Below are 40,453 nucleotides of genomic sequence, written 5' to 3'. Positions count from 1 at the left end.
CACAGTTCCGAGGAGACACTCCCGTGGCGGCCCCGACCCCACCCACCGAAGGTGCACCGCCAGGGGCGCGGGGAACTGCGCGACAAGCCACGACGGCGCGGCAGGCGGCAGAGCAGACCCGGGGGCAGCCCGGGAGCCGCAGAGCGGGAGGCGGACCGGAGTCCGCAGAAGACCACCCGTCCGGCGGTAGCCGCAGAGGCAGAAGCCAGCCCGGAGAAAGAGGGAAGCCGGGAGCGGCTGGAAAGTGGGAGGCTGGGGTAGCGGGCCGGACACCCGGCCCGGAACACCCGAGGCCGTGGCCGGGCAACCGCGCTGGAAGCGTCTCGCTTGCCTGACGGCCACCCACCCGTTACCGCCGATTCAACCTCACTTGCCAACATCGCAGGATGCAGCCCGCAGGCCCGACCCGCAACCACCCGCCCGACCTGCCGAAACCCGTCGGTTCACGGGAGAATGGAGCGACGGCAGGGCGCCACCCGGAGGCCGCCGGCCGTACGCGCCACGTGCCGGAACCGGAGGAGGGCTCACCGATGGCCCAGACGAAGCACCCCAGCGTCACCGTCCAGCCGCAGGCCCAGCCGTCGGACGGCGACCTCGCGCCGGACGGCGCGTTCAGGCCACGTGTCGTGCCCGACCTCGAACCCGAACCCCCGAGCCTGGCCGAGGCCAGCGAGGAGTTCGGCGAGGAGCTGCCGGCCGACCGCTTCCTGGACCGCGAACGCAGCTGGCTGGCGTTCAACGAGCGGGTCCTGGAGCTGGCCGAGGACCCCGCCACCCCGCTGCTGGAGCGCGCCAAGTTCCTGGCGATATTCGCCAGCAACCTCGACGAGTTCTTCATGGTCCGCGTGGCCGGCCTCAAGCGCCGCATGGCCACCGGCGTGGCCACCCGCTCGGCCAGCGGCCTGCAGCCGCGCGACGTGCTGGACCTCATCCTGACCCGGTCCCGCGAGCTGATGGCACGGCACGCCGCCTGCTTCCAGAACGACGTCGCGCCGCAGCTCGCCGACGAGGGCATCCACGTCATCCGCTGGGGCGAGCTGACCGGGAAGGAGCAGGCCAGGCTGGCCACCCTCTTCCGGCAGCAGGTCTTCCCGGTGCTGACCCCGCTGGCCGTGGACCCGGCGCACCCCTTCCCCTACATCTCCGGCCTGTCGCTGAACCTGGCCGTGGTGGTCCGCAACCCGGTCTCCGGGCACGAGCACTTCGCCCGGGTGAAGGTCCCGCCGATCCTGTCCCGCTTCCTGGAGGCCGGCCCTCAGCGGTACGTACCGCTGGAGGACGTGATCGCGGCCCACCTCGACGAGCTGTTCCCGGGCATGGAGGTGCTCGACCACCACATGTTCCGCGTGACGCGGAACGAGGACCTGGAGGTCGAGGAGGACGACGCCGAGAACCTCCTGCAGGCCCTGGAGAAGGAGCTCATGCGGCGCCGGTTCGGCCCGCCGGTGCGGCTGGAGGTCGAGGAGTCCATCGCCCCGCGCGTGCTCGACCTGCTGGTGCACGAGCTGAAGATGAAGCACTCCGAGGTCTACCCGCTGCCCGGTCCGCTCGACCTGACCGGCCTGTTCGCCATCGCGGGCCTGGACCGTCCGGAGCTGAAGTACCCCAAGTTCATCGCCGGCACCCACCGCGACCTGGCCGAGGTCGAGTCCGCCCAGCCCCCGGACATCTTCGCCGCGCTGCGCGAGCGGGACGTGCTGCTGCACCACCCGTACGACTCGTTCTCCACCTCGGTGCAGGCCTTCCTGGACCAGGCGGCCGCCGACCCCGACGTGCTGGCGATCAAGCAGACCCTGTACCGCACCTCCGGCGACTCGCCGATCGTCGACGCCCTGATCGACGCGGCCGAGGCCGGCAAGCAGGTGCTGGTCCTGGTCGAGATCAAGGCCCGGTTCGACGAGCAGGCGAACATCAAGTGGGCCCGCAAGCTGGAGGAGGCCGGCTGCCATGTGGTGTACGGCCTGGTCGGCCTGAAGACGCACTGCAAGCTGTCGCTGGTGGTGCGGCAGGAGGGCGACACGCTCCGCCGCTACAGCCACGTCGGCACCGGCAACTACCACCCGAAGACCGCCCGCCTCTACGAGGACCTCGGCCTGCTGACCGCCGACCCGCAGGTCGGCGCGGACCTCTCGCACCTGTTCAACCGGCTGTCCGGCTACTCGCGCCGCGAGGCGTACAACCGGCTGCTGGTCGCCCCGCGCAGCCTGCGCGACGGCCTGATCAACCGGATCAAGGCGGAGATCGCGCACCAGAAGGCGGGCCGGCCGGCCTTCGTGAAGCTGAAGGTCAACTCGATCGTCGACGAGGTCGTCATCGACGCGCTGTACCGCGCCTCGCAGGCCGGCGTGCCCGTGGACATCTGGGTGCGCGGGATCTGCGCGGTACGGCCGGGCGTGCCGGGCCTCTCGGAGAACATCCGGGTGCGCAGCGTCCTCGGCCGGTTCCTGGAGCACTCCCGGGTGTTCGTCTTCGCCAACGGCGGCGAGCCGGAGGTCTGGCTCGGCAGCGCCGACATGATGCACCGCAACCTCGACCGCCGCATCGAGGCGCTGGTCAGGGTCGCCGACCCGAGCCACCGCGCCGCGCTCAACCAGCTGCTGGACACCGGGATGTCGGACACCACGTCCTCCTGGCACCTGGCGGCTGACGGCGACTGGACCCGGCACAGCACCGACTCCGAGGGTCGCCCGCTGCGCAACGTCCAGGAGATGCTCATCGACGCCCGGAGGCGCCGGCGTGGCCCATCAGCAGCGACGTGACGTTCCCGGCGCGGAACGCCCGCCCCTGACCGGCGGCCCCGCGGCCGGCACGATGGCCGCGCGCGGCCTCCCGTGGCCGGCCGGGGCGCCGGCCCCACCGGCTGCCCGGCCGCCGTCCGCGGCGACCAGAGGGACACCGGCCGTGGACGCCGCGGGCGCCCCTCACCCAGGCGGCACCGCCGTCGGCGGCACGGGAAGCACCGGCGGCACCACAGCAGGCCGGGCGACGCCGGCCGCCGGAGCGGCCGCCGCCGGCGCCGCCTCCGGTTCCGGCGGCACGCCGGGTACGGACACCGCGCGCACCGGCGCGGACGACGGGGACACGGGGAGCAGCACAGTGGCCAGCGGCAAGGCAGCGGCGGGCGCGAGCCCGGCGGTACCCCCTCCGGCACGGGACGGCGGGACGGCGCCGCAGACCCCGGCCGCGGCGACGGGGCAGGCGGCGGGCGCAGGTCACACACCGCGGTCCGCCTCCCAGACGGCGTCCGCAGGATCGGCATCCGCGCCCTCGGCGTCCGCATCACCGCGGGCCCTCGCGCAGCAGTCCGCCCACGCGGCATCCTCCCTTTCCACCCCGCCGGACGGCACGACGGCGGACGCCGTCGCCGAGCCGGGCGACCCCGGCACCGCGGCGGACGCGCTGACCGGCTACCTCCAGGCCCAGGCCACCGCCTTCCTGCGCGGGCTGAGCCTGCGCGGCGAGGGCGACGGCACGTGGGACGCCCTGCTGCGCGGCAGCGCCCGGCGCATCGCCGGGGTGCTGCACACCTACGGGCCGCTGACGGACGAGGCATGGGCCGAGCCGCTGCGCGCCGAACTGGGCTGGCTGTCGGCGACCCTGGGGCGCGAACCGCAGTACACCGCCCGGCTGGACCGCCTGCTGGAGGCCCTGCGGCGGCTGTCGGCCGCGGGCGCCGTGGAGAGCGCCGCCACGCCGGCCGCGAACGGCGGCCCGCTCGCCCTGGGCGCGGCCCGCGCCGGCGCCCTGCTGGACCGCCAACTCACCCTGGCCCGCACCCGCGCGCACTCCGCGTCGCTGCAGGCGCTGGGCTCCTCCCGCTTCCACGCGCTGGCCGACGCGGTCGCCGTCCTCGCCTCCGACGTGCCGCTGACCGCGGCCGCCGCGGGCCCGGCGGGCCTCGTGCTGCCGCCGCTCGCCGGCCAGGCACACCAGCGGCTCGCCGACGCGGCCGCCGCGCTGCCGCTGAACCGGGCCTCGCTGCCGTACAACGCGGAGGCGGTCCAGGCGTCGTTGGGCGCCGAGTTGACCGCCGACCTGCAGGACGCGCCCTGGCACCAGGTGCGGATCCTGCTGCGGCTGAGTCGCTACGCGGCGGAGGTGCCCGGCGCCGGCCCGGCCGGCGACCCTGCCCTCACCGCTGACGCCGGCCGGCTGCTGCAGCAGCACCACGAGGCAGCGGAGTCGGCGGCGGCGGTCACCGCGGCGGCCCGCACCCCGCGGATCGCACCGGCGACGGCGTACGCGCTGGGGGTGCTGCACGCCGACCAGCGGCACGAGGTCGAGGCGGCCCGGTTCGCCTTCTCCCGCCTGTGGCAGTCGGTGCCGGAGCAGGACGAACCGGCGGAGCAGGAGGCAGAGCGGGAGGACCAGGAGCCGGCGGCCAGGGCCGCGGCCGTTCCGGGGGCGCGGGCGGAATGACGGGCCCGGACGCCGGGGGTGCGACGACCGTCCGCGCGGCCGGCACGGTGCTGTGGCGCCGCTCCGCGGCCGACGGCAGGGTCGAGATCGCGCTGGTGCACCGCCCGCGCTACGACGACTGGAGCCTGCCCAAGGGCAAGTTGAAGCGCGGCGAGGACTTCGCCGCCGCCGCGGTGCGCGAGACCCACGAGGAGACCGGCATGCGGTGCGTGCTGGGCGCGTCGCTGCCGGCCAGCCGCTATCTGGTGGAGGGGCGCCCGAAGGAGGTCCGCTACTGGTCCGCGGAGGCGGTCGACGGCGGCTTCACGCCGAACCGCGAGGTGGACCGGGTGGTCTGGCTGCCGCCGGCCGCGGCCCGGCACCGGCTCACCCACGACCGCGATCGCCCGGTGGTGGACGCCTTCCTGGCGGCCCTCACTCCATGACCCGGGCCCCCTCACGCGACCGCCGGAACCTTGATCGGACGCCTTGACGGAGCCCCTTTGCGGGAGCCCGCTCCGGCCGTCGCGGACGCCCGACAGGACCCGAAATGTCCGTGACCACCCTGTGATCCGGTCGTTATCGGACCTTTTCCGTAAACCCCACGTGTCCCTTGGACGACACTCCGTACGACATCCCAGGGGGCAGCCACCAGGCTGATAGACGAGGTTCACCTCGCGTTCACTCGCCTCCGTCAGCCGCTTCACCTGATCTGCCTAATTTCGGCCGTACCGGTGAGCGCTGTGCCGCCGGGTGGATGCAGAACCACAACCCTCTGCTTCGCCGTCCACCGGCGGGCTTTCGGAAGGAACACTCGAAGGTGAAGCTTCAGCGTAAGAGCGGGCTGCAGGCCCTGACCGTCGGCGCGGTCGCGATTACCGGCGCTCTGGTCCTCACCGCATGCGGTTCGGACAACAACGGCGGCGGCAGCTCGCCCTCCTCGAGCAGCCAGCCGAGCGGCAGCAGCAGCGCCAACGCGTCGGGCATCTCCTGCGCCCAGGGCCAGCTGCTGGCGTCGGGCTCCAGCGCGCAGCAGAACGCCATCGAGGCGTGGGTCAAGAACTACCAGCAGGCCTGCAACGGCGCGACGATCAACTACAAGACGTCCTCCTCCGGTGAGGGCATCATCGACTTCAACCAGGGCACGGACGCCTTCGCCGGCTCCGACTCCCCGCTGAAGCCCGAAGAGGTCGACGCCTCCAAGAAGGTCTGCTCCGGCGGCCAGGGCATCAACATCCCGATGGTCGGCGGCCCGATCGCCATCGGCTACAACCTGCCCGGCGTCAACGGCCTGGTCCTGGACGCGTCCACGATCGCCAAGATCTTCAACGGCAAGATCACCACCTGGAACGACAAGGCGATCAAGGCCCTCAACCCGAGCGCCACCCTGCCGAGCACCAAGATCCAGACGGTGCACCGCCAGGACGACTCCGGCACCACGGACAACCTGACCAAGTACCTGAGCGGCGCGGCCAAGGCGGACTGGCCGTACGAGCACGCCAAGGCGTGGGCCCCCAAGGGCGGCCAGGCCGCCGCGAAGTCCTCCGGCGTCTCCGCGCTGGTCAAGCAGACCGAGGGCTCCATCGGCTACTTCGAGCTCTCCTACGCGACCTCGCAGAGCATCCCGACCGTCAAGATCGCCACCGGCGCCTCCCAGCCGGTCGAGGCCACCACGCAGAACGCCTCCGCCGGCATCGCTCAGGCCAAGGTCGTCGGCACCGGCTCGGACCTGGCGCTCGACCTGGGTGCCGCGTACACCACCAAGGCGGACAACGCCTACCCGATCGTCCTGGTCACCTACGAGATCGCCTGCGACAAGGGCAACAAGGCCAGCAGCCTGCCGCTGACCAAGTCGTTCCTGAACTACATCGCGAGCGACGGCGGCCAGCAGCAGCTGTCCACGGCCGGCTACGCCCCGCTGCCGACCGAGATCGCCACCAAGGTGCGCGCCACCATCGCCGCCCTTTCCTGACCCACTACGACGGGTCCCGCGGCCTGGACGGCGCGGGACCCGTCGTACATCCGGTGCACCGCCGCCGGGGGAGCGCTCCTCCCCCACCCAGACCGGAGTGACTCTTCATGACCACTGTCGACACGCCCCCCGCCGCCGCGCCACCGCGCAAGGCGGCCACCGTGACCCGCCCGGGCGACCGCATCTTCGCGAACCTGTCCCGCGGCTCCGGGATCCTGCTGCTGATCGTCATGGCCGCCATCGCCGTCTTCCTGACGGTCCGCGCGGTCCACGCGATCTCCCAGGACCACGGCAACTTCCTCACCACGTTCGAGTGGACGCCGAGCCTGAACCCGCCGGTCTTCGGCATCGCGGTGCTGGCCTACGGCACCGTCATCAGCTCCATCATCGCGATGGTCATCGCCGTCCCGATCGCGCTCGGCATCGCGCTGTTCATCACCCACTACGCGCCGCGCCGCCTCGGCGGCCCCATCGCGTACGTCATCGACCTGCTCGCCGCGGTGCCCAGCATCGTCTACGGCCTGTGGGGCGCGCTGTTCCTGGTCCCGCACCTTCGGGGCCTGAACCTGTGGCTGGACGACTACCTGAGCTGGACGCTCATCTTCCACAAGTCGGACCCCAACTCGGCGCCCCGCTCGCTGTTCACCGTGGGCATCCTGCTGGCGATCATGATCCTGCCGATCATCACCAACGTCAGCCGCGAAGTGATCAACCAGGTGCCGAAGATGCACCAGGAGGCGGCGCTGGCGCTCGGCGCCACCCGCTGGGAGGTCATCCGGCTGTCGGTGCTGCCCTTCGCCCGCTCCGGCATCATCAGCGCCTCCATGCTGGGCCTGGGCCGCGCGCTCGGCGAGACCATGGCGGTCGCCACCGTGCTGTCCGCCTCGCCGGTGCTGTCCGCGCACATCCTGGACCCGGTCGGCGGCACCTTCTCGCAGAACATCGTCGCCAAGTTCGGTGAGGCCGACGAGTTCGGCCGGGACGCGCTGATCGCGTCCGGCCTCGTCCTGTTCGTCATCACCCTGCTCGTCAACGGCACGGCCCGGCTGATCATCGCCCGGCGCAAGGAGTACTCGGGGGCCAACGCATGAGCCACAGCATCTCGGACGCCAAGCCCACCCCGGGCGTCGCCGCCCCCACCCGGCTCGCCAGCCGCCGGCTGCCCAGGTGGAGCCCGCTGGCCATCGCCGCCGGAGCCGTCGCCATCGGCGTGGGCATCGGCGCCGGCGCCGGGCTGAGCAGCCACATCCAGTGGGGCCTGATCGCCCTGGTGCTGTTCGTCCTCGGCTCCTACGTCATCACCGCCCGCGTCGAGGGCCGGCGCCAGGCCAAGGACCGCGTGGCCACCAGCCTGATCTGGTCGAGCTTCGTGCTCGCCGTCATCCCGCTGTACTCGCTGGTGCAGACCACCATCAGCAAGGGCGTGAAGGTGCTGGACGGCACCTTCCTGACCCACTCGATGAACAACGTGCTGACCATCCAGCCCGGCGGCGGCGTCTACCACGCCATCATCGGCACCCTGGAGCAGGTCGCCATCGCCACCGTCATCGCCGCCCCGATCGGCATACTCACCGCCGTCTACCTGGTCGAGTACGGCCGGGGCACGCTGGCGAAGTGGGTGACGTTCTTCGTGGACGTGATGACCGGTGTGCCGTCGATCGTCGCCGGCCTGTTCATCCTGTCGCTGTGGTTCGTCGTCGTCGGCTCGGCCCCGGCCTCCGGCTTCGCCGGCTCGCTCGCCCTGGCCATCCTGATGATCCCGGTCGTCGTGCGCTCCACCGAGGAGATGCTCAAGCTCGTGCCCAACGAGCTGCGCGAGGCGTCCCTGGCGCTCGGCGTGCCGAAGTGGCGCACGATCACCAAGGTGGTCATCCCGACCGCGGTCGGCGGCATCACCACCGGCGTCATGCTGGCCATCTCCCGCATCGCCGGTGAGAGCGCCCCGATCGCCCTGCTGGTGTTCGGCAGCAACCTGATCAACACGAACCCGTTCCACGGACCGCAGTCGTCGCTCCCGTACTACATCTACCAGCAGTGGCAGAACGGCAACGACCCGTCGTACGCCCGCGCCTGGGGTGCCGCCCTGGTCCTCATCGCGTTCGTGATGATCCTCAACCTCGTGGCCCGCGGCATCGCCCGCTGGAAGGCCCCGAAGCGTTGATCGTGCGGCTCCGCCGCGTGGCAGGTCGCGTGATGCGGCCATCAGCAGACCTCGTAGAAAAGAAGTGATCCCCATGGCCAAGCGAATCGACGTCAGCGGCCTCTCCGCCTTCTACGGCAACCACCGTGCGATCGACGACATCTCCATGACCGTCGAGCCGCGTTCGGTGACCGCCTTCATCGGCCCGTCCGGCTGCGGCAAGTCCACCTTCCTGCGCACCCTGAACCGCATGCACGAGGTGACCCCCGGCGGTCGCGTCGAGGGCAAGGTGATGCTCGACGACGAGAACCTCTACGGCTCCAGCGTCGACCCGGTCACCGTGCGCCGCACCGTCGGCATGGTCTTCCAGCGCCCCAACCCGTTCCCCACCATGTCGATCTACGACAACGTGGCGGCCGGCCTGAAGCTCAACGGCGTCCGCAAGAAGGGCGAGCTCGACGCGATCGTCGAGAAGTCGCTGAAGGGCGCCAACCTCTGGAACGAGGTCAAGGACCGCCTGAACAAGCCCGGTTCCGGCCTGTCCGGCGGCCAGCAGCAGCGGCTGTGCATCGCCCGCGCCATCGCGGTCGAGCCGCAGGTGCTGCTGATGGACGAGCCGTGCTCGGCGCTCGACCCGATCTCCACCCTCGCCATCGAGGACCTGATCGGCGAACTGAAGACCCGGTTCACCATCGTCATCGTCACGCACAACATGCAGCAGGCGGCGCGCGTGTCGGACCGCACCGCCTTCTTCAACCTGGCGGGCGTCGGACAGCCCGGCAAGCTGATCGAGATCGACGACACCGAGCGGATCTTCTCCAACCCGTCCGTGCAGGCCACCGAGGACTACATCTCCGGCCGCTTCGGATGACCAGAGCCGCCGTGCGGTGCTGCATGGCGGTGCCACCGCAAGGCGCAGGCCCCGTCCCCCTTCACCGGGGGACGGGGCCTGATCCCGTCTGCGGCACCTCCGTGCACCCTGCGCGCACCCCGCGCGCCCGGCACGGTCAGCCGAAGGCCAGCTTCACCAGCCAGAAGAGGAGCGCCGCCACGAGGCCCGCGGCCGGCATGGTGATGAACCAGCCGCCGACGATGTTCTTGGCCACGCCCCAGCGGACCGCCTTGACCCGCTTCGTGGCGCCCACGCCCATGATCGCCGAGGTGATCACGTGGGTGGTGGAGACCGGCACCTTGAACAGGTACGCGGTCGTGTAGAGGATGCCGGCCGAGGTCGTCTCCGCGGCGAAGCCCTGCGGCGGGTCCAGCTCGATGATCCGGCGGCCCAGGGTGCGCATGATCCGCCAGCCGCCGGCGTAGGTGCCGAGCGACATCATCACCGCGCACACGATCTTGACCCACACCGGAATGCCGAACCCGCGGCCCGGGTCGTTGATCACCAGCGCCAGCACCACCACGCCCATCGTCTTCTGGGCGTCCTGCAGGCCGTGGCCGAGGGCCATCGCCGCGGCGGAGATCGTCTGCGCTATCCGGAAGCCGCGCTTGGCCTTGTGCGGGTTGGCACGGCGGAAGAACCACAGGATCGCCAGCATGATCAGATAGCCGACGAGCAGGCCGACCACCGGTGACAGGAACATCGGCACGACGACCTTGTCGACCACGCCGTTCCAGTGCACCGCCGTGCCGCCCGCCAGGGCCGCGCCGACCAGCCCGCCGAACAGCGCGTGCGAGGAGCTGGAGGGCAGGCCGAAGTACCAGGTGGTGAGATTCCACACGACCGCGCCGGCGAGCGCCGCGAACAGCACCGCCATGCCGTGCTGCCCGGTCGGGGTCGCGATCAGGCCCTGGCTGACGGTCTGGGCGACGCCCTGGCCCAGGAACGCGCCCAGCAGGTTCATCACCGCGGCCATCGCCAGCGCCGCCTTGGGCGTGAGCGCCCGGGTGGACACCGAGGTGGCGATGGCGTTGGCGGAGTCGTGGAAACCGTTGGTGTACGTGAAGAAGAGCGCGACCGCGATGGTCACGACCAGGGCAAAGGTGTCCACGTGGGTCAGGACTCCTTGACCGCGATGGTCTCCACGGTGTTCGCCACGTGCTCGAAGGCGTCGGCGGCCTCTTCCAGGACGTCCACGATCTGCTTGAGCTTGAGGACCTCGATCGCGTCGTACTTGCCGTTGAACAGCTGCGCGAGCAGCTTGCGGTGGATCTGGTCGGCCTGGTTCTCCAGGCGGTTGACCTCGATCCAGTACTCGGTGAGGTTGGACATGGTGCGCAGGTTGGGCATGGCCTCCGCGGTCAGCTCCGCCGCCCGCGCCAGCACCTCGATCTGCTGCTCGACGCCCTTCGGCAGCTCCTCGACGTTGTAGAGGACGACCAGGTCAACGGCCTCCTCCATGTAGTCCATGATGTCGTCGAGGGAGCCGGCGAGGCTGTAGATGTCCTCGCGGTCGAAGGGCGTGATGAAGGAGGAGTTGAGCTGGTGGAAGATCGCGTGGGTCGCGTCGTCCCCTGCGTGCTCCGCCGCGCGCATCCGCTCAGCGATCTCGGTCCTGGTGGCCGAATCGGCCCCGAGGAGTTCCATGAGGAGCTTCGAACCGGTGACGATGTTGTCCGCGGATGCGGCGAACATGTCGTAGAAGCTCGTCTCCCTGGGGGTCAGACGAAAGCGCACGTTTGGTCCTCGGGGTGCATGCGGTGTGCAGGGATTCGGTCTCGTTGATGCTAGGCGCATCATCCGGCCACGGCTAACCGGCGTCATCCAGTGTCGCCCACGGCACGAAGTCCCCCTCACGGGGGATGCCTCGCACATCATAGCGATTCGGTAAGCTATACCCATCGGGGGTATAACGGGACAGGAAGGGCGGGCAGGCGGGATGACCACGGAAAGCGTCGCGGGGGAGATTGTGAAGCCGTCCGGGCCGCATGGCTACAGTCATGACAAAGAGTCCCACCTGAAGCGCCTGCGCCGGATCGAGGGACAGATCCGCGGCCTGCAGCGGATGGTCGAGGAGGACGTCTACTGCATCGACATCCTCACCCAGGTCTCGGCCAGCACCAAGGGGCTGCAGTCCTTCGCCCTCCAGTTGCTGGAGGAGCACCTGAGGCACTGCGTGGCCGCGGCGGCGGTCGGCGGCGGACCCGAGATCGACGAGAAGGTGGCCGAGGCGACGGCGGCGATAGCGCGGCTGCTGCGGACCTGAGGGGACTTCCGGGGGCGGCGGGGCCCGGGCCAGCCGGCCCGGGTCAGTTGGCGGTGGGCAGCGCGGTCCTGGCGACGTCCAGGACCTCGTCGATGCGGGCCGGGCTGAGCCGTTCCTCGGCGCTGGCCGACGCGGCGATCATCAGCTCACCGCAGAGCTCGATCTCCGCGAGAGCGACCCGGACCTGGTCGTCGTCGTGCACCGAAGCCAGGAGCGTCGGCACCACACGCACCTCCTCGTCCCGTCCTGTGCGCCACGGCGGCCGCGGGTGCGCGGCTGCGGGCGAGCGGCTGGAGCGTTACCAGCGTAAGGACCGGGCCCGGCGTGCGCATGGCACGGATGGACCATTTCGCAGCGGCCCGATTCGACCTGGCATCAGCCCGGTTGACGGGAAACGATCTTTCCGGTCCAGATGTCCGCAGGTCGCGGCATGATCACCGACACCGGGGTACCGAACCGGTCGAACCGGGTGGTGGAGACCACTGTCACATTCTGCCCCGCGCTCCGCTGGGCGCCCGCCGAGCTGAACGTGAACTGCTGGCTCACCTGGCGCAGCCGCCCCTGCGCGTCGAGCCACGCGTCGAAGGGCACGCTCGTCACCGTGAACCCCTTCGCCGCCGCGGCCAGCGGGCTGCCGCCCGGGCCGCCCGCCGTCCCCTCCGCCCGCGCGGCCCGCGCGATGTCGGTGACGCCGCGGTAGTGCCGGACCCTCGTCCCGCGCAGGGTCTCCTCGCCGACGCAGGTCACCGCCTGCGCCCCGCGCAGCAGTTCCGCGGCGGCCAGCGGCTCGGTGGCGCCGCCGGTGACGAGGTTGCCGTCCGCGAGCCGCGTGGTGTCGACCCGCACCCACTTGCCGGCCGGCACGCCCTCGCCCCTGTCCTTCATGTACAGGGCGCCGGGCAGCAGGAGTTCGATGATCGGCTTGTGCTCCTCGGCGCCGGCCGCGTCCTTGGGCAGCACCAGGGTCAGCTCGCCCTGCCGCCGGGCGAAGTCGAAGTCGCCGGTACCGGTGATGGTCAGCCACGTGCCGCCGCTGGCCATCCGCATCGACGTCGTCACCTGCGAGCTGCCCGCCCGCACCAGGGCGTCCGCGGCGCCCGCCACGGTGCTCGCCGGGACCCTGGGGTCCTTGCCGTCGCCCGCCGGGCGCTCGGCGGCGACTCCGCTGCCACCGCAGCCGGCCGTCAGGACCGCCACCGCGCACACCGCCGCGAGGGCAGCTGTGGCCCTCGTCACCTCCTGCCGACGCACCGTCGTCGCTGCCACCATCACCTGTCCATCCCTGCACCGCCGTATGGCCGAAACCAGGCCCTGCGGCCTGCTGCCAACCGGCTAACGACGGTCTTCCGCAGGCCGTCACGCCCGTTACCTTGGAGGGGTGCGAAACGCGGGTGCCCAGTCAGCCCCGGAAGGCCATCGGGCCGGCGGGGGACACACCACCACCGTCTCTGAACGCGGGTCGTTCGCCACGGCCCGTTGCTCGTGCGGCTGGCGAGGACCGGCGCGGCGGGCACGGGACCGGGCACGCCGTGATGCGGAGGAACACACGTCCGGCTGACCCGGAACACCCCGGCTGACCAGCGCGGGAGCAGGTCCGGAAAAAGTCGGCAACCGGAACCCTTGCTTCGGCGTCTCCGGTTACCGACGATGCGCCTGTGACAAGAAGCGGGGATGCGGCTGTGGAGACGGCAGCGGATACGACGACCGTGGGGCAGGACCGTTCCCACGGCCCGGTGGTGGAGCGGCGGACCGCGTTGCGGACCGGAGGCGCGGTGCTGGCCGGCGCCTGGCTGACCGCCTGCACCGGTAAGGGCGGCGGCGACGCCAAGGCGCCCACCGGCACGCCGGGAAGCACCGCCCCGGCCTCCCCCTCCACCTCCGCGCCGCCGGTCAAGCCCGACTGGAACGCCCTCGCGTCCTCCCTCGACGGCGTCCTCGTCCGCCCCACCGACGCCGCCTACACGATCGACCACCGCCTCTACAACACCCGCTTCGACGGGCTGCGGCCGGCCGCCATCGCCTACGTCACGGGCGACGCCGACATCCGCACCTGCCTGGACTTCGCCCGCCGCACCCGCACCACGCCGGCCATCCGCTCCGGCGGCCACTCGTACGCGGGCTGGTCCAGCGGCGACAAGCGGCTGATCATCGACGTGTCCAAGCTGAACTCCGTCCGCCTGGACGGCACCACCGCCACCATCGGCGCGGGAGCCAAGCTGATAGACGTCTACGACACCCTCGGCCGCCAGGGCCGCACGGTCCCCGGCGGCTCCTGCCCGTCCGTCGCCATCTCCGGCCTGACGCTGGGCGGCGGCCACGGCGTGCTCAGCCGCTCCATGGGACTCACCTGCGACAACCTCGTCGGCGCCACGATCGTCACGGCCGACGGCCGCACGCGCGAGGTGGACGCGGGCCACGAGCCCGACCTGTTCTGGGCGCTGCGCGGCGCCGGCAACGGCAACTTCGGGGTCGTCACGTCGCTGCGCTTCACCACGCACCCGGTGCCGCTGTCCGTCGTCACCGGCTACGTCACGTGGAACTGGGCGCACGCCGCCGCGGTCGTGCGGGCCTGGCAGGGCTGGGGTCCCCGGCAGCCCGACGCCATCTGGTCGGCGCTGCACCTGGACTGCGACACCGGCGAGGCGCCGACCGTCGCCGTCCCCATGCTCTCCACCGGCTCCCAGAGCGACCTCGCCGCGGCCGCCGACGCGCTCGTCAGCGCCTCCGGCGCCCCCGCCACGTCGGTCTCGGTGCACACCCACGACTACGTCGACGTGATGTTCGACTACGCCGGCTGCTCCGGCATGTCCGCCGCCGCGTGCCACCTCGCGCCGCGGGGCGCCCTGGGCCGCGAGACGTACACCGCCCGCTCGGACTTCTACGACGCCGACCTGCCGGCGTCCGCCGTCCAGGCCATGGTCGGGCAGATCGCCCGGCTCGCCAACTCCCCGCGCGGCGGCGGCAAGGGCAGCGTCGCGCTCACCGCGCTGGGCGGCGCCGTCAACCGCCCCTCCCCCACGGCCACGGCCTTCCCGCACCGCACGTCGCGCGTCCTCGCCCAGTACATCGCCTCGGACGCCCTGTCCTCGACGTCCTGGCTGGACACCACCCACGGAGACCTGCGCCGCTACGCGTCCGGCGGCGCCTACGCCAACTACACCGACCCCACCCTGAAGAACTGGCGCACCGCCTACTACGGCCCGAACGCCGCCAGGCTGGCCTCCGTGAAGGCCAGCCTGGATCCCGAGCGCCTCTTCGACTTCCCGCAGGCGGTGTGAGAAGCCGTTTTCAGGTGTGGTGAGGCCGAACCGGGGTTCGCGGTACGGGCGTTCACCGGTCAGCGGTTGACGGTCAGCGATTGACGGCCTGGATCTCCTGGACGGTGACATCCTGCGGCAGGTCGAAAACGCCGTTCTCCAGATCCCCGCCCGTACCTCCACTGCCCACCCAGGAGACCTTCCAGGTGATGGTGGCGGTCAGGGTGTACTTCCCCTGCCCCGAAGACTTCCGGTACGTCAGGCCACAGGGCGGTTGCACCGTATTGCCGTCGGCCGCTTGGTACTTCGCTCCGATCGAACCGTCCTTGTTCAATGGGCAATTGCCGGACGAGGGGAAGAGATCGGCATTCGGAGTCCCGGCGTCCAGGTGCAGCCCGACCGGCGTCGCCGTCGTCGTGGCCCAGATGCCCAGCGAGTTCAGGCGAGCGGTGACCGAGACGGACGGAATGTCGGCACTGTCCAGCCATGCCCAGATGTTGAGGTTCACCGTCTGCGTGTGCAGGGCATCCGGCGACAGGGTCACAACCTTGTCCGGAATCCGGATCCGGTCGTAGGCGGATTCCGCGAGGACCTGCGGTGTCACCACCGGCCCGGCCGGCGGGGTGTCCCCCTTAAGCACCCAGTCGGCGCGTTCCTTGAAGCAGCTCAACGAAGCGGGATCCGCAAGGCGATTGGGATTGACCTGGCCGTCCCACCACATGCCTTTGTCGGTGTTGGCTATTTCGAAGTCCTTATGCGGCTTCCCGTTGACGTAGTAGTCCCGCTGGGCGGAAACCCACTCGTAGCCAGGGGAGCCCTCCGCCCAGATCGCTTCTTGCTCCGTCTTCATTTCCTCGGGCGTGGCAATCGGAGCCACCCAACACGGCGGTGGAGTCCAGCCGCTGACCGACGTGATCGGATTGCCGGGAGGCGGAGTCTTGGGTTCGTACGTGACGGAGTACGCGGTGGCGTCGATGGTGTGGTCGTTCTCCCCACCATGGTGCCCCTGCCCGGGTGTCTCGTTGGCCGACGCATCAACGGTCATCGAAAGGGAGACCACCAGACCTATGGCAAGCGCACAGGCGCTCCGTCTCACATTTGGCACTGCTTAGCCCCCTCGACAACCGTGATCTGCGACGACTGCCAGACGCCATTGGAGTGGTCGTCCTTCACCAGGAGTACGTTGTACAGGATGAAGCTGTCCGCGTTCGGCGCGCTGCGGAGGACCTTGCCGGTCTTGACCACCTTGCTGAAGACCTTGCTCTGATCCCGGCAGAAGCTGAGGGTGGCGGATCCCGCGCGTACGACGTTGACCTTCGCGTCGTAGTAGTGGTCCTGCCCCGTGGGCGCATAACCGCCGTCGATGTTCGCCTTGATCTGGTCATGAGCGTAACTCAGGGCGTCATCACGCGAGTAGAACTGGTAGGCGGGATCCTTCAGGTCGTCCATGGCGCTGGCTCGCTTGAGCGCCCTGATGTACTGCTCGCCGTCGCTGAGAACCGCGTCCTTCGTCGCGTCACCGGTCTTCGGCCAATCGAAGGCCATCGTCAGGTCCTTCGGGAGGGCCGTCGACGGGCGTTTGACCGCATCGGACGCCGTCGGGCTGGCCGAGGCGGTGGTCGTCGGCGCGGACGTCGGCGTCGAGGCCGACGACTGGATCTTGTCCGAGCTGGACCCGCCTCCGCCGCAGGCGCTCAGCAGCAGGCCGGCAGACGCGGCAAGGGCGACAGCGATGGGCAGAGAAGTGCGGGTCACGTTGGAGTCCCCCGTGAGTGTTCCGGCGTCCAATGGAGTGCAGGCAGTTCGCTTCAGCGCAGCGCCCTTGACATTACCGGGGCCCGCGATCGGGCTGTAGACGCATCCCCCGATCGGTACCGGTTTGCAGCACACTTCACAGCCCCTTCACTGCCCGCCCCGCACCGCCTCCCGCGCCCGCCAGCTGCCTCTTGGCGGCGGACTGCGGACCTTGGTCAAGGGGCCAAGGGCGGACAGTCGGCGTGGGTGGAGATCCGGCCGGTGGTACCGGTCGGCGAGTCCCAGGTGACGCTGACCGTCCATTCGTCGCCTGCCTGGTATTTCACCAGCAGGCCGGGCCAGTCCGCTGCGATCTCGTCGGCGACCTTGCTGTGGTCAGCAGGTGACACACCCTTGAGCGGAGCCGAGGCGGTGACGGAGAACGTCGCGCCGGGGTCGGTGCGGCTCACCGGACCGCAGACCTCGGATTCCGTCGAGATCGTGCCCACGCCGTGAGGCACGTCGATCATCGCTACCGCATGTGCGATCAGGCCGTTGGCCACGACCTTGTCGCGGTCGTCGTTGTGGTAGTCGCCGGCGGCGAGGTGATTGAGGAACGGGAGGCCGATCACGAAGAAGCCCAGAACGGCGAGCGGCGTCACCACGGCGACCGCGGTCAGGACCCGGACCTTCGTTTTCAACGCCCGGACCTGCGGGTCCGGTGGGTACGGCCGGCACGGGGGCCGGTGGGGTGGCAACGACGTCGGCTGGTGAGGAGGTTGCTCCGGGTAAGGCATCGCTGCTCACCAGAACCTGATCGGGTCGGTGATCGCTTTCGCGGTATCTTTGACCGCCCCTGCGGCGTCGTCGGCGGCGTCTCCCAACTGGTGCCCGGCACCGCTCAGATCCCCGTGCATGAGATCCCACGTGCTTCCCGCAACGGCGTTCTCTCCGTGGCCGACCTCGTTCACCGAGTTCCCGGCGTCGCTCAGGGTCGCGCCCAAACGTCCGGGCACGGTGTGCCCGGCCTCTTGCAACAGACCTCCGACCACCTGGTAGTGGCTTCCCGGGCCCAGCGTCGTCGGGAAGGCCCCGTCACGTTCGGCCGTGCTCGGAACCGTCACCCCTTCGGTGTCACCGGTAACGATGCGGGCCATGTTCGCGAGCGACGGCTGGTCGGAGCGCCAGTAGTCGCTGTGGGACTTCCCGTGCGCGTCTCCCCAGCCGGCGGCGAAGACACGGCCGCCGAACGCGCTGGACGTGGGATCCGTCCCGTAGCGCTCCGAGTAGTCATCGCCCCAAAGGTTGGGGTTGCGGGCCAGCGCGATCGGAGGGACAGGGTCGGACTGCATCCGGCCGGCCCAGACATGGTTGGGGTCCATGTGCAGATCAGAGGCGTGTGCGACGGTCAAACCCGGACTGCCCACGGCGACGACGTCGTCCGCATGCATACCGAATTGCGCTGCGGCGTCCCCGACCAGGGTGGAGCCGTAGCTGTGCCCGATCACCGTGACGTGCGACGCACCCTCATGGGTCAGGGCAAGGCTGTTGACGTAGTCGGCCAGCGCGGGACCTCCAGCGTCGGCGAACTTCCCGGACGCAGCCTCCGGGATCGTCTGGGGGGCGTCGTAGCCGAGCCACACCATGGAGGCCGTGGTTCCGGGCGCTGCTTGCTGGGCTTCCTCGTAAAGGGCGCCGGCCCGTCCCACATTGCCCATGATGTTGCTCAGTTTCTGACCGGTCCCGGGCACGTAGACCGCCGTGTTCTGCGCCGTATCGGGGTTGCCGTAGCAGACGATCGCGTGGCCGGGACCGTCCTGGTCGAGGCCCAGCAAATACATCGCGGGGTGGGTACTCCCCGCCTGTGGATCGGTGAGGGCTGTGTGGAGTTGCTGGAGCTGCTGGTACCGCTTGTCGGCGTCCTGGAACGCCCGGCTGCCCGGATCCGCTTCGGCGAGGTGATCCCGCTCCGCCTTGGCCTGGGCAAGGAACTGCTGCAACAGCACCATGTTGCCCGCGTTCCGGCCTTCGGCCGGAAGCCCGTTGGCCGTGCCCAAGTCCTTGGCGTGATCGCGGGACATGGTCATCCGCTCTTCTGGCGTGAGGCCGTTCCACCAGGCGGCCCGCAGGGCCGGGTCGACCGGAACGACGCCGCCCGCACGGGTCGACTCCGCGGACAGCAGAGCGCGTTCCTCCGCCTGGTCCACGTCCCGCCCGTACCAGGCCCTGTGGTCGGACGGCAGCGGCAGGAGATCATCCGTGCGGCGGGCCAGCATCTGGGCGGCCCTCAGATACCGCTCGTGGAGATCCTGGGCCCTGCCGTCCAGTTGGGTCAGTTGGGCGGCCGCCGGATCGTGGTCGGGATAGGCGCCTGTGAGCCGGTTCCGCTCGGTGGAGCGCTGCTGCTGCAACGTGCCGGCCTGCGTGTCGAGGGCGTCGGCCTCGCTGCGGAATCCGATGAGCTGGTCCGCCCACTCCCCGAGAAGGGAGGCGTTGCGCTCGCAGATCCACCGCAGCTTGCCGATCACCGCGCGCTGCTCGTTGAGTTGGGTGCGGAAGGACGCTGCGGCCTGCCCCTTCCAGCGGTCGTGGGCTTCGTCGGTGCGGTCCAGCCGCAGCGCCGCCTCGGTCAGCATGAAGGCCGCGTCCCGCCATTCCTCCGCCAGCGTCGTCACTCCGTCCGGGTCCCCCGGGCAGGGGTTGAAGCCCAGGTTCGGGTAGAAGTCGATGCGACCGCCCATGAGTTGCTCAACCCGCCTGTCGTCCGAGTCGGTTGTCGGCATCACACATCGTCGGGACGACGCGGTCGACCTGGTCCCTGCGGTCGGTGAGGCCGCGCCCGACCGTCGCCAGGTCGTCGGCGCGCGTCGAGGTCAGCGTCGTCTGGGCCGCGATGAGCGGTGCCGCCCCCACCGCGTGGACGTCCATCCGGTGGCATGCGCGGTGCAACGCCCCCACGTCCGTGAGCGCCTGGACGAGCACACTCTGTAACTGCTGGAGCTCAGCCTCATCGATGACGAGATCCGCCACGGTGTCCCCCACTCGGCGTCGCGTGCGCCGCAACCACCTCGATCGCGACACATCGAACGTATCCATGGGACACAAGTGACACCAGGGCACCCAGCTACCAGACGGACTGAGTACGCAGACTCTTGACAGTCCGGCGATTTCAAGGTGTCCACGCGACGAATTGAGCGCCGGACTACGGAGATTGGGACTCAGCCGCCCGCCCGGGCCTGCCGCGTGGGCAAACGCGGCTGCAGGACCCGGGAGACCTTGGCGCGGTATCGGGGCTCGATCGCAAGGCCACCGCTACCAGGGCGCCGACGACGTGCGACTTGTCCGGGGGCAAGCCCTCGGGACGGGCCTCCGCGCCTGCTGGAGCGGCGTCACCGACGGCGTCCCGCACGGAGCGCGTCGGATACGCCTTCCGGGACGAGGGCTACGCGACCGACGTCCACGTCTTCCTGATGGCCGCGGACCCCGCGCGGTTCGCGGAAGTGCTGCCGGATCTGGACGAGTTGGTCCGGGGGGATCCGCCGCGTTCCCGGCGAGGAACGCTGAACGCAGAAGTAAAAGCGTGGCGCTAGGCCGCCAGGCCGGTGTCGTCGGCGCGGGGGCGCGGGGGCGCGCTGTGGCCCTCGGGGGCGGGGGTGGTGCGGACGAGGAAGGCGGCGCGGGTGCCGGCGAGGCGGCGAGTGAGGGCGGTCAGGAGGGCCAGGCCCAGGGGGGCGAGGAGAAGGGCGGTCGCGGCGCCCAGCGCGAATCCGCCGATGACGTCGGTGGGGTACTGGACGCCGAGGTAGACGCGGCAGAACCCCTCGGCGACGGCCAGCGCTATGGCCACCGAGCCGTACGCGCGGCTGACCATGAACAGGCCGACCGCGACCGCCGAGACCAGGGCGGTGTGCGCGCTGGCGAACGAGGATCCGTGCGTGCCGTGGATCAGCACGTCTATACCGTCGTACTCGGCGGCCGGGCGCGGCCGCTGCACCAGCGCGCGGATGGGGAAGTCGAGCAGGACCGCGATGCCCGCGGCGACCCCGGCCCACAGGACGCCGGCCACCGCCGCGGGCGCCTCGGCCCGGCGCGCGCGGCGGGCCACCCGCCACCAGCACCAGCCGGCCAGCAGGGCGGTGAGGGCGATCAGCCCGTACTCGCCGAGGAACTCCACCACGCGGTCGACGCCGCGCGGCGCCTGCTTGGCGAGGTTGTTGATGCCGCGGAGCAGGTTGATGTCGGGGTTCGCGCTGTCGTTAGCGACCTCTGCCATGGCGGTGGTGCCCCTTACTGCGACTTGCTGCGACTTGCGGTTCGGACACGACTGAACTCGGTTCGGCTCGTCTGCAACCCCCGTCGCTTGCGTCCCGCGCCATTCTCCCCCGTACAACGCCCGACACGGTACGTAGCGTTCCGGTATTCTCCAGAAGATCACCGGGCTGTTATCCAAGGGTGACCAGCCAAGACGGACATACCGCCGCCGAACGTCAACCCTTGGGCCAGAGCCTCACCCTGCGCAGCCGTCACTTCCGCCACACCGTCGTGGCGCACCAGGGGTTCCAGGGTTCCCGGAGTCCCGGGGTCCCCGGAGTTCCGGGTCCTCGAAGGACAAGGGTGTCACGCCTTCTTCGTCGGCAGCGCCTGCGCCCCGGCCTGGGTGACCCGCGTCGCCCCGATGTAGTCGGGCGAGTCGATCTTGTCGAACCGGATCACCGCGCCGGTGTGCGGCGCGTCGATCATGTACCCGCCGCCCACGTAGATCCCGACGTGGTGGATGGACCGCGGATCGTTCAGGTCGTACGCGAAGAAGACCAGATCCCCGGGGAGCAGCTCGGAACGGCTCGGGTGCGGCCCGGCGTTCCACTGGTCGTTCGCCACCCGCGGCAGCGCGATGCCGACCGAGCGGTACGCGGCCTGCGTCAGGCCGGAGCAGTCGAACCGCCCGCCCTGCGCCGCGGTGCCCTCACCGCCCCACAGGTACTTCGTGCCCAGCCGCTGCTGCGCGTAGTAGATGGCCGCGGCCGCCTGCTGGGACGGCTCGACCGTGCCGACCGGCGCGGCGAAGCTCTTCTCCAGGGTGCGGATGGTCTTCACGTAGTTCTGCGTCTCGGCGTACGGCGGGACGCCGCCGGCCTTGATCACCGCGTACGCACCGGCGTTGTACGACGCGAGCATGTTGTCCGTCGGGTCGCCGGGCACGTTCTTGACGTAGGAGGCGAGGTCGCAGTCGTACGAGGCGGCGGACGGGATGGCGTCCTCGGGGTCCCAGACGTCGGCCTTGCCGTCGCCGTTGCCGTCGATGCCGTGGGTGGCCCAGGTGCCCGGGATGAACTGCGCTATCCCCTGCGCCTGCGCGGGGCTCTGCGCCCGGGCGTCCCAGCCGCTCTCCTGGTAGAGCTGGGCGGCCAGCAGCGCCGGGTTGAGCGCGGGGCACAGGTTGCCCCACTTCAGGATGATGGGCTGGTAGACGGCGGGCACCGTGCCCTTGGCGAGGGTCACGGCGGCGGAGCCGTTCTTGGCGAGCCCGGCGGCCGCGGAGAAGGTGCCGACCACGAGCAGGGCGAGGAACGAAAGGAGCAGACCTGCACCGGCCATGACGGTGAGCCAGACTTTCCGGGCCACGACCGGCCGCCTCCCTCCCGTACGTTGTCGTACGTTCCCATCGTTGCCCTACGGTTATGCTCGTGATACACAGAGTAGTCGGCTACGCCCTTCGAACACCGGTCCGCGCACCAGTGTGACGCCTGCGGGCCGGTTCACACGGACGATCCGCCGAGAAAGTCGCTGAGTCGACATGCAACAGCCGGATCCTCCGTCAAACTGGTACCTGGCCCCTTGCGCCCCGGCGAGGGAGCCAACTGATCGAGCGGGGTGGTGAGTTACATGTTCCTGGCAGCCGCAAAGGGCGACATCAACACCATCATCGGTGGCATCGCCCCGGACTGGGGCCCCTTCGGGTCCCTGGGCAACGAAGCACGTGTGATGATCGAGGTGGTAATGGCGACAGCGATCCTGCTGTGCCTGGCCATCGCGATCTGGGGCGCCGCCAAGCAGCGCATCGGCGCCACCGCACTGCGCGACACCTTCAGCGCGGAGCAGGGCAAGGGACTGATCATCGCCGGACTCACCGGCGTGTTCATCATCGGGTCGCTCGGCACCCTGTTCACCATCGTGTACGGGATGGCCGTCTAGCTTCGCGATCGGCCCCGCGGTCCCCCGCACCCGATCGCGCCCTGCGCTGCTCACGTCCTTGGAGCCGGTCCCCGGGCTCCACCGTCCCAACCGAGGCTGCGTGCTGATGCCCACTCAACCAAGCAGCGGTGCCGTCCGCGGCACACGCCGGTCCGGCGTGCCCGCGGCACCCCGGCCACGGACGGCGGCCCGGCCGCCGCGGGGGGCGACCGCGCCATGAGCCTCGGCCAGGACGGACCCCCGACCAGGACGCGGATGCCCGAGGGGCACGGCGGCGGGACCGGCGGCAGGCGCCAGGGGCAGCCGCGGCGGGCGATGGTGACGGTCGTGGGCATAGTGGTGCTGCTGATCGCGGCGATCGCGTTCGCCAACCGCGGGGACGGCTCCGGCTCGTCGCACTCCGGCGGGAGTGCCGCCGGCGGTTCCGGCGGCGGCAAGAACCCGGCGACCTCCACCCCCACCGCACCCACCGGTGAGCACCCCGTCACCGGCAAGACCGCCGGCATCCCCTCCGGCTTCGCCCACACGGAGCAGGGGGCGCAGTCGGCGGCGGCGAACTACGCGGTGGCGCTGGGCGGAGACGAGATGTTTCACGCCGACACGCGTCATCAGATCATCGACAGGCTGTACACCGCAGATGCGGCAGCCAAGGTGAAGGGCCCTCAGGACAGGGCTTACTCGCCGGCGTTCCTCGCCAAGCTCGGGCTCGACGCCAATGGGGATGCCCCTAAGGGCATGACCTTCGTGTCGCGCACCGTCCCGGTGGGCACCAAGACCGAGTCCTACGGCGGCGCGACCGCCACGGTGTCCGTCTGGTACACGGGCTTGATCGGCATGGCAGGCACCGGATCGACCGATCCGGTCCGCACGGACTGGAAGACCTGGACATTCACGATGTCGTGGACCGCGAACGACTGGAAGATCAGCGCGGTCTCGCAGAAGAGCGGCCCGGCACCTGTCCCTGGTGACATCCCGGCCTCCGGCGCCCAGGACATCACCAACGCCGTCCAGCAGTACGGAGCGTTCACCTATGCCCGCTAACCGTGTTCTCCGTGCCGTCACCCGTACAGCCGTGGCAACGGGCGTTCCCGTCGCTCTCCTTCTCCTGGCCGGCCGCGCGGCAGCGGATCCGAGCGCGACCCCGACGCCGAGTGCCAGCTCGAGCAGTGATGCCTGTTCCGGCCTGATCGGACCCGCCCGCGACTACTGCACCAGTGGCGATCCGTCCGCCCCCACCAAGGGCACCAACCCCACCGACTCCCTCGACCCCCTGACCTCGTTGGCGAAGGGGTGTGCGGAGGCGGCTTCGTGGACGATCGACAAGCTGTCGGCGGCCGTGACGAAGACGACGCAGGTGGACTTCACGAATGCGGCGTTCCTGCGGCAGTACGCGGTGGTGTTCGCGGCGTCGACGATCCTGACGCTGGTGCTGTGGCTGCTGGCGGTGGCCAAGCGGGCGGTGCGCGGGGTGCCGTTGACGGAGGCGCTGACCGAGGCGGTCGGGTTCCTGTGGCTGACGGTGCTGGCGTCGGCGTTCACGCCGCTGATCCTGTACACGGTGGTGTCGGCGACGGACGCCGTGACGTCGGTGGTGTCCGCGGGGACCAAGTCGGACACCGAGGTGTTCTTCGGGTCGTTCTCCGGCGCCCTGACCAAGGGCACGGACATCGGCGGCGGGCCGATCATGCTGATCGTGGTCTCGATGGTGTCGGTGCTGGCCGCCGGCGTGCTGTGGCTGGAGCTGGTGATCCGGGCGGCGCTGCTGTACGTGGGGGCGCTGCTGGGCACCGCGGTGTACGCGGGGCTGGTCGACAAGAACATGTGGCACCACGTCAGGCGCTGGGCCGGGATCATGATCGCGGTCATCCTGGTGAAGCCGGTGATCGTGATCGTGCTGGGGCTGGCCGGGGCGCTGTCCTCCTCGGACAACGGCCCGAACGCGTTCTCCGCGGTCGTCTCGGGCCTGGCGATCATCCTGCTGGCGATCTTCGCGAGCTTCATGATCTACCGTTTCGTGCCGGGCTTCGGCGACGACGTGGTGAACCTGCGCAACAGCCGCAAGTCCGGCGGGCAGGGCCAGGCCGCCGCCGTGATCTCGTCGCCCGCCGCGCTGGTCAAGCAGGGCATCAAGACGCACAGCGCGCGCGGCGGCCCGCAGGAGCAGGCCCAGGGCGGCGGCCCGCAGCCGTCGAACCCGATGGCCGGGGGCATGGCCGCGCACAGCTCGCGCGGCGGCCAGAACGCGGGCGGCAGGAGCGACAGCGGCGGCCCGATCGGCGGTTCGCCGTACCGGTCGGGACCGGGCGGGGGCCGCGGCTCCGGACCAGGCTCGACCAACGGCTCCACGCCGAGACAGGGAGGTGATCGCCGGTGACGACCCAGCCGTTCACGCAGCCGCGCCGCACGTATCTGATCGGCAAGGCGCGGCCCAACGCGATCGTCGGCAAGAACCGGGAGACCGGCGAGATTGCGCTGATCATCATCGGCGCGGGCCTCGGCATGCTGTCGGGCCTGCTGGTTCCGGTGCTGCTGCTGCGGATCGTCGGGCTGGTGGGCTGGCCGCTGCTGGCCCTGGCCGCGGTGTACATGCCGTACCGGCGGCGGACGTTCTACCGCTGGTTCGAGATCAACCGCAACTACCGCCGGACGCTGCGCACCGCGCCTGCCTACCGCTCCTCCGTGCAGGAGGCGGGCACCCGGCTGGACGGGCGCGAGGTGGAGATCGGGCCGCCGCCGGGGATCGGGCGGATCACCTGGCTGGCCGCGCCGTTCGGCCCGGACGAGATCGCGGTGCTGCTGCACGTGGACCGGCGCACGGTCACCGCGGCCATCGAGATCGAGGGCCCGGGCGTGGGCCTGCGGGACAGCGAGGACCAGGAGGCGCTGGTCGAGCGGTTCGGCACCCTGCTCAAGCACGTGGCCAACGGGGACGGCTTCGTGACGCGCCTGCAGATGCTGGCCCGTACCCTGCCGGCCGACCCGGACGCACACGCCAAGGACGTGGCGCAGCGCGGCGACCCGGACGCCGACAAGTGGCTGAAGGCGTCCTACGACCAGTTGCAGTCGATGGTGTCGACGTCGTCGGAGCAGCACCGCGCCTACCTGGTGGCGTGCATGCACTTCACGCGCGAGCTGGCGGCCGAGGGCAACGCGATGGCGCGGGCGACGTCCAGCCGTGGGGTGAAGGTCGACAAGGACGCGGGCCTGGCCGCGGTGATGGCCCGCGAGCTGAACGACATCTGCGCGCGGCTGGCCGAGGCCGACATCCGGGTGCGGCAGCCGCTGGGCCAGGCCCGGCTGTCGTCGCTGGTGCACTCGATGTACGACCCCGACCACCCCATCGACCACATCCAGGCGATGACCCGGCGCAACGCGTGGCCGGCCGAACTCGACGCGACCGAGCCGACGTTCCTGCAGGCGAAGACCCGCGAGTCGGCGACCCGCGCGCCGTGGCACCACTCGACGGCGTGGATCAAGGAGTGGCCGCTGACGCCGGTGGGCGTGAACTTCCTGGCGCCGCTGCTGGTCCACACCCCCGACGTGATCCGCACGGTCGCGGTGACGATGGACCTCGAGCCCACGGACGTGGCGATCGAGCGCATGCTGACCGAGAAGACCAACGACGACGCCGAGGCCAGCCGCGCCGCGAAGATGAACCGCGTGGTGGACCCGCGGGACATCGCGCAGCACGGACGGGTCGACCAGCGCGGCGAGGACCTGGCCAGCGGTGCGGCCGGGGTGAACCTGGTCGGCTACATCACGGTCTCCTCGCGCTCCCCGGAGGCGCTGGCGCGCGACAAGCGCACGATCCGCGCCTCCGCCGGTAAGTCGTATTTGAAGCTCGAGTGGTGCGATCGTGAGCATCACCGGGCATTCGTCAATACGTTGCCGTTCGCGACCGGCATCCGCCGCTAGCCGAGGAGGCCACCGCCATGCCCATGTTGGATCCTCTCGCGGCGATCACGGACGCCTTCACCAGCTTCCTGTTCGGCCGCGTGGAGACCACGCGGCTGCCGGTCCGCACCTCCACCGGGCAGGCGCAGGCCGTGTACCTGCCGACGGCCGCGCCGGGCCTGGGCGACTCCGGCGTGATCATCGGACGTGAGGTGTACTCGGGGAAGGGCTACATCTACGACCCGTTCCAGCTCTACGGCCAGCAGCTGCCGGCCCCGCACTGGCTGGTGCTGGGCGAGTCCGGCAACGGCAAGTCGGCGCTGGAGAAGACCTACGTGCTGCGCCAGCTGCGGTTCCGCGACCGGCAGGTGGTGGTGCTGGACGCGCAGGGCGAGGACGGCGTCGGCGAGTGGAACCTGATCGCGAAGGCGATGGGCCTCACGCCGATCCGGCTGGACCCGATGGCCGCGCTGGACGGCGGGATCAAGCTCAACCCGCTGGACCCGGCGATCACCGTCACCGGGCAGCTGGCGCTGCTGCGCACCATCATCGAGGTCGCGATGGGCCGCGGCCTGGACGAGCGGTCCGGGTTCGCGCTGAAGGTCGCGCACGCCTACGTCGCCGAGACGGTGACGGACCGCCAGCCGATCCTGACCGACATCGTGGAGCGCCTCCGGCACCCGCTGGAGGAGTCCGCCGAGGCAATGAACGTCGAACTGGACGACGTGCGGGCCTGGGGCCTGGATGTCGCGCTGGTGCTGGACCGGCTGGTCGACGGCGACCTGCGCGGGATGTTCGACGGCCCGACGAGCGCGGGCATCGACCTGGACTCGCCCCTGATCGTCTTCGACCTCTCGCACATCGACCGCAACTCGATCGCGATGCCGATCCTGATGGCGATCGTCGGTGTGTGGCTGGAGCACACCTGGATCCGCCCCGACCGCAAGAAGCGCATCTTCCTGGTCGAGGAAGCCTGGCACATCATCAACTCGCCTTTCGTGGCCCAGCTGTTCCAGCGGCTGCTGAAGTTCGGCCGGCGGCTGGGCCTGTCCTTCGTGGCGGTGGTCCACCACCTGTCGGACGTGGTCGACGGCGCCGCGGCCAAGGAGGCGGCGGCGATCCTGAAGATGGCCTCCACGCGCACCATCTACGCGCAGAAGGCCGACGAGGCCAGAGCCACCGGCCGGGTGCTGGGCCTGCCGCGCTGGGCGGTGGAGATCATCCCGACGCTCACGCCGGGCATCGCGGTGTGGGACGTCAACGGCAACGTCCAGGTGGTCAAGCACCTGATCACCGAGGCCGAGCGGCCGCTGGTGTTCACCGACCGCGCGATGACCGAGTCGTCCGCGCAGCACGCCGCGGACCTGGCGGCGGACGCCGAGGCCGAGGCCCGGGCGGAGGCGCACGCCGCGGCCCAGGTCGCGCTGGCCAAGCAAATGGCCGACGACGCGGTGGCATGACGTCATGGCGCCGCGGAAGAAGGACGAGCCCGGGGGGCTGCCGGACGGCCTGATCGTCGGGATCATCGCCTTCCTGCTCGGCGTGACGCTGCTGGTGTGGACCGCCACCGGGATCGCCGGGCTGTTCGCGCACGGCTCCTGGCCGTCCGACGTCCACTTCACCCGCACGCCGCGGGCGATGCGCTCGCTGATCGCCGAGCCGCACGACCTGGCCGCCGCGTGGCCGGGCACGCCGGTCCGCGAGCTGTCCGGCTCGGGGCTGTTCTGGGGCGTGTTCATCGGGCAGATCGTGCTGCTGCTGGCGTTCACGATGTGGGTGCTGGGAGCGCTGTCCCGGCTGCGGAACGGCGGCCGGCGCCGCCCGGCGCCGCGCCCCGCCCGGCCGGCCCGCGCCGCCCGCCGCGCGCCGCGGCCGGCGCGCCCCCCGGCGGACCCCCAGGACCCCGACGGATCAGGGGAGTTCGAGGACTCCGAGGAGGCGGACGCCGAGGGCGATCCCGCGCCGGTGCCGCGCCCGCGCGGCCGGGTCCCGGCCGCGAAGGACGACGCGACGAGCCTGGACGCCTGGTTCCGCACCGTCCCGCAGGCCGCTGCGCCCGGTGCCGCACGCGAGGACGCCCCCACCACCCGGCTGACGCCGGTCGCCGGGCAGCCCGCGGACCCGGCGGGCATGGCCGGTGTGGCGGCGGGAGCGGCCGCGGCGGCCGGCTTCGCCGACCGGCGCGCGCAGGCGCTGGGCGACGGCGAGGTGACGCGCACCTATGTGCTGTTCGCCGGGCCGCGCAGCGACAAGGCCAAGCAGGTCGTGCAGCCCGCGGTGCTGGCCGCGGCAGGCCCGGCCGTGGTGACGACCGCCGACCAGGACACGTACCAGCAGACCGTCGGCAACCGTACGAAGCTCGGCCCGGTCCACGTCTACGACCCGGGCCATCTGCTGGACGTGCCGGGGCGGTTGAGGTGGGCACCGCACGACGGCTGCACGCACCCGGAGACCGCGATGAACCGGGCCGCCGCGCTGCTGGCCCCGCTGCGCACCGCCCGCGCCGACGAGGCGATCGTGCACGACACGGCGGTGACGCTGCTGCGCTGCTGGCTGCACGCGGCGGCCGTGGACGGCCAGCCGTTCCGGCAGATCCACCGCTGGGCGGGCGGCGGCGCCACCGCGGGCGACGCGGTGCGGATCCTGCGCACCGACACCGGCGCGGCCTCCGGCTGGAGCGGCGAGCTGGAGTCGGTGATCCACGCCCACCCCGAACGCCGCGACGCCGCACAGGCGTTGATCCGCCGGATCCTGGAGCCGCTGAACGCCGTCCATTTCCGCGACGCGTGCAATCCGGGCCGGTCCGGTGGCCTCGACCTGGAATCCTTCACCACGGAACGGGGAACGCTGTATGTAGTGGGCGAGCGGATCGAGGATCCGCGGTCCCGCCCGGGTGCGATGCCGCTGCTGACCGCACTCGTCTCGTGCGTGGTCGAGCACGGCCGGCGCATGGCCGCAGGGTCATCCGCCGGTCGGCTCGACCCACCACTGACCTTCGTGCTGGACGACGTCGCCGCCCTCGCCCCGCTGCCCGCCCTGCCGGACCTGCTGTCCGGCGGGTACGCCGCCGGCCTGCCCACGCTGGCGGTGGTCCGCTCGCCGGAACAGGCCCTGGCCCGCTGGCAGACCCCGCTGTGGCAGGACGCCGACGTGCGGCTGGCGCTGGGCGCCGACACCGCCGCGACCCTGCCGCCGTCCGTCCCGGACGCCGTCGTCCTGCCCTGAGGCCGGCCGGTCGGCGGCCGGTCAGCGCCGCGGCGGGGCCACCGAGTCCCGCAGCACCGTGTGGGTCCCCAGCACGTGCCGCTTCTGGGTGGTGGCGCGGGCCGGCGACGCGGCGGCCTCCGCCAGCGCCAGCCGCACCGCCTCCCGGCCCAGCTCGTACGAGGGGATGTTGACGGTGGTCAGCGGCGGGTTGAGGTCCTCCGCGAGGGCGTCGTTGTTGTAGCCGACGACCGAGACGTCCTCGGGGGTGCGCAGGCCGTACTCGCGCATCGCGGCCATCGCGCCCGCCGCGGCCTGGTCGTCGCCGGCGAAGACCGCGGTGAAGTCGGGGCGGCCGTCGCAGTCGGCGAGGATCTGCCGCATCGCGTCGTAGCCGTGGCTGCGGCCCAGGCCGTAGCCACGGATGCGCTCGGCGGACGGCGGCAGGCCGTGGTCGGCGAGCGCCCGCCGGTAGCCGGCGATCCGCGGCTCGACGGTGGAGTAGCCGGGCAGGACGCCCAGGTAGAGGATGTCGCGGTGCCCGGCCGACAGCAGGTGGCTGACGACCGCGTAGGCGCCCGCCTCGTTGTCGTACTCGACGACGAGGACGGGGGTGTCGGGGCTGGGCGCCGGCCGGCCGCACAGCACCAGCCGGGACCCGGCGGCCGCCAGACCGTGCGCGTACTCGGTCAGGCGGGCCCGGTAGCGCTCGTCCTCGACGGCGCCGCCGACCAGCACCACGAACTCGGCGCGCTGCTCGCGCATCATCTGCACCAGCGCCAGTTCGCGGGCCTCGTCCCCGCCGTGGCTGCACACCATGCACAGCCTGCCGCGGGCGGCGGCCTCCTGCTCGACGCCCTGGGCCACGTTGGCGTAGAAGGGGCTGTCCACGGACATCACGATGACCGCGACGGTCTTGGGGCCGGTGCCGGCCAGCGCGCGGGCCCGGCCGTCGATGACGTAGTCCAGGTCCTTGACCGCGCGCAGCACCTTGGCGCGGGCCGCGGCCGACGTGGGGTAGTTGCCGGCGAGCACGCGGGAGACGGTGGCCACCGAGACGCCCGCGCGGCCCGCGACGTCGCGGATCGTGACCCGTCGCGTGCCGGGCGCCGGGTCCGCGCCCGGGCTCGTACCGCCGGCCGTGCCCGGTCCTGGTGAAGTCTCCGCCATCCCCGCCATCCGAAGGTCCGTCCCCGCCCCGCGCCGCCGCCCCAGGGTAATGGGTGACCCTGGGAAACCGCCCCGTGCGGCGGGTCCCCGGGGGGCGGCGGCGCGCACCGGTGGGTCAGTGGCTGCTCGCGTAGGCCTGGGCGTACTCCTCGGCGATCTTGTCCAGGCCCTGGCTGCGCATCTGCTTGACGGTGTCGTCCCAGGCGCTCATCGGCTTGCGGCCGGCGACCACCGCACCGATGGCGTCGGTGCGCAGGGTGTCAAGGGTGGCGCCGACGCGCGTGCCGGTCTCGGACTGGAGGCCGAACCGCGGGTTGCGGACCAGCATCGGCGCGACCTTGGTCTGCCAGGCGTGGTTGCGCCGCACGGCGTCCGGGTTGCCCGGCAGGTACAGCACCTGCGGGGCGTCGGACAGGTACTTGATCGGCAGGTTGACGGGGTTCTCCACCTGGCCCAGCGCGGTGGGGATCGGCGAGCCCTGCGCGTCGCGGGTGAAGTGCGTGCCCTCGATGCCGAAGTGCGTCAGCTCGTACTCCTTGGTGCCGAACGGCGCGGCCAGGTAGTCCAGCACCCGCAGGATCAGCTTGATCCGGTCGGGCGTGGCCTTCTTCAGCACGGTGTAGCCGAAGATGCCGCGGGCCCGGTCCATGCCGGGCCTGGCGCCGCCGGGCGGTGTGTACGGGACCATCGCGTCGAGCGTGAACGCGCCCTTGATGCTGGGGACGCTGGTGGTCAGGGCCCCGAATCCGTCGGGCATGGAGGCGACGGTGCCGTTGTAGAACATGGTCTTGCAATCGACGGTGGAGGTGCCGAGGACGTTCGGCTGGTACAGCCCGGCCTGCCGCAGCTTCGCCATGAACGCGATGCCGGCGCGGTACTCGTCGGTGGTGTAGGCGCTGACGAACGTCCCGCCGTCGACCTTCCACTCCTGCGGCGCGCCGAAGGCGGTGGTGTGGATGTCGGTGCCGAACAGCAGCGGCTGCGACGAGCCGAGGCCGTACTTCCGGCCGTGGGTGGCGGCCTTGGCGACGGCGGTGAAGTCGTCCGAGGTCCAGCCGTCCTTCATGCCGGCCGCGGTGAACACGTCGTTGTTGATCCACAGGCAGTTGCCGGGCGCCGAGCGCTGCACCGGGACGCCGTAGATCTTCCCGCCGACGCGGCCCATGTCCTGCCAGGCGTAGGTGGGCAGGTTCGCCAGGTTCGGGTACGCCTTGATCGCGTCCCCCGACACGTACGGCGACAGGTCCGCGCACTTGGCGGCGACGAACTCGGCCTCGCGCGGCAGGGTGTGGCCGCCACCGAGGTTGATGACGTCCGGCAGGTCGTCGCCGGCCATCATCGTGGCCATCTTCGTCATGTAGTCGGAGTCCGGCACGACGGTGAACTCGACGGTCACGCCCAGCGCCTCGTTGACCGCGGCCCAGAACCTGTTGGACGACGCGGGCTTGGGCGGCGTGCCGTAGGTGATGGTCATCACCTTGATCGTCTGGCCGGTGCCCGGCTTGTCGTGGACCGCGCTCACCAGGTTCTTCGGGTACGTCAGATAGCCGGGCTGGATGCCGTCGGCGGTGCCCGGCAGGTCGGCGGGCGGGCCGGCGAACGGCACGTACGCGGGCCAGGGCGCGAGCGTCCTGCCCACGTTGCTGACATCGTGCCTGGCCGCGGTCGACGAGCAGGCGGTCAGCAGGGACGGGGCGGCCACGGCGGCGCCACCTGCGGCGATCGAGCGCAGCAAGGTACGCCGCGAGAACGACGAGGTACTCACGGAGGTCCTTTCTCGGGGAGGGTGCGGCTCAGCTCTTGATGGCGCCGGTCAGCACGCCCTTGGTGAAGTACTTCTGGAGGAAGGGGTAGACGAGGAGGATCGGCACGGTGGCCACCACCAGGACCGCCATCTGGATCGTCTGCGGCGCGGCCACCGCGGTGGCGTCGCCCGCGCCGGTGTCCGCCAGCTGCGCACCCCCGATGACATACGTGCGCAGCACCTGCTGCAGCGGCCAGTGGCCGGAGTCGAGGTAGATGGACGCGTAGAACCAGGCGTTCCAGTAGGAGACGGCGTAGAACAGCCCGACGACCGCGAGCGCCGCCTTGGACAGCGGCAGCACGATCCGTCGCAGGATCAGCCACTCCCCCGCGCCGTCCAGCCGCGCCGCCTCGTAGAGGTCCTCGGGCAGCGACTGGAAGAAGCCGCGCAGGACCACCAGGTTGAACACGTTGATCAGGAACGGCGCGATGAGCGCCGAGTAGCTGTTGAGCAGGTGCAGGCTCTTGACCAGCAGGAAGCTCGGGATCATGCCGGGCGGGAAGAGGAAGGTGAAGAGGATCAGCAGCAGCACCGGCTTCCCGCCGAACACGTCCCGCCGGCTGAGCGCGTACGCCAGGCCGATCGTGCAGGCCAGGCTGGCGGCGGTGCCGGCGACGGTCACGCCCGCGCTCACCCACAGCGCGTGGCCGACGATCCCGCCGTCGACGATCTCCCGGTAGGCGCGGAGCGTCGGGTGCTGCGGCCACAGCACCCAGCCGCCGTTGTCGATCACCTCCCGGTCGGAGGCGAACGACGTCGAGACGATGATCAGGAACGGCACCAGCACCAGCAGCACGACGACGGCCAGGGCCACCGCCTTCGCGGCCTGCGTCACCGGCTTCGGCTTCTCCCTCCACGCCGGCCGCACAGCGGTACTCATGTCGCGCCTCCGTTCGCTTCCCCGCCTGCTCGGCGCCGCCCCGCCCGTCGTGCGGTCAGCCACCGGCCGGCGGCCTCGCCTTGGCCGCTCACCGGTAGACCCCCTGTTCGCCCAGCCGGTGCGCCACCTTGTTCGCGGCGAAGACCAGCAGCGCGCCGACCACGCCCTTGAACAGGCCGGCCGCGGCGGCGTATCCGTAGTCGCCCTGCACCAGGCCCCGCTGCCACACGAGGGTGTCGATGATCTCGGCGGCGTCCGGGCCGACCGACGCGCGCTGCAGCAGCATCTGCTCGAAGCCGACGGAGAGGATGTCGCCGAGCCGCATGATCAGCAGCAGGACGACGATCGGCCGGATCGCGGGCAGCGTGACGTGCCAGAACCGGCGCCACGGCCCGGCGCCGTCGATCGCGGCGGCCTCGTACTGCTGCTCGTCGACCTGGGCGAGCGCGGCGAGGAAGATGATCGTGCCCCAGCCGCAGTCCTTCCAGATCACCTGCGCGACCACCAGCGGCTTGAACGCGGTGGGATCGCCGATGATGTTCACCGTGTGCAGGTGCGCGTCGCCGAGCACGGTGTTGAGCAACCCCGTCTCGCCGAGCACCTGCTGGAACACCGCGACGACGATCACCCACGACAGGAAGTGCGGCAGGTAGGCCACCGACTGCACCAGGCGCCGCACCGAGTCGCGGGTCAGGCTGTGCAGCAGCATCGCCAGCGCGATCGGCACCGGGAAGAAGAAGACCAGCTGCAGCAGCGCTATCCACAGGGTGTTGACGACCGCGTGCCAGAACGCGCCGTCGGCGAACACCGCCTGGAAGTTGCCCAGCCCCACCCACTGGCTGGCCCACAGCCCGTCGAAGGGCACGTAGTCCTTGAACGCGATGACGTTGCCGGCCATCGCGCCGTAGTGGAACACCACGAAGTACGCCACGCCGGGCGCCATCAGCAGCAGCAGGACCGCGTCCCGCCGGAAACGTTTGCGGCGAGCCCCGGGGCCCGCGCGGCCCGCTGATCCGGGGTCACCGGACTCGCCGGCCGCTCCCGCGCGGCCGGTGGCGTCCCGTTCGGCAATCGCCATCGCGTCCTCCTCGACGCTCAAGGTGGCACGGAACCTAAACCGGTTACTACGACTGGTCAACCCCTCGCGCACCAACCGGGACGGCGTCAACTCCCTGGAGACCACAAGGATCTCGGATCTCCTTGGCTCTGACGGTCGTTGACGTGCGGGGATCGCCGCCTTAGGCTCCTCTCAAAGATGTAACCGATTACGCGGCGAGATGCGAGGGACCGACATGGCGGAGCGTCCGAAGCTGGTGCTGGCGATGCGCCCGGACATCCTGGATCTGGTCCTTCCGGCACCGCTGCGCACCCGGCTCGACGCACTGGCCGACGTCCACCCGGCCCTGGTCACCGACTGGGACGACGCCGGCGCCGCGCTGGCCGCGGCCGACGTGCTGTTCACCGGCTGGGGCTGCCCGGTGCTGGACGCCGCCCTCCTGGACCGGGCCCCTCGCCTGGCCGCGGTCATCCACGCGGCCGGCAGCGTCAAGGCCCATGTGCGGCCCGAGGTCTGGCAGCGCGGCGTCGCCGTCTCCTCCGCGGCCGACGCGAACGCGGCACCCGTCATCGAGTTCACCATGGCGACCGTCTGGCTCGCCGCCCGCCGCACGCTGGGCTCCGCCGCCGGCTACGCCGGCGGGCACCTGCCCGGATTCCAGGAGCGCACCGGCGCCGACGGCGCGACCGTCGGCGTCATCGGCGCCTCCCGGATCGGCCGCGGCGTGATCGCCCGCCTGACCGCCGCCCCGGCCGGCTTCCGCGTGCTGCTCGCCGACCCCTACGTCCCCGCGGCCGAGGCGGACCGGATGGGCGTCGAACTGGTCGGCCCCGACGAGCTGTTCCGGCGCAGCGACATCGTCACCGTGCACGCCCCCGACCTGCCCGAGACCCACCACCTCGTCGACGCGCGGCGCCTGGCGCTGCTCCGCGACGGCGCCGCGGTCGTCAACACCGCGCGCGGCCGGCTGGTCGACACCGAGGCGCTGACCCGCGAGTGCGAGGCCGGGCGCCTCGACGCCTACCTGGACGTCACCGAACCCGAGCCGCTGCCGGCCGGCCACGCCCTGCACCGGCTGCCCAACGTCCTGCTGACCCCGCACATCGCGGGCTGCCAGGGCACCGAGGTGCGGCGCCTGGGCGCCTACGCGGTCGACGAGGTCGAGCGGTGGGCGCGCGGGGAACCGCTGCTCGGCGCGGTCCTGGCCGACGACCTGGCCCGGATCGCCTGACCGCGCCGGAGCGTCCGGACGGCCGCCGCGGCGGGCCCGCGGGGCCGCCGGCGCATTCGAACCCGTTTCCGGACGGGCCTTCCCGACCCGCGTGCGCACACGCATACTGACCCGACGCGCAGCGCGCACCCGACAGCCGCGGGGGGAGCAGTGTGATATCCGAACCGGAACTGACCGGCGGGCTCGTAGACCTGCCCGGTCCCGCGGGCCCACGCGACCTCGGTGGCGAGCCGCCCCCGGACGACGACCTGCTGGCCACCGCCGGCCGCGAGCCGGCACCCCGGCGCCGGATACCGAAGCACTGGCTGTGGGCGTGCGGCGGCGCGCTCGCCGCGTCCGCGGTGTGGGCCGGCGCGCTCGCCGCCTGGGACCCGGCCGACCGCACCCCGGACCTCCACGGCTACCACCTGTCGCCCAACCCCTGTTCGGGCAGCGCCCTCCGCCCGCTCTTCGACGCCACGCCCCGCCACGGCTTCTCCCCCGACCCCGCCGACACCCTGTGGGGCAGCGCCCTGGACCGCACCCGCTGCTCGGCCGAGAACCTCGTCGGCGACGACGACGGCGGCAGCCCCTACGACTACCGCGCCACGCTCTCCGTCGAGCTGCACAAGAAGACCGACCCGCGGCCGGAGTTCGAGGACCAGCACCGCAGCACCCTGCCGTCGGTCACCCGGATCGACCCGGTGCGCGGCCTCGGCGACGAGGCCTACCTGCTGCACCTCGGCTCCGGCAGGCTCCGACTCGACGTCCTGCACGGCGGAGCGGTGATCTCGCTGTCCTTCTCCATCAGCCCCGACCCCCCGCAGGTCATGCCCCACCCCGACGGCAGCGACGTGCCCGCGATGCAGGACCCCGGCCCGTACGGACCCCAGATGGCCGCGGCCGTCCGCAACGTCATGGCCGACATGGCGTCGCGCCCCGCGGCCACCGGTCCGGCCGCCTCGCAGCCGTAGCCGCGCGGGCGCCGCCGGCCGGCGGGCTACGCCCTGGGCCGCAGGTCACCGCGGCGCAGGGAACGCGGCAGGCCGAACCGGGACAGGATCCCGGTGTCGATGAAGCGGGTCATCGCCGCGACCCGGTCCCCGCGCAGCGTCAGCACCAGCACGCCGTGCGCGTGCAGGATCGGCGTGCGCGGGTCCTGCAGGTACGCGCCGAACGCCGGCTGGCCGTTGGCCCGCGTGGGCACCAGCACGTAACTGCGCCGGTCCCGCAGCGCGATCGTGGACAGGAAGTGCCCGACGGCCGCATGCCCCTGGTACTCCAGCGGCAGTGGCGGCATCGTCAACCACACGTCGTCCGTCAGCAGTTCCAGCAGCGCGTCCACGTCACCGCGCTCGAAGGCCCGCGCGAAGCCCTCCACGATCCGCCGCTCGTCCGGCGAGTCCGGCAGCGGCGCCTGCTCCCGGTCCGCGTCCGGCATCTCGGCCGCGAGCGTCACCCGGGCCCGCTTCAACGCGCTGGCCACCGCGTTCTCGGTGGTCTCCAGCATCTCCGCGACCTCCGCCGCACGGAACCCCAGCACGTCGCGCAGCACCAGCACCGCCCGCTGCCGGGGCGGCAGTTCCTGCAGCGCCACCAGGAACGCCAGCGACACCGACTCCCGCATCTCGTACCGCGCCTCGGGTCCCGGCGCCCCGTCGGGCAGCTCCTCCAGCAGCACATCCGGGTACGGCTCCAGCCAGGTCGGTTCGCCGCGCCGTCGGGTCGGTTCTGGCAACGGGACCTCCACATGCAGGGCTGCCCGGTCGTGCGGCCTGCGGGCACTGTCCCGCAGCGCGTTCAGGCAGCGGTTGGTCGCGATCCGGTACAGCCAGGCCCGCACCGACGCCCGCCCCTCGTACCCGGCGAGCCCGCGCCACGCCGCCAGCAGCGTCTCCTGCAGCAGGTCCTCGGCGTCCTGCACCGAGCCGAGGATGCGGTAGCAGTGCATCTGCAGCTCGTGCCGGTACGGCTCGGTGAGCCGCCGGAACGCCTCTCCGTCCCCCGCGCGGGCCAGCGCCAGCGTCTCTGGGTCCTGCGTCGCGTCCATGCCCGGCACCTCCGTCGCGCGGCCCGACCGGCGGCGGGCCACTGTGTCTCGCACCTATTGAGACACCCGCGCCGCCGAAAAGTGGTCGGTGCACGGCGCCCGGTTTCGGCCAGAACCGGTGTCCCAACGAACGACAGGCGGATCCACCGCGACGCACGCACGCCCGGCCGGGAGGCCCCCCGTGGACAGCACCGCTCCGACCCCCGCAGCCTCAAGCCCTGCCGCCCCGAAGCCTGCGGCCCCGAACTCCACCGCCTCGAAAGGCTCCACCGGACGGCAGTGGTTTCCGACCGGGCGCCAGCGATGGGTGCTCGCGCTGACCTCCCTCGGCTCGTTCATGGTCATCCTCGACATGCTGGTGGTCGCCACCGCGCTCACCGCGATCCAGCGGGACCTGCACGCGTCCATGGCCGACCTCGAGTGGACCGTCAACGCCTACACGCTGAGCTTCGCGGTCCTGCTGATGACCAGCGCCTCGCTCGGCGACCGCTTCGGCCGGCGCCGCGTGTTCGCCGCGGGACTGGCCCTGTTCTCGCTGGCCTCGGCGGGCTGCGCGCTCGCCCCTGACGCCGCCGCGCTCATCGCCGCCCGCGCCGTCCAGGGCGCGGGCGCCGCCATGATCATCCCGGTCGCCCTGGGGCTGCTCAACGCGGCGTTCCCGCACGAGCGGCGCGGCTGGGCGCTCGGCATCTACGGCAGCGTCACCGGCCTCGCGGCCCTGCTCGGACCGGTCCTCGGCGGCGCGCTCACCCAGGGCCTCGCCTGGCAGTGGATCTTCTGGCTGAACGTGCCCCTGGGCCTGGGCGCGATCCCCTTCGTGCTGCGCCGCATCACCGAGGGCTTCGGGCAGGGCACCTCGGTCGACCTGCGCGGGCTGCTGCTCTTCACCCTCGCCGCCGTCGGCCTGGTCTGGGGCCTGGTCCGCTCCGACACGGCCGGCTGGGGCAGCGCCGAGGTCGCCGGCACGCTCGCGGTCGGCGCCGTCCTGGCCGTCTGCTTCGTCGCCTGGCAGGCCCGGGCCCGCACGCCGATGCTGCCCCTGCGGCTGTTCCGCTCGCGGGCGTTCTCGGCCGGCAACACCGTCATCTTCCTGCTCAACGCCTCGATGACCGGCGCCGTCTTCTTCATGACGCAGTACCAGCAAGTGGCCCTGCTCCACGGCCCCTTGGCGGCCGGACTGCGGATGCTGCCGTGGGGTGTGGCACCGTTCCTCATCGCACCGCGGGCAGGCGCCCTCGCCGACCGGGTGGGGGAACGCCCGCTGATCACCGCGGGCATGGTCCTGCAGGCCGCGGGAATGGCCGGGGTCGCACTCGCCGCCACCGCGCACGCCTCCTATGCGGCGCTCGTCGCCCCGATGACGCTGGGCGGCATCGGCTTCGCCCTGGCGATCCCCGCGGTCACCAAGGCGGTGGTCAGCACCAGCGCACCCGCCGACATCGGCAAGGCGTCCGGCGCCTACAGCACGATGCGCCAGCTCGGCGGTGCGTTCGGCGTGGCCATCCCGGCGGCCGCGTTCAGCGCCGCCGGTTCGTACGCCTCCCCTGCCGCGTTCAGCGACGGGTTCCGGGCGGCCATGGCCGTCACGGCCGGACTCGCCCTGGTGGGCGCGGCGGCGGCCACCCTGCTGCCGGGCCGGCGGAGTCAGGACGCCGAACCGTCCGCGTCCCGCAGCAGCACCAGCTCGAACTCGGTCATGCCCGCATCCAGCGGGGACGCCATGGACTCCCCGGTCGGGACGAAGCCGAGCCGCCGGTAGAACGCCTGGGCCCGCGGGTTCTTCTCGTGCACCCACAGGTGGAGCCGATCGGCACGCTCCCACGTCCAGGCGACGGCGGTCTCGAAGAGCTTCGCGGCGACACCGGCGCCGCGGAGTTCAGGCCGGACATAGACAGCGTTGATGCTGAGGTAGTCGGGACGCTCCACGACCACGACGGCCATCCCCACCCAGTCACCGGTCGCGTCGTTCCCGCCCCCGTCGGCCGGCCGTACGGCCACGAACTGCTGGGCGCCGACGCCGGAAGCCCGCCGACTCCACTCCTCGTCGGTCATCGCCGACTCCTCGGCGTAGGTCCGGGCGAACGCCACCGGGGCCACCGGGTCCTGCAGCGACTCCAGCCGCAGCTCCCGACTCCTCCGCCACTCGGCCGGCGCCACCGGCCGTATCTCGTACCGCATGAGCCGACGGTACAACGCAGAAAAGCCCGGGTCCTCCGAATAAATCGGAGGACCCGGGCTTTCAATATTTGTTCGGCGGTGTCCTACTCTCCCACAGGGTCCCCCCTGCAGTACCATCGGCGCTGAAAGGCTTAGCTTCCGGGTTCGGAATGTAA

General features: G+C 71.5%; 35 protein-coding genes and 1 rRNA gene. 18 read left to right on the top strand and 18 right to left on the bottom strand.

Annotated elements, in window-relative coordinates:
- Positions 1-530: 530 nt before the first annotated feature.
- The 7 genes from ACH4TG_RS40075 to pstB all read left to right on the top strand — a co-directional run bounded on the left by ACH4TG_RS40075 (position 531) and on the right by pstB (position 9,381).
- Positions 531-2,759: an RNA degradosome polyphosphate kinase gene (locus tag ACH4TG_RS40075; protein ID WP_398248095.1), complete on the top strand. Its 2,229-nt coding sequence runs from the start codon at positions 531-533 to the stop codon at positions 2,757-2,759.
- A gap of 640 nt (positions 2,760-3,399) precedes the next feature.
- Positions 3,400-4,419, top strand: coding sequence for a CHAD domain-containing protein (locus tag ACH4TG_RS40070; protein ID WP_398248104.1), 1,020 nt, complete (start codon positions 3,400-3,402; stop codon positions 4,417-4,419).
- Positions 4,416-4,844 carry an NUDIX hydrolase gene (locus tag ACH4TG_RS40065; protein ID WP_398248093.1) on the top strand — a complete coding sequence of 143 codons (429 nt, stop codon included), beginning with the start codon at positions 4,416-4,418 and terminating at the stop codon, positions 4,842-4,844. Before ACH4TG_RS40070 ends, ACH4TG_RS40065 begins: the two co-directional genes overlap by 4 nt.
- A 374-nt stretch (positions 4,845-5,218) precedes the next feature.
- Positions 5,219-6,370, top strand: coding sequence for a phosphate ABC transporter substrate-binding protein PstS (pstS, locus tag ACH4TG_RS40060; RefSeq protein ID WP_398248091.1), 1,152 nt, complete (start codon positions 5,219-5,221; stop codon positions 6,368-6,370).
- 107 nt (positions 6,371-6,477) lie between these two features.
- The gene (pstC, locus tag ACH4TG_RS40055; protein WP_398248090.1) at positions 6,478-7,461 is read left to right on the top strand and encodes a phosphate ABC transporter permease subunit PstC; all 984 of its coding nucleotides are present in this window, start codon (positions 6,478-6,480) and stop codon (positions 7,459-7,461) included.
- Positions 7,458-8,531 carry a phosphate ABC transporter permease PstA gene (gene pstA / locus ACH4TG_RS40050; protein WP_398248088.1) on the top strand — a complete coding sequence of 358 codons (1,074 nt, stop codon included), beginning with the start codon at positions 7,458-7,460 and terminating at the stop codon, positions 8,529-8,531. The genes pstC and pstA overlap by 4 nt, the downstream gene beginning before the upstream one ends.
- A 73-nt stretch (positions 8,532-8,604) precedes the next feature.
- Positions 8,605-9,381: a phosphate ABC transporter ATP-binding protein PstB gene (pstB, locus tag ACH4TG_RS40045; RefSeq protein ID WP_398248086.1), complete on the top strand. Its 777-nt coding sequence runs from the start codon at positions 8,605-8,607 to the stop codon at positions 9,379-9,381.
- A gap of 136 nt (positions 9,382-9,517) precedes the next feature.
- On the opposite strand, the gene ACH4TG_RS40040 is transcribed toward pstB, so the two are convergent.
- Complete coding sequence (locus ACH4TG_RS40040; protein ID WP_398248084.1) at positions 9,518-10,513, bottom strand: anion permease; 996 nt, start codon at positions 10,511-10,513, stop codon at positions 9,518-9,520.
- A 5-nt stretch (positions 10,514-10,518) separates the two neighbouring features.
- Positions 10,519-11,139 carry a DUF47 domain-containing protein gene (locus ACH4TG_RS40035; RefSeq protein ID WP_398248083.1) on the bottom strand — a complete coding sequence of 207 codons (621 nt, stop codon included), beginning with the start codon at positions 11,137-11,139 and terminating at the stop codon, positions 10,519-10,521.
- 202 nt (positions 11,140-11,341) lie between these two features.
- On the opposite strand from ACH4TG_RS40035, the gene ACH4TG_RS40030 reads away from it, so the two are divergent.
- A complete protein-coding gene (locus tag ACH4TG_RS40030) occupies positions 11,342-11,668 on the top strand; it encodes a metal-sensitive transcriptional regulator (protein ID WP_398248081.1) in 327 nt (108 codons plus the stop codon).
- A 43-nt stretch (positions 11,669-11,711) separates the two neighbouring features.
- Here ACH4TG_RS40030 and ACH4TG_RS40025 read toward each other — a convergent pair whose 3' ends face one another.
- Both ACH4TG_RS40025 and ACH4TG_RS40020 read right to left on the bottom strand, forming a co-directional pair.
- Positions 11,712-11,900, bottom strand: a complete 189-nt coding sequence (locus tag ACH4TG_RS40025; RefSeq protein ID WP_398248079.1) for a hypothetical protein — start codon at positions 11,898-11,900, stop codon at positions 11,712-11,714.
- A gap of 143 nt (positions 11,901-12,043) precedes the next feature.
- Positions 12,044-12,937 carry a hypothetical protein gene (locus tag ACH4TG_RS40020; protein WP_398248078.1) on the bottom strand — a complete coding sequence of 298 codons (894 nt, stop codon included), beginning with the start codon at positions 12,935-12,937 and terminating at the stop codon, positions 12,044-12,046.
- A 467-nt stretch (positions 12,938-13,404) separates the two neighbouring features.
- On the opposite strand from ACH4TG_RS40020, the gene ACH4TG_RS40015 reads away from it, so the two are divergent.
- On the top strand, positions 13,405-14,946 hold the full coding sequence (locus ACH4TG_RS40015; protein WP_398248102.1) for an FAD-binding oxidoreductase: 1,542 nt from the start codon (positions 13,405-13,407) through the stop codon (positions 14,944-14,946).
- Between the two features lie 73 nt (positions 14,947-15,019).
- On the opposite strand, the gene ACH4TG_RS40010 is transcribed toward ACH4TG_RS40015, so the two are convergent.
- The 7 genes from ACH4TG_RS40010 to ACH4TG_RS39980 all read right to left on the bottom strand — a co-directional run bounded on the left by ACH4TG_RS40010 (position 15,020) and on the right by ACH4TG_RS39980 (position 22,254).
- Entirely contained in the window at positions 15,020-15,985 is a 966-nt protein-coding gene (locus ACH4TG_RS40010; protein ID WP_398248076.1) for a hypothetical protein, read from the bottom strand.
- Between the two features lie 32 nt (positions 15,986-16,017).
- The gene (locus tag ACH4TG_RS40005; protein ID WP_398248074.1) at positions 16,018-16,680 is read right to left on the bottom strand and encodes a hypothetical protein; all 663 of its coding nucleotides are present in this window, start codon (positions 16,678-16,680) and stop codon (positions 16,018-16,020) included.
- A gap of 215 nt (positions 16,681-16,895) precedes the next feature.
- On the bottom strand, positions 16,896-17,324 hold the full coding sequence (locus ACH4TG_RS40000; RefSeq protein WP_398248073.1) for a hypothetical protein: 429 nt from the start codon (positions 17,322-17,324) through the stop codon (positions 16,896-16,898).
- Between the two features lie 138 nt (positions 17,325-17,462).
- Entirely contained in the window at positions 17,463-19,400 is a 1,938-nt protein-coding gene (locus ACH4TG_RS39995; protein ID WP_398248071.1) for an alpha/beta hydrolase, read from the bottom strand.
- Positions 19,401-19,407: 7 nt separating this feature from the next.
- A complete protein-coding gene (locus tag ACH4TG_RS39990; protein WP_398248069.1) occupies positions 19,408-19,689 on the bottom strand; it encodes a hypothetical protein in 282 nt (93 codons plus the stop codon).
- 556 nt (positions 19,690-20,245) lie between these two features.
- Positions 20,246-20,932: a phosphatase PAP2 family protein gene (locus ACH4TG_RS39985; protein WP_398248067.1), complete on the bottom strand. Its 687-nt coding sequence runs from the start codon at positions 20,930-20,932 to the stop codon at positions 20,246-20,248.
- Positions 20,933-21,276: 344 nt separating this feature from the next.
- On the bottom strand, positions 21,277-22,254 hold the full coding sequence (locus tag ACH4TG_RS39980) for an NlpC/P60 family protein (protein ID WP_398248100.1): 978 nt from the start codon (positions 22,252-22,254) through the stop codon (positions 21,277-21,279).
- A gap of 288 nt (positions 22,255-22,542) precedes the next feature.
- Between ACH4TG_RS39980 and ACH4TG_RS39975 the strand changes: the two genes are divergently transcribed.
- The 6 genes from ACH4TG_RS39975 to ACH4TG_RS39950 all read left to right on the top strand — a co-directional run bounded on the left by ACH4TG_RS39975 (position 22,543) and on the right by ACH4TG_RS39950 (position 29,970).
- Positions 22,543-22,851, top strand: coding sequence for a hypothetical protein (locus ACH4TG_RS39975; protein ID WP_069465016.1), 309 nt, complete (start codon positions 22,543-22,545; stop codon positions 22,849-22,851).
- Positions 22,852-23,067: 216 nt separating this feature from the next.
- Complete coding sequence (locus tag ACH4TG_RS39970; RefSeq protein ID WP_398248065.1) at positions 23,068-23,892, top strand: hypothetical protein; 825 nt, start codon at positions 23,068-23,070, stop codon at positions 23,890-23,892.
- A complete protein-coding gene (locus ACH4TG_RS39965) occupies positions 23,882-25,225 on the top strand; it encodes a hypothetical protein (protein ID WP_398248063.1) in 1,344 nt (447 codons plus the stop codon). The genes ACH4TG_RS39970 and ACH4TG_RS39965 overlap by 11 nt, the downstream gene beginning before the upstream one ends.
- Positions 25,222-26,766: an SCO6880 family protein gene (locus ACH4TG_RS39960; RefSeq protein WP_398248061.1), complete on the top strand. Its 1,545-nt coding sequence runs from the start codon at positions 25,222-25,224 to the stop codon at positions 26,764-26,766. The genes ACH4TG_RS39965 and ACH4TG_RS39960 overlap by 4 nt, the downstream gene beginning before the upstream one ends.
- Positions 26,767-26,789: 23 nt before the next feature.
- Positions 26,790-28,205 carry an ATP-binding protein gene (locus ACH4TG_RS39955; protein ID WP_398248099.1) on the top strand — a complete coding sequence of 472 codons (1,416 nt, stop codon included), beginning with the start codon at positions 26,790-26,792 and terminating at the stop codon, positions 28,203-28,205.
- A 4-nt stretch (positions 28,206-28,209) separates the two neighbouring features.
- Complete coding sequence (locus tag ACH4TG_RS39950) at positions 28,210-29,970, top strand: type VI secretion protein (protein ID WP_398248059.1); 1,761 nt, start codon at positions 28,210-28,212, stop codon at positions 29,968-29,970.
- Positions 29,971-29,991: 21 nt separating this feature from the next.
- Here ACH4TG_RS39950 and ACH4TG_RS39945 read toward each other — a convergent pair whose 3' ends face one another.
- The 4 genes from ACH4TG_RS39945 to ACH4TG_RS39930 form a co-directional block, all read right to left on the bottom strand.
- Positions 29,992-31,119, bottom strand: coding sequence for a LacI family DNA-binding transcriptional regulator (locus ACH4TG_RS39945; RefSeq protein WP_398248058.1), 1,128 nt, complete (start codon positions 31,117-31,119; stop codon positions 29,992-29,994).
- 115 nt (positions 31,120-31,234) lie between these two features.
- On the bottom strand, positions 31,235-32,884 hold the full coding sequence (locus ACH4TG_RS39940; RefSeq protein WP_398248056.1) for an extracellular solute-binding protein: 1,650 nt from the start codon (positions 32,882-32,884) through the stop codon (positions 31,235-31,237).
- A gap of 28 nt (positions 32,885-32,912) precedes the next feature.
- Positions 32,913-33,803 carry a carbohydrate ABC transporter permease gene (locus ACH4TG_RS39935; RefSeq protein WP_398248054.1) on the bottom strand — a complete coding sequence of 297 codons (891 nt, stop codon included), beginning with the start codon at positions 33,801-33,803 and terminating at the stop codon, positions 32,913-32,915.
- Positions 33,804-33,891: 88 nt separating this feature from the next.
- Positions 33,892-34,746 (bottom strand): ABC transporter permease, encoded by an 855-nt coding sequence (locus ACH4TG_RS39930; protein ID WP_398248097.1) that lies wholly within the window; start codon positions 34,744-34,746, stop codon positions 33,892-33,894.
- 349 nt (positions 34,747-35,095) lie between these two features.
- On the opposite strand from ACH4TG_RS39930, the gene ACH4TG_RS39925 reads away from it, so the two are divergent.
- Both ACH4TG_RS39925 and ACH4TG_RS39920 read left to right on the top strand, forming a co-directional pair.
- Positions 35,096-36,091, top strand: coding sequence for a hydroxyacid dehydrogenase (locus tag ACH4TG_RS39925; protein ID WP_398248052.1), 996 nt, complete (start codon positions 35,096-35,098; stop codon positions 36,089-36,091).
- Positions 36,092-36,243: 152 nt separating this feature from the next.
- The gene (locus ACH4TG_RS39920) at positions 36,244-37,044 is read left to right on the top strand and encodes a hypothetical protein (protein ID WP_398248050.1); all 801 of its coding nucleotides are present in this window, start codon (positions 36,244-36,246) and stop codon (positions 37,042-37,044) included.
- Positions 37,045-37,070: 26 nt separating this feature from the next.
- Here ACH4TG_RS39920 and ACH4TG_RS39915 read toward each other — a convergent pair whose 3' ends face one another.
- Positions 37,071-38,120, bottom strand: a complete 1,050-nt coding sequence (locus tag ACH4TG_RS39915; protein WP_398248049.1) for a sigma-70 family RNA polymerase sigma factor — start codon at positions 38,118-38,120, stop codon at positions 37,071-37,073.
- Positions 38,121-38,427: 307 nt separating this feature from the next.
- Here ACH4TG_RS39915 and ACH4TG_RS39910 point away from each other — a divergent pair, with 307 nt between their 5' ends.
- The gene (locus ACH4TG_RS39910) at positions 38,428-39,879 is read left to right on the top strand and encodes a DHA2 family efflux MFS transporter permease subunit (RefSeq protein WP_398248047.1); all 1,452 of its coding nucleotides are present in this window, start codon (positions 38,428-38,430) and stop codon (positions 39,877-39,879) included.
- Here ACH4TG_RS39910 and ACH4TG_RS39905 read toward each other — a convergent pair.
- Positions 39,765-40,298 carry a GNAT family N-acetyltransferase gene (locus ACH4TG_RS39905; RefSeq protein ID WP_398248045.1) on the bottom strand — a complete coding sequence of 178 codons (534 nt, stop codon included), beginning with the start codon at positions 40,296-40,298 and terminating at the stop codon, positions 39,765-39,767. The two genes, ACH4TG_RS39910 and ACH4TG_RS39905, sit on opposite strands and share 115 nt — an antisense overlap.
- Positions 40,299-40,368: 70 nt before the next feature.
- A 5S ribosomal RNA gene (rrf, locus tag ACH4TG_RS39900) occupies positions 40,369-40,453 on the bottom strand; the annotation flags it as partial.

Origin of the sequence: Streptomyces sp. NPDC020917 (assembly GCF_044333795.1) — a bacterium.
Classification (GTDB): Bacteria; Actinomycetota; Actinomycetes; order Streptomycetales; family Streptomycetaceae; genus Actinacidiphila.
This window is presented reverse-complemented; position numbering and strand designations above follow the sequence as displayed.

Bases quoted from the DNA above. Each gene is read 5' to 3' on its own strand.
- ACH4TG_RS39945 (WP_398248058.1), bottom strand. From the start codon at position 31,119: ATGGCGGAGACTTCACCAGGACCGGGCACGGCCGGCGGTACGAGCCCG.
- ACH4TG_RS39950 (WP_398248059.1), top strand. From the start codon at position 28,210: ATGGCGCCGCGGAAGAAGGACGAGCCCGGGGGGCTGCCGGACGGCCTG.
- ACH4TG_RS39995 (WP_398248071.1), bottom strand. From the start codon at position 19,400: ATGGGCGGTCGCATCGACTTCTACCCGAACCTGGGCTTCAACCCCTGC.
- ACH4TG_RS40065 (WP_398248093.1), top strand. From the start codon at position 4,416: ATGACGGGCCCGGACGCCGGGGGTGCGACGACCGTCCGCGCGGCCGGC.
- ACH4TG_RS39930 (WP_398248097.1), bottom strand. From the start codon at position 34,746: ATGGCGCCCGGCGTGGCGTACTTCGTGGTGTTCCACTACGGCGCGATG.
- ACH4TG_RS39980 (WP_398248100.1), bottom strand. From the start codon at position 22,254: ATGGCCGGTGCAGGTCTGCTCCTTTCGTTCCTCGCCCTGCTCGTGGTC.
- ACH4TG_RS39935 (WP_398248054.1), bottom strand. From the start codon at position 33,803: ATGAGTACCGCTGTGCGGCCGGCGTGGAGGGAGAAGCCGAAGCCGGTG.
- ACH4TG_RS39965 (WP_398248063.1), top strand. From the start codon at position 23,882: ATGCCCGCTAACCGTGTTCTCCGTGCCGTCACCCGTACAGCCGTGGCA.
- pstA (WP_398248088.1), top strand. From the start codon at position 7,458: ATGAGCCACAGCATCTCGGACGCCAAGCCCACCCCGGGCGTCGCCGCC.
- ACH4TG_RS39905 (WP_398248045.1), bottom strand. From the start codon at position 40,298: ATGCGGTACGAGATACGGCCGGTGGCGCCGGCCGAGTGGCGGAGGAGT.
- ACH4TG_RS39915 (WP_398248049.1), bottom strand. From the start codon at position 38,120: ATGGACGCGACGCAGGACCCAGAGACGCTGGCGCTGGCCCGCGCGGGG.
- ACH4TG_RS39985 (WP_398248067.1), bottom strand. From the start codon at position 20,932: ATGGCAGAGGTCGCTAACGACAGCGCGAACCCCGACATCAACCTGCTC.
- ACH4TG_RS39925 (WP_398248052.1), top strand. From the start codon at position 35,096: ATGGCGGAGCGTCCGAAGCTGGTGCTGGCGATGCGCCCGGACATCCTG.
- ACH4TG_RS40030 (WP_398248081.1), top strand. From the start codon at position 11,342: ATGACCACGGAAAGCGTCGCGGGGGAGATTGTGAAGCCGTCCGGGCCG.
- ACH4TG_RS39975 (WP_069465016.1), top strand. From the start codon at position 22,543: ATGTTCCTGGCAGCCGCAAAGGGCGACATCAACACCATCATCGGTGGC.
- pstB (WP_398248086.1), top strand. From the start codon at position 8,605: ATGGCCAAGCGAATCGACGTCAGCGGCCTCTCCGCCTTCTACGGCAAC.
- pstC (WP_398248090.1), top strand. From the start codon at position 6,478: ATGACCACTGTCGACACGCCCCCCGCCGCCGCGCCACCGCGCAAGGCG.
- ACH4TG_RS39955 (WP_398248099.1), top strand. From the start codon at position 26,790: ATGTTGGATCCTCTCGCGGCGATCACGGACGCCTTCACCAGCTTCCTG.
- ACH4TG_RS39970 (WP_398248065.1), top strand. From the start codon at position 23,068: ATGAGCCTCGGCCAGGACGGACCCCCGACCAGGACGCGGATGCCCGAG.
- ACH4TG_RS40075 (WP_398248095.1), top strand. From the start codon at position 531: ATGGCCCAGACGAAGCACCCCAGCGTCACCGTCCAGCCGCAGGCCCAG.
- ACH4TG_RS40020 (WP_398248078.1), bottom strand. From the start codon at position 12,937: ATGGTGGCAGCGACGACGGTGCGTCGGCAGGAGGTGACGAGGGCCACA.